Source organism: Novosphingobium rosa NBRC 15208 (assembly GCF_001598555.1).
GTDB classification, from domain to species: Bacteria; Pseudomonadota; Alphaproteobacteria; order Sphingomonadales; family Sphingomonadaceae; genus Novosphingobium; species Novosphingobium rosa.
In genome coordinates this window covers 56,067-112,936 of the sequence record NZ_BCZE01000021.1, presented here as the reverse complement: position 1 = coordinate 112,936, position 56,870 = coordinate 56,067, and the positions used below count along the sequence as shown (strand labels likewise).

49 protein-coding genes, 1 tRNA gene, 1 pseudogene and 1 riboswitch (1 of these 52 only partly in view) are annotated in these 56,870 nt (G+C 63.4%); of the genes and pseudogenes, 23 read left to right on the top strand and 28 right to left on the bottom strand.

The genetic code is table 11. The features are described from left to right. Positions 1–488: 488 nt before the first annotated feature. The 3 genes from SR3_RS08515 to SR3_RS08505 form a co-directional block, all read right to left on the bottom strand. Positions 489–1,298, bottom strand: coding sequence for an IS5 family transposase (locus SR3_RS08515; RefSeq protein WP_068083714.1), 810 nt, complete (start codon positions 1,296–1,298; stop codon positions 489–491). Positions 1,299–1,342: 44 nt separating this feature from the next. Continuing rightward, positions 1,343–4,267, bottom strand: a complete 2,925-nt coding sequence (locus SR3_RS08510) for a class I SAM-dependent DNA methyltransferase (RefSeq protein WP_068083711.1) — start codon at positions 4,265–4,267, stop codon at positions 1,343–1,345. Positions 4,268–5,032: 765 nt separating this feature from the next. Then, complete coding sequence (locus tag SR3_RS08505) at positions 5,033–5,569, bottom strand: hypothetical protein (protein ID WP_157098717.1); 537 nt, start codon at positions 5,567–5,569, stop codon at positions 5,033–5,035. Positions 5,570–5,782: 213 nt separating this feature from the next. On the opposite strand from SR3_RS08505, the gene SR3_RS08500 reads away from it, so the two are divergent. Beyond that, positions 5,783–6,655, top strand: coding sequence for a MipA/OmpV family protein (locus SR3_RS08500; RefSeq protein WP_068083706.1), 873 nt, complete (start codon positions 5,783–5,785; stop codon positions 6,653–6,655). 157 nt (positions 6,656–6,812) lie between these two features. Here SR3_RS08500 and SR3_RS08495 read toward each other — a convergent pair whose 3' ends face one another. From SR3_RS08495 to SR3_RS08480, 4 genes are all read right to left on the bottom strand, one after another. After that, positions 6,813–8,537, bottom strand: coding sequence for a pilus assembly protein TadG-related protein (locus SR3_RS08495; RefSeq protein ID WP_068083700.1), 1,725 nt, complete (start codon positions 8,535–8,537; stop codon positions 6,813–6,815). Between the two features lie 29 nt (positions 8,538–8,566). Further along, positions 8,567–9,148, bottom strand: a complete 582-nt coding sequence (locus SR3_RS08490; RefSeq protein WP_068083697.1) for a TadE/TadG family type IV pilus assembly protein — start codon at positions 9,146–9,148, stop codon at positions 8,567–8,569. After that, the gene (locus SR3_RS08485) at positions 9,142–9,933 is read right to left on the bottom strand and encodes a TadE/TadG family type IV pilus assembly protein (protein WP_157098716.1); all 792 of its coding nucleotides are present in this window, start codon (positions 9,931–9,933) and stop codon (positions 9,142–9,144) included. Before SR3_RS08485 ends, SR3_RS08490 begins: the two co-directional genes overlap by 7 nt. Before the next feature lie 141 nt (positions 9,934–10,074). Beyond that, a complete protein-coding gene (locus tag SR3_RS08480) occupies positions 10,075–11,097 on the bottom strand; it encodes a sodium:calcium antiporter (RefSeq protein ID WP_068083690.1) in 1,023 nt (340 codons plus the stop codon). A gap of 15 nt (positions 11,098–11,112) precedes the next feature. Beyond that, a riboswitch (yybP-ykoY riboswitch) is annotated at positions 11,113–11,281 on the bottom strand. 123 nt (positions 11,282–11,404) lie between these two features. Here SR3_RS08480 and SR3_RS08475 point away from each other — a divergent pair. Next, on the top strand, positions 11,405–13,093 hold the full coding sequence (locus SR3_RS08475) for a thiamine pyrophosphate-binding protein (protein WP_068083687.1): 1,689 nt from the start codon (positions 11,405–11,407) through the stop codon (positions 13,091–13,093). 4 nt (positions 13,094–13,097) lie between these two features. Here the strand turns inward: SR3_RS08475 and SR3_RS08470 are convergent, their stop codons facing one another. From SR3_RS08470 to SR3_RS08460, 3 genes are all read right to left on the bottom strand, one after another. Next, entirely contained in the window at positions 13,098–13,529 is a 432-nt protein-coding gene (locus SR3_RS08470; RefSeq protein WP_245653828.1) for a hypothetical protein, read from the bottom strand. A gap of 153 nt (positions 13,530–13,682) precedes the next feature. Continuing rightward, complete coding sequence (gene tldD / locus SR3_RS08465) at positions 13,683–15,110, bottom strand: metalloprotease TldD (RefSeq protein WP_068083684.1); 1,428 nt, start codon at positions 15,108–15,110, stop codon at positions 13,683–13,685. 61 nt (positions 15,111–15,171) lie between these two features. Continuing rightward, entirely contained in the window at positions 15,172–15,369 is a 198-nt protein-coding gene (locus SR3_RS08460) for a zinc-finger domain-containing protein (RefSeq protein WP_068083680.1), read from the bottom strand. Positions 15,370–15,609: 240 nt separating this feature from the next. Between SR3_RS08460 and SR3_RS08455 the strand changes: the two genes are divergently transcribed. Together SR3_RS08455 and SR3_RS08450 are read left to right on the top strand one after the other, a co-directional pair. Beyond that, a complete protein-coding gene (locus SR3_RS08455; protein ID WP_068083679.1) occupies positions 15,610–16,875 on the top strand; it encodes a glycosyltransferase in 1,266 nt (421 codons plus the stop codon). Positions 16,876–17,173: 298 nt separating this feature from the next. Further along, positions 17,174–18,118, top strand: a complete 945-nt coding sequence (locus tag SR3_RS08450; RefSeq protein WP_068083676.1) for an ABC transporter ATP-binding protein — start codon at positions 17,174–17,176, stop codon at positions 18,116–18,118. A gap of 120 nt (positions 18,119–18,238) precedes the next feature. Here the strand turns inward: SR3_RS08450 and SR3_RS31190 are convergent, their stop codons facing one another. Beyond that, a complete protein-coding gene (locus tag SR3_RS31190; RefSeq protein WP_157098715.1) occupies positions 18,239–18,412 on the bottom strand; it encodes a hypothetical protein in 174 nt (57 codons plus the stop codon). Between the two features lie 300 nt (positions 18,413–18,712). On the opposite strand from SR3_RS31190, the gene nadB reads away from it, so the two are divergent. Further along, positions 18,713–20,287: an L-aspartate oxidase gene (gene nadB / locus SR3_RS08445; protein ID WP_068083672.1), complete on the top strand. Its 1,575-nt coding sequence runs from the start codon at positions 18,713–18,715 to the stop codon at positions 20,285–20,287. Between the two features lie 253 nt (positions 20,288–20,540). On the opposite strand, the gene SR3_RS08440 is transcribed toward nadB, so the two are convergent. Continuing rightward, complete coding sequence (locus SR3_RS08440) at positions 20,541–20,774, bottom strand: GlsB/YeaQ/YmgE family stress response membrane protein (RefSeq protein WP_068083661.1); 234 nt, start codon at positions 20,772–20,774, stop codon at positions 20,541–20,543. A gap of 720 nt (positions 20,775–21,494) precedes the next feature. On the opposite strand from SR3_RS08440, the gene SR3_RS08435 reads away from it, so the two are divergent. The 3 genes from SR3_RS08435 (at position 21,495) to SR3_RS08425 (ending at position 24,912) form a co-directional block, all read left to right on the top strand. Next, the gene (locus SR3_RS08435) at positions 21,495–23,435 is read left to right on the top strand and encodes a ribonucleoside-diphosphate reductase subunit alpha (protein ID WP_407668156.1); all 1,941 of its coding nucleotides are present in this window, start codon (positions 21,495–21,497) and stop codon (positions 23,433–23,435) included. A gap of 168 nt (positions 23,436–23,603) precedes the next feature. Further along, complete coding sequence (locus SR3_RS08430) at positions 23,604–24,671, top strand: ribonucleotide-diphosphate reductase subunit beta (protein ID WP_068083659.1); 1,068 nt, start codon at positions 23,604–23,606, stop codon at positions 24,669–24,671. A gap of 165 nt (positions 24,672–24,836) precedes the next feature. Then, positions 24,837–24,912: transfer RNA gene (locus SR3_RS08425), tRNA-Thr, on the top strand. 160 nt (positions 24,913–25,072) lie between these two features. Here SR3_RS08425 and SR3_RS08420 read toward each other — a convergent pair. The 5 genes from SR3_RS08420 to SR3_RS08400 all read right to left on the bottom strand — a co-directional run bounded on the left by SR3_RS08420 (position 25,073) and on the right by SR3_RS08400 (position 31,825). Further along, on the bottom strand, positions 25,073–26,926 hold the full coding sequence (locus tag SR3_RS08420) for a TniQ family protein (protein WP_068083658.1): 1,854 nt from the start codon (positions 26,924–26,926) through the stop codon (positions 25,073–25,075). Then, positions 26,923–28,062 carry an ATP-binding protein gene (locus SR3_RS08415; protein WP_169805585.1) on the bottom strand — a complete coding sequence of 380 codons (1,140 nt, stop codon included), beginning with the start codon at positions 28,060–28,062 and terminating at the stop codon, positions 26,923–26,925. Before SR3_RS08415 ends, SR3_RS08420 begins: the two co-directional genes overlap by 4 nt. A gap of 78 nt (positions 28,063–28,140) precedes the next feature. Continuing rightward, the gene (locus SR3_RS08410) at positions 28,141–30,432 is read right to left on the bottom strand and encodes a hypothetical protein (protein ID WP_068083652.1); all 2,292 of its coding nucleotides are present in this window, start codon (positions 30,430–30,432) and stop codon (positions 28,141–28,143) included. 8 nt (positions 30,433–30,440) lie between these two features. Next, entirely contained in the window at positions 30,441–31,256 is an 816-nt protein-coding gene (locus SR3_RS08405) for a hypothetical protein (RefSeq protein ID WP_068083649.1), read from the bottom strand. Next, a complete protein-coding gene (locus SR3_RS08400; protein WP_068083647.1) occupies positions 31,253–31,825 on the bottom strand; it encodes a hypothetical protein in 573 nt (190 codons plus the stop codon). The genes SR3_RS08405 and SR3_RS08400 overlap by 4 nt, the downstream gene beginning before the upstream one ends. A gap of 478 nt (positions 31,826–32,303) precedes the next feature. Here SR3_RS08400 and SR3_RS08395 point away from each other — a divergent pair, with 478 nt between their 5' ends. Then, complete coding sequence (locus SR3_RS08395) at positions 32,304–33,473, top strand: hypothetical protein (protein ID WP_157098714.1); 1,170 nt, start codon at positions 32,304–32,306, stop codon at positions 33,471–33,473. On the opposite strand, the gene SR3_RS08390 is transcribed toward SR3_RS08395, so the two are convergent. After that, on the bottom strand, positions 33,451–34,404 hold the full coding sequence (locus tag SR3_RS08390; protein WP_068083643.1) for a hypothetical protein: 954 nt from the start codon (positions 34,402–34,404) through the stop codon (positions 33,451–33,453). The genes SR3_RS08395 and SR3_RS08390 overlap by 23 nt on opposite strands. A gap of 463 nt (positions 34,405–34,867) precedes the next feature. Between SR3_RS08390 and SR3_RS08385 the strand changes: the two genes are divergently transcribed. From SR3_RS08385 to arsH, 5 genes are read left to right on the top strand one after another with little or no spacing between them, the layout of a single operon-like run. Continuing rightward, positions 34,868–35,218, top strand: a complete 351-nt coding sequence (locus SR3_RS08385; protein WP_174549138.1) for an ArsR/SmtB family transcription factor — start codon at positions 34,868–34,870, stop codon at positions 35,216–35,218. 51 nt (positions 35,219–35,269) lie between these two features. Beyond that, positions 35,270–35,704, top strand: coding sequence for an arsenate reductase (glutaredoxin) (gene arsC, locus SR3_RS08380; protein ID WP_068083634.1), 435 nt, complete (start codon positions 35,270–35,272; stop codon positions 35,702–35,704). Next, a complete protein-coding gene (locus SR3_RS08375; protein ID WP_068083633.1) occupies positions 35,705–36,244 on the top strand; it encodes a GNAT family N-acetyltransferase in 540 nt (179 codons plus the stop codon). Next, complete coding sequence (locus SR3_RS08370) at positions 36,241–36,909, top strand: aquaporin (RefSeq protein WP_068083632.1); 669 nt, start codon at positions 36,241–36,243, stop codon at positions 36,907–36,909. The genes SR3_RS08375 and SR3_RS08370 overlap by 4 nt, the downstream gene beginning before the upstream one ends. After that, positions 36,906–37,622, top strand: a complete 717-nt coding sequence (arsH, locus tag SR3_RS08365) for an arsenical resistance protein ArsH (RefSeq protein WP_068083626.1) — start codon at positions 36,906–36,908, stop codon at positions 37,620–37,622. The genes SR3_RS08370 and arsH overlap by 4 nt, the downstream gene beginning before the upstream one ends. A 143-nt stretch (positions 37,623–37,765) precedes the next feature. On the opposite strand, the gene SR3_RS08360 is transcribed toward arsH, so the two are convergent. The 4 genes and pseudogenes from SR3_RS08360 to SR3_RS08345 all read right to left on the bottom strand — a co-directional run bounded on the left by SR3_RS08360 (position 37,766) and on the right by SR3_RS08345 (position 39,682). Next, positions 37,766–38,323 carry a TonB-dependent receptor gene (locus SR3_RS08360; RefSeq protein WP_068083624.1) on the bottom strand — a complete coding sequence of 186 codons (558 nt, stop codon included), beginning with the start codon at positions 38,321–38,323 and terminating at the stop codon, positions 37,766–37,768. Between the two features lie 28 nt (positions 38,324–38,351). Then, positions 38,352–38,693 (bottom strand): annotated as a pseudogene (locus SR3_RS08355) (chromate transporter); the annotation flags it as partial. 153 nt (positions 38,694–38,846) lie between these two features. Beyond that, a complete protein-coding gene (locus tag SR3_RS08350) occupies positions 38,847–39,245 on the bottom strand; it encodes a VOC family protein (protein ID WP_056422467.1) in 399 nt (132 codons plus the stop codon). A gap of 137 nt (positions 39,246–39,382) precedes the next feature. After that, positions 39,383–39,682: an ATP-binding protein gene (locus SR3_RS08345; RefSeq protein ID WP_407668155.1), complete on the bottom strand. Its 300-nt coding sequence runs from the start codon at positions 39,680–39,682 to the stop codon at positions 39,383–39,385. Between the two features lie 261 nt (positions 39,683–39,943). On the opposite strand from SR3_RS08345, the gene SR3_RS08340 reads away from it, so the two are divergent. Together SR3_RS08340 and SR3_RS08335 are read left to right on the top strand one after the other, a co-directional pair. Beyond that, positions 39,944–40,333: a response regulator gene (locus SR3_RS08340; protein ID WP_068083618.1), complete on the top strand. Its 390-nt coding sequence runs from the start codon at positions 39,944–39,946 to the stop codon at positions 40,331–40,333. Further along, positions 40,300–40,695: a DNA-binding transcriptional response regulator gene (locus tag SR3_RS08335; RefSeq protein ID WP_068083616.1), complete on the top strand. Its 396-nt coding sequence runs from the start codon at positions 40,300–40,302 to the stop codon at positions 40,693–40,695. Before SR3_RS08340 ends, SR3_RS08335 begins: the two co-directional genes overlap by 34 nt. Before the next feature lie 127 nt (positions 40,696–40,822). Here SR3_RS08335 and SR3_RS08330 read toward each other — a convergent pair whose 3' ends face one another. From SR3_RS08330 to SR3_RS08320, 3 genes are all read right to left on the bottom strand, one after another. Further along, complete coding sequence (locus tag SR3_RS08330; protein ID WP_068083615.1) at positions 40,823–41,953, bottom strand: sensor histidine kinase; 1,131 nt, start codon at positions 41,951–41,953, stop codon at positions 40,823–40,825. Between the two features lie 234 nt (positions 41,954–42,187). After that, positions 42,188–43,555, bottom strand: coding sequence for a sensor histidine kinase (locus SR3_RS08325; protein ID WP_068083613.1), 1,368 nt, complete (start codon positions 43,553–43,555; stop codon positions 42,188–42,190). Continuing rightward, entirely contained in the window at positions 43,552–44,208 is a 657-nt protein-coding gene (locus tag SR3_RS08320) for a response regulator transcription factor (protein WP_068083611.1), read from the bottom strand. The genes SR3_RS08325 and SR3_RS08320 overlap by 4 nt, the downstream gene beginning before the upstream one ends. Positions 44,209–44,292: 84 nt before the next feature. Here SR3_RS08320 and SR3_RS08315 point away from each other — a divergent pair, with 84 nt between their 5' ends. From SR3_RS08315 to SR3_RS08300, 4 genes are all read left to right on the top strand, one after another. After that, complete coding sequence (locus SR3_RS08315; RefSeq protein ID WP_068083607.1) at positions 44,293–45,456, top strand: efflux RND transporter periplasmic adaptor subunit; 1,164 nt, start codon at positions 44,293–44,295, stop codon at positions 45,454–45,456. Between the two features lie 4 nt (positions 45,457–45,460). After that, complete coding sequence (locus SR3_RS08310; protein WP_068083604.1) at positions 45,461–48,565, top strand: efflux RND transporter permease subunit; 3,105 nt, start codon at positions 45,461–45,463, stop codon at positions 48,563–48,565. Further along, positions 48,558–49,877 (top strand): TolC family protein, encoded by a 1,320-nt coding sequence (locus SR3_RS08305; RefSeq protein WP_068083603.1) that lies wholly within the window; start codon positions 48,558–48,560, stop codon positions 49,875–49,877. The genes SR3_RS08310 and SR3_RS08305 overlap by 8 nt, the downstream gene beginning before the upstream one ends. A gap of 186 nt (positions 49,878–50,063) precedes the next feature. Then, positions 50,064–50,342: a metal/formaldehyde-sensitive transcriptional repressor gene (locus SR3_RS08300; protein WP_068083602.1), complete on the top strand. Its 279-nt coding sequence runs from the start codon at positions 50,064–50,066 to the stop codon at positions 50,340–50,342. 21 nt (positions 50,343–50,363) lie between these two features. On the opposite strand, the gene SR3_RS08295 is transcribed toward SR3_RS08300, so the two are convergent. Both SR3_RS08295 and SR3_RS08290 read right to left on the bottom strand, forming a co-directional pair. Continuing rightward, complete coding sequence (locus tag SR3_RS08295; protein ID WP_245653827.1) at positions 50,364–51,959, bottom strand: amino acid ABC transporter ATP-binding/permease protein; 1,596 nt, start codon at positions 51,957–51,959, stop codon at positions 50,364–50,366. Positions 51,960–51,967: 8 nt separating this feature from the next. Next, positions 51,968–53,575: an ATP-binding cassette domain-containing protein gene (locus SR3_RS08290; protein WP_068083596.1), complete on the bottom strand. Its 1,608-nt coding sequence runs from the start codon at positions 53,573–53,575 to the stop codon at positions 51,968–51,970. A gap of 118 nt (positions 53,576–53,693) precedes the next feature. Here SR3_RS08290 and SR3_RS08285 point away from each other — a divergent pair, with 118 nt between their 5' ends. The 3 genes from SR3_RS08285 to cydX are packed head-to-tail and all read left to right on the top strand — an operon-like array spanning position 53,694 to position 56,544. Continuing rightward, positions 53,694–55,256 carry a cytochrome ubiquinol oxidase subunit I gene (locus SR3_RS08285; protein WP_068083593.1) on the top strand — a complete coding sequence of 521 codons (1,563 nt, stop codon included), beginning with the start codon at positions 53,694–53,696 and terminating at the stop codon, positions 55,254–55,256. Between the two features lie 13 nt (positions 55,257–55,269). After that, positions 55,270–56,418, top strand: a complete 1,149-nt coding sequence (cydB, locus tag SR3_RS08280) for a cytochrome d ubiquinol oxidase subunit II (protein WP_068083584.1) — start codon at positions 55,270–55,272, stop codon at positions 56,416–56,418. Positions 56,419–56,433: 15 nt separating this feature from the next. After that, positions 56,434–56,544, top strand: a complete 111-nt coding sequence (gene cydX, locus SR3_RS30490) for a cytochrome bd-I oxidase subunit CydX (protein ID WP_084455209.1) — start codon at positions 56,434–56,436, stop codon at positions 56,542–56,544. A gap of 142 nt (positions 56,545–56,686) precedes the next feature. Here the strand turns inward: cydX and SR3_RS08275 are convergent, their stop codons facing one another. After that, positions 56,687–56,870 carry the 3' portion of a carboxymuconolactone decarboxylase family protein gene (locus SR3_RS08275; protein WP_068083576.1) on the bottom strand. 164 nt of this gene lie beyond the right edge of the window, so 184 of the gene's 348 nt are visible here — the last part of the coding sequence; its start codon lies beyond the right edge, outside the window; it ends in the stop codon at positions 56,687–56,689.

The following is a 56,870-nucleotide window of genomic DNA, read 5'->3' as shown; positions in this document are numbered from 1 at the left end:
CGCCGCGTCTTCCGAAGGCGCCGGCTGCTGCTCTTAGTGGCCGCTTACCGCCCCGATTGGGTTGAAAGCCGCCTGCCTCTCCCGACCAACATACGTCATTCCAATGCCGTGCCGGGCATGTCGACTCACGCCGATACCCGCTATTTTACGTTCCATGCCGCTTCGATCGACGCGGCTAACAAAGCGGACCTCCAAGTCCTTCGATCGCCTCCTTAACAGGGCACCATCCATTCACTTCTCAAGAGAAGTGGTCCAGCAAACTCGTGCGATACGAACCTCCTCAAGCGTGAGCGCCCCGGCGGCGCACCTAACAAAACGCGAGACGAAGCTCGACAACAAGCGTGAGATTCAAGGGCGGGCATACAGTCAGCATAGATCATACCATAGTCCGGATCCGCCCCCACCCTTGATCAATTTAAGGACGCTCCCACTGCGCGATCCAAATTAACCTTCACCGGGGGCATAAGGTCATGAGGCCCTAGAGGCTGTTATGAACCCGCGATCAGTGCGACGGCCTGCTTTGACATGATGGTAGCGAAAGCAACGAGGTGGAGGCCGGCGAGGGTTTGGGCGTATCGCTCGTAATCTTTGACGAGCCTGCGGAAACGGGTGGCCCATGCAAAGGATCGCTCGACGACCCAGCGGCGAGGCAGCAGGACAAAGCCGCGCTTGGCCTCGGGCAGTTTGACGACCTTGAGTTCGATACCATGCCGGGCGGCGGCCTGCGCCGTGGTGGCTCCGGTGTAGCCCTGATCGACCCAGGCGATCTCGATGCTGTCCTGGGTGACGGCCTGGATTGTGCGGGCGAGCGCCTCGACCTCGCCGCGATCCTGCGCGCTGGCCGGGGTGACATGGAGCGCGAGCAAATGGCCCAGCGTATCGACCGCGATGTGCAGCTTGGAGCCTTTCTTGCGCTTGGCCCCGTCATAGCCGCCCCGCTCGCCGCTTTCGGGTGTCGAGCGTAGCGTGCGGCTGTCGATGATGGCCGCGCTCGGCTCTGGATTGCGTCCTGCGGCCAGACGCAGCACCATCCGCAGATCGTCGATCAGCGCCTCGAAGCATCCGGCGGCCAGCCAGCGCTGAGTTTGCTGGTAGACCGCCGGCCAGGGCGGCAGGTCATTGGGCATCCAGCGCCAGGGCGCGCCTGTTTTGACGATGTAGCGCAGGCCATTGAAAACCTCGCGCAGGCTGTGTTCGCGCTGGCCTGCATCTTCGGGCAACAGCGTCAGATACGGCGCCAGCAGCGACCATTCTTCATCACACACGTCTGACGGATAAGGCTTGCGGGGGAATTCCATCCAACCCTTTGAATCTATTCAGACGCCCAAGTCCATAACAGCCTCTAGTCATCCTCTTCATGCCCTTCATCACCGGGCGATGATTTGGGTCGCCAGCGCGCGACGCGGCGGTTTTGGCGAACCCCTTCATTCTGCAGAGGATCAACCAACCGCTGGTAAAGCATGAACAGATGCTCTACCCGCTCACGATCCGACCCGAAGGGCGCGCGGCGGTACAGCCGGTCAACAGCAGCATCAAGCTCTCGGTGTGCGCGACGCAACTCTACAGGCATTGTGTCGGGATCGTATAGGTCAGCTAGCGTGGACGTAACATTCTTCGGTAAAGCGCGAGCATCGAGAACTGCTTGCGCAAGCGCTACAATTTGGTCGCGTTGATTGGGTGAGATTTCAGGCCAAGGAAAGGTGTTGTAAACAAGTCCAGGAGAATACTGAAAATCGCTTTTCAGTCTCCCGCCGATATGACGCACCCATGACATGTGAATCCGGCTTGTTAGAACTGCAAAGTGCCATAATTTAGCACCTTCTACAACTAACAGTTTGTTACTCGGTATCGTTGGAGGTTCAATCCAGCCAATCGGAATATACTCACGCCGTTCTGAGCTGACTTCGGGGATCACAAGGAACGGTGCTTCGGGAATTACTGTGACGTGATAGCTGGTTGGATCATCGGCGAGTGATAATGCTAACGTGCCGCCACTCTCTTGCCGAAAACGTCTGACAGCTGCCGCCCGCCCACGCAAAGCAGGCGATTGACGAATGGCACTTGCGGACATCGCTTGAAGATGAAGTATCCACCTATCGGCGCCGTTGATAAACTCGTGACCACCAATGAATGGCCGCAGCGCTTGATCAGCCATAGGCTCTTCGGCAAGAAGCTCCGCGCGTTCTGCTGGGCCAAGGACGAGGTGACCGCCATCCACGGGTTTGGTGCCGACCCGCATTAGAGGCGCGCGACAAAGAGAAGTACGTTCCCTTCGAACAACCAGGTGTCGATCCGCTTCTTTCGCATCAAAGAGATAGGCAGTTAGGGATTGATGGAGCGTCTCGTGCGGCTCGCCTCTCCCGTCAACGTAGCTGAAAAGCCGCTTCTTGACCGGTTCATCGCCGCGCTGAGCCATGCCTACGATGACGCAATGTACGGCGGCCCGCCCAGGCCAGACAAACGTACGGTGGGCAAAAGAAATTTCCATCCCATTTTTGAACAAAATAGGCCAGAGCTGTGAAACTTGCTCACCCTGAGTAATTGAATTCGTCGAAACGAAGCCGATGCGAATGTGCGAAGCTGCGCGTTCAAGTCGGTGCGTAGTGCTCGTCCAAGTGGCGGAATTGTTGGTATACGTAGAAGATGGACCCGTTTGTACTAAATATCTGGTATCAGCGTACTGTGCTGCCTTAATGAACCATCCGGCAACGTAATCGACACGCTTTCCGGTCATACCGACCGATGCTAGCAAGCGGGAAAACTGTTGTTGTTGCACTTCTCCACGCATAACAAAACCGACAAACGGGGGATTGCCAAACACAAAGTGACACCGCTCTGCTGGCAGCACATCGTTCCAATCTAACTCTAGCGCATCAGCGTGACGGATGCTTGGCGCGGTCACGAGGGGGATACGAGCGTAATGCTGCCCAAAATCCTCCGCTAGCCGGGTGTTGGCGATGTGATCAGTCATCCATAGAGCCACCTGCGCGATCATCGCAGGGAATTCGTCTATCTCGATCCCAAAAAAGCGATCAACGTTGAGTTGGGAAAGCATGGCAACGTCGGTCACCAACTCCACTTTCCCATCAACCGTCAGCAACTCCTTTAACAACTCCCGCTCCAACTCACGAAGCTCGCGATAGGCGACGACTAGGAAGTTGCCCGCGCCGCAGGCCGGATCGAGGAATGTGAGAGCGCCTAGACGATCATGGAATGCTCGGAGAGCGCGTTCGCGACCAGACTTCAGTGTCTTTAGTCGTTCGAACTCGATGCGGAGGTCATCTAGAAATAGTGGTTCAATCACCTTCAGGATAGCTTGTTCGGGCGTGTAATGGGCGCCTTGCTTACGGCGTGTTACGCTGTCAATGACGCTCTCAAAAAGTGATCCGAAAATAGCCGGCGATACTTCGCCCCAATTAAACATGCTGGCATCCAGCAACATGCTGCGCATGACGTTGTCAAACGCAGGCATGTCGATGCGCTCACGAAATAGTTCACCGTTGATGTAGGGGAACTCGGCAAAGTCCGCGTCAAGGCTGTGCTGTCGCTTCTCTGGCGGCGTGTCGAGCACCTGAAACAGTAAGCCGAGCTTTGCTCCGAGGTCACGGCCGTCCGGGCTGGTCTGCCCTTCAAGCCAAGTGAGAAACATGTCTTTACGCTCAAAGATACCTGTGTCGTCGGCAAACAGTATAAATAGCAACCGTACCAGCAGCCGCTCAAGATTGTGCCCCGTATAACCATCAGCTGCCAGCGCATTATGGAGCCGGCCCATAAGTTCCGAGGCCTTGCGATTGACGGGCGATTGGTTGCGGAACAGGCGCGGTTGGACGCCAATAATGAAGCCGAACGCCTCTACATGGCGCTTCAGATCGGCAAGCGGGAACTGCCACTCGCGGCGCGTCTCCAAATCTACCAGTTCAAACCGCTGAAAGTCGCACACCATCACGAAACGCGGGCGCTGAACTTCCGGCAGCCAGTCATAGTAGTTCAATGCCTGAGACATTGCGCGCGTGAGGTTACGACCCACGCTTTTTTGCTCAACAATGAGCGTCCCGGGCCAAAATAAATCGATGAAGCCGCCGGTACGTACAGAATCAAGTGCCTTTATGCGCTGTTCGTAAACCGCCACCTGTTTACGAGGCACGCCAAAGATGGCGAAAAACTCGTCATAGAAGGTCTGCGTTTGCCCCTTCTCATAACCCTTTTCCTTCCAATCCTCGCTAAAGCGAGCAGCGTTGGCACGGATTTCAGCCCAACTCAGGCGCATAAGATCTGCTTGTTAATCATGGAGGATGTTTGGACTGCTGAACGTTCAAAAGCAAGGTAGCACGAGGAGGCAGCTAGGAGCCGCGCCGCCCAGCTTATAAATCTATTTTCGAGTCCGTTTTCACCAATGTACAGATGACAGGCAAGCGTCGCGAAGCAACCCGAAGGCGACGTTCCGGTCGGTCTCAAGCCCAAACAAAAGCGAGGTGGATTATGTGGCTCCGGGAATGGTCGGTTTCGGCGTAACTGGATGTTTCAGTGCGCAGCACTGACCGGCAGCAATGTCCCAGGTAGTGCCATTCTGTTTTTTACGAATTTCGGTGATCTAGGACAAGATTCGGAGATGCTTCTCGGAGGATTAAGCTGCAGATCTGCGGACTGACTTGCTATTTTGCGTTGGGTAGATGGCAGTCGTGTAAAGGTGGAGGTGAAAAGTGTTTCCCGGAAGCACGAATCACTTGGCGATGCCTGCAGCAGGTTATGAGCCTTTCTCGCATTTAATGGGACGTTGTGATGCTAAATGTGATCCCCTAAAATGCAATTCACATTGCAGTGTGAAAGCTTGGCGGTCCCGGCGGGGCCATAATTCTCGCCAAGTGGCGAAATAAATTATGTAAATCAGTATATTGCTTGAGTAATTCGAGCCCGTCATCGCCACCATGGCCGCGCTTATCGGCATCATCGCAACGGACGGCACGTTTCGCGGCCATTCCCCCAGCGGTTGCCTCGGCGCATAGCGGCGGATCGGCCGGAACCGGCGTTGCGCTCAGCTTTCGTGAAGATAGCGGTCCAGCGCCATGCCTTGCACCAGCGCGACAGGCTCCTGCCAGCCGCTTTGCAGGCTGACGGTGGTTTCGCCCAGCTTGCGGTTGGTGGCGGCGGTGAAGCTCACCTGCGCCGGGCCGCTGCTGCCGGACGGGGAGGCGGCATGGCCCGCGAGGCGATAGGCCAGCGTCGCCCGGCAGGAGAGGCGGCGATGCCCAGACCCTTGCGCCCGTCCCTGCGCCTGCCCCCGTTCCACCGAGGCCTCGATCAGCAGCAGCGGCTTGTTGCGCAGATCGTCCAGCTGCTCGAACAGGCTGGCCTGCCCATCCCGCCCTTGCCGCAACGCAAACCCGGGGGTGCGGCGCGCGTTGCTCAGGGCGCGGCCATAGATCTGGTCGAGCAGGGCGATCTTCACCTCGGGCGCGTCGCAGGAGGGGGGCGGCCCCTCAAGCGCGCCCAGCAGGCCCGATGCCCCGATGCTGGCGGGCAGCAGCACGGAGGACAGCAGCCCCAAACCACAGATCATCGCCACTTTCATGGGCCCCGACTCCTTCCTGCCAGTTGACGCCAAGGATAAGCCACAGGGGTCAAGCATCGCTTGCACCGCTCTCAGGGCTCATTCCCTAGGGAGCCGGTAACAAAGGCTGGCCTTGGGCAAGGGCGGGGGCAGGGCGGTCGCAGTTGGCGACCAAGCGGGCGCAACATCGCGCATCCTCGCGCATTTCAAGATGAAACCTGCGGGGGAGAACGCATGCGCCTAATCCATTGTTGCCTTTATGGTCTGGCCGGAACCTGTCTTGCTCTCACGCCCGTCGCGGCATGGGCGCAGAGCGACCCGGCCCCGGCGGCCCCCGCCCCTGAAAAGAATGTGCTGGAGGGCAATTATCTGACCGTTGGCGGCGGCGCGGTGATCGGCCCCAGCTATGAGGGTTCGGACGATTATGTGGTCTTCCCCATTCCCGCCATTCAGGGGAAGGTGGGCGGCGTGGCGATCAACCCGCGCTCGGGCGGTCTGGCGCTGGATTTCATTCCCGATCCCAAAGGGGCCAAGGTGGGCTTCATGCTGGGCCCGACCGCGACCTATTCGGCCAACCGCGACCGGCATATCGTCGACTCCGTGGTGCGCGCCGCCGGGCGGCTGGACGCGGACATTGCGGTGGGCGCCAGCACCGGGGTGACGCTCTACCGCGTGCTGGACGGCCATGACAGCCTGTCGGCGGCGGTGGATGTGAAATGGGATGTGCATGGGCCCCATGGCGGCATGCAGGTGTCGCCCTCGCTCAGCTATCTCACGCCGCTCAGCAAGGCGCTGGTGGTGGCTCTGGCGGTTTCGGCCAAGCATGTGAACGCCGATTACGCCGATTATTACTATTCGGTCTCGCCCACGCAGAGCCTCGACAGCGGGTTGCCGCTCTATCGCGCCAAGGGTGGCTGGGCCAGCGTGGGGGCGACGCTGGTGATGGGCTATTCGCTCTCGGGCGATCTGCGCAAGGGCGGGTTCTCGCTGGTGGGGATCGCGGGTTACACGCGGCTGCTGGGCGACGCGCGTGACAATCCCTATACGGCGATCCGCGGCTCGCCCACGCAATTGGTGGGCGGCGCGGGGATCGCCTTCACCTTCTGACCTAGAGCCGGTTTGGAACATGCGCGAAAGCGCATTTTCAGTGCGGTACCAGCCCTCTCTCCCGCCCGGCCACCCAACGGCAGTATTCTATGGGTGGGCGGGTGGGGGAGAGGGCTGGTGCCGTCAATCCGGCTTCGCCGGATTTCCAAACAGTCTCTTACTGCACCAGCCGCGCGGACTGCACCGCCATGGCGAACAGCGTGTTGAGCGCGGCGGAAATATCGCCGCCGGTGCTGACGGTCTGCATCAGATAGGTGCCGTCCGAGTTCTGGGTGGAGCAGGCCTGCAGCTGCTGCTGAATATAGGGAATGTTGTTGGCGGCGAAATTGTTGAAGCCGGTGTTGTTGGTGTAATTGACCGTTTCCTTGATGTATTGCGTGTAAAGGACAGCGATCTTCACCTTATACTTGGAATCCGTTTTGATCTTGGTGCATTGCGCAACATTGGCATCGGTGAACTGCTGATAGGGAGAGGTTTCATCCGCCGCGCCATCCGTGATGATGATCAACACATTCTGCGGGGATGCCTGGGTGCCCGTGCCGGCCGTGGCGGGGAACTTGGTCATCATGGTGTTGAGCATCGAGGTGAAGCTGGTGTAGGTGCCGCTTGCGGGCAGCAGCGGGACCAGTGACGAGGCGGTCGGGAAATTGGCGCCCAGTTGCAGCTTGGACACATCGGTCATCGTGCCGAAGGGATCGGTCGACAAAGCCCCCAGCGTGCCGCTGGCGTTGAAGGTGTAGAACTGCATCTTGTAGATGGGCGGCACATTGGCCTTGGCATATTGCTGTTCGATGGTGTTGGCATATTGGATCAGGTTCACGGCGGCATCGCGCTCGGCATCGGTGCGCAGCGTGATCGGCGCGGCGCCCGGATTGACGGAGGTGTAGTTCTGCGCCAGCCAGAATGTGTCCGGATAATTCACCGACAGATAGCTGGTGGTGCTGGAACCGGTCGGCGTGTATTTGATGTAGACCGGATTATCCGCCGGATTTCTGGCCTGATTCATGGTCTTGGTGTAGTTGCAATAGGTCGGGACGTTCGAGGCGCTCTTGCCGGTGCCGTTCACCAGAACGCCATTCGTTCCCACGCTGGCGTTGTTGCTGTCGGTCAGGACGCCGGCGCATGACAGGCGGTAGAAAGGCACCGTGCCGGAATTGCTCTGATTGTTGAGGTAGATGCTGTTCTGGCTGGCATCGAGCACGTAAACGCCCGCGTTCCATTCATGCATGTTGGTGGCGTGGCAGGCAAAGTCACAGCCATGGGAGCCGCCGCTGAAGTAATAGGGCTCGCCCGTCCACCAGGCGCCCGCCTTCAGATTGTCGATGCCGGTCTGGGTGGTGGGCAGCAGCATCGAGGGCGAATTGTCCATCGCGATGTAGAAATTCATGCTGGGCGGGGTGGAGGCGCTGGCCACCGCCGAACCGCCGATCGTCAGATTGGTCATCCTCAGAACGCCGCTGAACAGGTTGGCCGAGGTGGCGGTGTAGGTGAAGGTAGTCTTGCGCAAGGTGGCCAGACTGCCCCCGGCCTTGTCATTCACATCGGCATGGCGCGAGATCACGGTCAGCCCGGCCAACCCCTTGACCTGTTGGTCGAACATGGCTTCGGCGGCGGCGCTCACCTGCCCGTTCGTATTGTCGATGTTCAGCAGCGTGGGGTCCACCGTGGCCAGGGCGGCGGCGTCGGCGGCGGCGTCCAGCTTGGTCTGCAGCCTTTGCGCGCGGGCGTAATCGATGCCGAAGCCCACCGCCAGCAGCAGCAGCGGCAAGGCGGCCCCCATCATCAGCAGCACATTGCCGCGCCGGTCGGCGCGCAGGCGGCGCAGGAAGGCGACAAGGCGGTCGGGCCAGTGAGCGGGCAGGCGGGCAGGCAGGGAGGGCATCGGGGGGCTGTGCCTTTTTTCGGGAAACGTCAGTTGAGCCGGGGGCTCATGTAGATCTGGTCGGCCATGGTGGTGCCCAGACTGCGCATGTAGGTGATCACCGGCGTGTAGACGTAGCTGACCTGACCATAGAACAGATAGGCGCCGGAGGTGCCCGCCACGCCGGTGGCGCAGGCGTTGCTGGTGGTGGGCACCATGAAGGAACTGATAACCCCGGACGGCACGTCGACCACCGCTCCGGCCTTGAGCGAGGGGGTGACCGCGCTGCTGCCGGTTTGCGCCTGGCTCCACACCACATAGGCGTGAGAGGTGTCGCAGATGCGCAATTGCGCGATCTGGACAGTGGCCTTGGTGGTGTCGAAGGGGGTCATCACCAGCTGCGCGCTGCTCATATAGGTGGTGACGGTGCTGGTGTCGGGCGTGCTGGTGGGCGATATGCTGCGGCTGGCCAGATCGGTCAGCGCGCGGGTGGTGGCCGTCACCTTGCGGTGGCAGGAGATCATGTCGGACAGCACATAGCTGCTCACGAACAGCGTGATCAGCACGGGCAGCACGATGGCGAATTCCACCATGGCCACGCCGCTCTCATTGTGGAGCAGCCGCCTCAGCATGTCTTGGTCGCCCCCGTGCTGTCGACCGGGCACAGATACTGTTCGACGGTGAACGTGTAGGTCGCCAGAATCATGCGGTTGTTGCCATAGGACGGGTTGGTGAAATTGAGCCCCAGCGGCCCGGCCACCGTGGGCCAGAGATAGGCCAGCTGCATGATCACCAGCTTGCCCTGCGTGCTGCCGATGCCGGTGCCGTCATTGGTCTTGCCATCGCAGCTGATGGTGCCGTAACCGGCGCTGCTGCCGGTCAGCGTGCCGCTTTTCGAGTCGTAGGTTAAGGTGGGCGCGGTGATGGTGGGCGATGCGCAGCCGGTGGGCACCACCTGCACATTCACCGTCAGCCGGTCGCAGCTCAGGAAGGGCGGCAGCGATCCGGCATAGCTGACGGCGATGGGGTTGCCATTGGCGTCGGTGTCGGCGCTTTTGCCGGAAATGCCGTTGCAGACCGCGCTTTTGAAATCGCTGGCCTTGGTCAGGCCCGGGCTGGTCTGGCCCGAGACCGTCAGGCTCTGGATCGAGCCGGTCATCACCAGACGCGAGGCATTCTCCACCGCGCTTTCCAGCCCCTGCTGGGCCAGATAGATCAGTGCTATGTGGAGAATACCCAGCACCAGCGCAATAAAGGCTGGGGCGACAAGGGCGAATTCGATGGCCACGCCGCCCTCCTGCGCCTTGCGCAGTCGCGTCAGCCGCCGCCGCGCCCGCCGCGTGAATTTCGTTGCGAATTCAGGCAGGCGGGAGGCGATTCGCAGGCCGGGGTGGGGGGCAGGCCGGGGGAGCGTCATGCCTTCGAAATGGCCCGGCTTCTGCAAATATACGGTTAAGGCGGTGAAAGCTTTTCAAGATTTTTATAATCTTTTTATATTGGCCCTGCGCGGGCGAGAGCAGGCCTGCGTTCAGGTCCGCCCTCGCCGCCTGCTGCCCGCTCAGCCCGCCAGATGCAGCACGGCGATCACCAGCGCGAAGATCGGATAGAGCAGTCCCATGCCAGCCAGCAGCCAGCGGCTGATCGCCCCGCGCGCAAAGGCGATGGCCATGATCAGGATGGCGCTCATCGTGGCGGCGGCGGCCACCAGCAGGGGCGCGCTCAGGTGCCAGGGGGTGAAGAACAGGCCCAGCGCGGTGGGGATGGTGGCCTGAATCATCATCGCGCCGGAAATGTTGGCCAGCGCCAGACGGTACTTGCCCTGCCTCACCCAGATCACGGCATTCATCGTTTCGGGCAGTTCGGTGGCGATGGGGCTGAGCAGCAGCGCCAGCAATTGCGGGCGCAGGCCCAGCGCCGGGCCCAGATGCTCCAGCTGGGCCACGAACGTGCGCGAGGCGAAGAAGATCACCACCAGCGCGGCCAGAGTCTGGAACAGGGCCATGGCGGTGGCGGGTTCGGCGCTTTTGGGCTGGAACTTCAGCGGCTCCAGCTCTTCCTCTTCATCCTCGCTCTCGCCCGACATTTCCTGACGGACATAGAAGGCATAGGCGGCAAGGAACGCCAGACCCAGCCAGGGCTTCCACGCAAAGACCAGCACGCCCAGCAGGATCTTGGCGGCGAAGATCGCCATGAACCAGACCTGATCCTTGCTGAGGCGCCTGAACTCCTCGCGCACGGCGGCGGTGACGGGCAGATGCCGCCCGCACAGGATCAGCGAAAAGCCCACCGTGGCATAGGCAATGGTGGAGAGCGCCAAGGGGCCGCCCAACGCCGCGCCCACGCCCAGTTCCTTGGACGCTGCCCCCGCGCCAAAGGCCACGGCCACCAGCGTCACCACGCTTTCGGGCAGGGCGGTGCCGAAGGCTGCCAGAATGGTGCCGGTGGCCTTTTGCCCCACCGCCATCTTCTGGCCGACCCATTCCACGCCGTTCACGAAGAACTCGCAGGCCAGATAGATCACCACGGCTGATCCCAGCAGCAGGGCGATGTTCGGCCAGATGGCCAGTAAGGTCGCGGACATGGGTATAAAACTCCGGGGCCGGAAGACAGAACGCATGAATGCAGCCCATGCCCGGCCCGGACACGTGCTCATTCATGGTCTCGTCAAGCCGGTCAGGCCGTGCGCGCCATGGCTGAAAGCCAAGTGTGTTGACGCGAACCCCGCATGTCAGAAGCGCGGGCGACTACTCCCCAGGAAGCGGGGCGCATCTGCCTTGCGGCAGGTGGTTTGTCAAGCTTGCGGTAATCGGTTGACGCGGCGGCGCGATGCCGGTTCAAGCCGCTGTTCAACCGTAAGGGCAGAGGACGCAATGGTGAGGCAGACAGGCATGGCGGATGCGATCCTCGATGCGCTGGAGGCGCGCGGCGGGCGCTGCCTTGTCGGCATTCCCGATCCGGCCTTTCTGGCGCTGTTCCAGCGCGCGCAGCAGCGCGGTTTCACCCTGCTCTCGCCCCATCACGAGGCGGCGGGCGGCTTTATGGCCGAGGCGGCGGCGCGGCTCACCGGCGCGCCGGTGGCGGTAGCGCTGTCGCCCGGGCCGGGGGTGGCCAATGCGCTGCCCGCCATGGCCTGCGCTCTGGCGGAAAAAGCGCCGGTGCTGTTTCTGGGCGGCGCGCGCGGGGCCTTGCGCGAACCGCAGCTGCGCGGGCGTTTCCAATATGGCGACCAGATGGCGATGGTGGCCGGCGTGGTGAAGCATGCCGCGCGGATCGAAGACCCGAAGCACGCGATCCAGACCATCGCCGAGGCGCTGGATGCCGCGCTGAGCGGCACGCCCGGCCCGGCCTATCTCGATTGCGCCTTCCCCGCCATGCTGGGGCAGGCCGAAACCACCATCCTGCCGCTGCCCACCTCTGCCACGCCCGAACCGCAGACGCTGGCGCAGGCCGCTTTCCTGCTCGAACAGGCGAGGGCGCCCATGCTGCTGGTCGGCCATGGGCTGAGCACGGCGGCGCGCGCGGCGGCTGCCAGTTTTGCGCGGCGTCTGGGCTGTCCGGTTGTGTTGACGCCCGGCGCTTCGGCGCTGCCCGGGCTGGGGCCGCAGTGCTTTCCCTATGCCTTCTCCCCGGTGGCGGGAGAGGTTATCGCCCGGTCCGATCTGGTGCTGGCCGTGGGCACGGCGCTGGGCGAGACGGTGCATTTCGGTCGCCGTCGCCACTGGAAAGCCGGAGATGAGGCGCGCCGCTGGATCGCCATCACGGCGGATCGGGAAGCCCCGGAGGCCAACCGCCCCATCGATCTCACTCTGACCGGCGAGGCTGAACTGACGCTTCGTTTGCTGGAGCAGCAGCTTCCCAAGCTGAATACGAGGGTCGACCTGCCCGGCTGGCAACAGGCCGAGGCCGCGCGCGTGGTGGCATGGGATGACGCCGCGCAAGCCCACCCCGCCGCGCCCATCCACCCCGCAAGGCTGGTCAGCGAGGCCATGGAGGCTCTGCCGCGCGACGCGCTGCTGGTGCGCGACGGCGGGGCAGGGGTGCTGTTCCAGCTTTCGCGCGGCGGCACGCATGAGGGCGGCGTGCTGTGGAGCCGCGCCTTTGCTCATCTGGGCACGGGCCTGCCCTATGCCATCGGCGCTCTGGCGGCGGAAAGGGCGATGGGGATGGCCCCGCGCCCGGCGTGGTTGCTCACCGGCGATTCCGCGCTGCTGTTTCATGGCGCCGAGTTGGAAACAGCGGTGCGGCTGGGGTTGAAGATCGTCTGCGTGGTGGCTGCCGATCATCAATGGGGGCTGGAAGCGGCGGCCTATCGTCAGCAGTCGGGAGAGGACGCTCCGCGCCCCGGCGCGCTATGGAGCAAGGCCACGCGTTTCGACCGGATCGCCCGGGGTTTCGGCGCGGAGGGTATCCATGTGGAGGATGCCGCAGATCTCCCCGCCGCCTTTGCCGCAGCGCAAGCGGCGCAAGGCCCGGTGGTGATTCATGTGGCGGTCGATGCGCAGGCCAATGGCCGCGATCTGCCCGGCTGGGGCGAACTGGCCAGCTGGTATTCCGACGGGATGGCTCCCGCGCGCTGACCGGTCAGCCGTGCTTCGCCGCCTTGTCCTTGGGCGGCATGCGATAAGGCACGAAATCGTTCAGCCCCACCGTGCCGCGCCAGAAACCGCCGCTGCGGTCATGCAGCTGCACCATGTCGAGGCGGCACAGCTGGCTGCCCCAGGTCTTGGTGACCAGGATCGAATCATCGTCCAGCTGCTCGGGCCATTGCGGACGGTTGACGTAATAGACGCCCGCGCCCGCCGAATAGACGATGGCCGTCTTGTCGATGATGGTGGTGTTGGTGGCGTCCATCAGATTGATGCAGCTGACAGGCTTGCCGGGCACGCGATTGCCCAGCAGCTTGGTGAGCTGCTGTTCGCCGGTCAGCTCCTCACGGGCCGAAACCGGCTGGGCCAGCAGCAAGGCGCCTGCCGAGCAGGCCATCAGCGCACGGGCGAAAGTGGAGCGGTTCATCGGGTATGACCTTTCAAAACGGCGGGGGGAAACCGCAGGAAGGCCGGGGCGGATCGCCGTCTCGGTCGTGTTTCTTTTCCGCCTTTACGCTTACACCGTCAATGCTGAATGAGGGCTGAAAAGGCGCGGATTTACGGGCTTCCTTCTGCCGCCTTAAGCGGTGCCACCCACCGTCAGCGCCTCGACCAGCACGGTGGGCTGGCCCACGCCCGCCGCCACGGACTGGCCGCCCTTGCCGCACAGGCCCACGCCCTCGTCCAGCTCCATATCGGTGCCCAGACCCAGCACGCGGGTCAGCACCGAGGGGCCGTCGCCGATCAGCGTGGCGCCCTTGATCGGCGCGCCCAGCTTGCCGTTCTCGACGCGATAGGCCTCGGTGCAGGAGAAGACGAATTTGCCGCTGGTGATGTCCACCTGGCCGCCGCCGAAACTCTTGGCGAAGATGCCGTTCTTCACGCGGCTCAGCAGCTCCGCCGGATCATCATTCCCCGCGCGCATATAGGTGTTGGTCATGCGCGGCATGGGGGCATGGGCGAAGCTTTCGCGGCGGCCATTGCCGGTGGGCGCCATGCCCATCAGCCGGGCGCTCAGGCGGTCATGGATATAGCCCTTGAGGATGCCGTCCTCGATCAGCACATTTTCCTGAGTCGGCGTGCCCTCGTCGTCGATCGAGAGCGAGCCGCGCCGGGCATGGAGCGAGCCATCGTCCACCACGGTGACGCCGGGCGCGGCCACCCGCTCGCCGATGCGGCCCGAGAAGGCGCTGGTGCCCTTGCGGTTGAAATCGCCCTCCAGTCCGTGGCCCACGGCCTCATGCAGCAGGATGCCGGGCCAGCCGGGGGCCAGCAGCACGGGGAATTCGCCCGCCGGGGCGGCAACGGCCTCCAGATTGACCAGCGCCTGACGCAGCGCGTCGTCGATGCCGCGATTCCACACGGCGGGGTCGAAAAGGTCGTCGTAGAGATAGCGACCGCCCATGCCGAAGCTGCCGCTCTCGCGCCGCCCGTTCTGTTCGGCGACGATGGAGATGTTCAGGCGCACCAGCGGGCGGATGTCGGTGATCGGCTCGGCGTCGGGGCGGACGATTTCCACCACGCTCCAGCTGCCGGTGATATGCGCTGTCACCTGCACCACGCGCGGGTCGCGGGCGCGGGCGGCGGCATCGATGGCCTCGAGCAGCGCCACCTTGCGGGCGAAGTCGATCCCGTCGAGCGGCGAGGCATCGGTGTAGAGATGGCGGTTGGTGCGCAGCGGAGGCGCGGCCAGCGGGCCCCTGGCCGGATCGAGCAGGCTCAGCGTTTCCCCGGCGCGGGCAATGGCGGCGGCGGAGATTTCGTTGGCATGAGCAAAGCCGGTCATCTCGCCCGAAACGCCGCGCAGGCCGAAGCCCGCATTGCGGCTGTAATCGGCGGTCTTCAGCCGTCCGTCGTCGAAGGTGAAGCTTTCGGAGGCGACGAATTGCAGGAACAACTCGCCATCGTCGCAGGCGCTCAGCGTCTGACGGGCCAGTTGGCGCGCCTCATCGGGGGACAGCTGGCCGGAACGGTAGAGGAGCGAGCGAGGATCGGCGGAAGAGGTCATCACGCCGATATAGGCTTGGCAGGCCTGCCGCGCCAGTGGGCAGGCCTGTGGTATCGGTGGATCAGTGAGCGCTTTCGGCGAGAACGAAGCGCTTGTCGCAATAGGGGCATTCGACGAAGCCCTTCTCGTCGATCTCCAGATAGACCTTGGGGTGGCCCAGCGCGGACGGCGTGTAGCCCCCGGTGGTGCGGATGGCGGTCGCCCCGTCGCAGCTGACGCGGTGGGAGTGAGTGGTGACGGTTTCGGGCTGCGTGCTCATGGCCCATGCCGATAGCAGCAGGCGCGGGCCATTTCCACCGTCATTTGGTCGTAAAAAGCAGGAGCGCCACCACCCGCATAATCCGCCCGCCTGACACAATTCTGCCGAACTGCCTCACCTGCGCGGCCCCGCCCCCTTTCAATCCGTTAAGGTTCACGCTCCGTTAAGCTGGCGGCCTGTCTGTAGCGCCCGGGGTAGGGGGACATGATGTTGTAATGATTGCCCGCTGCAAGGGATCCCATGTCCGTTTCTCAAAAGTCGCTGCTGATCTGTGATCTCACCCAAAGCTATGCCGCCACGGGCGGCGGCGGGGTCGGCACCTATATGCGCGAAAAGCAGCGCCACATCCTCGAGCGCACCAACCACCGCCTGCTGCAGATCGTGCCGGGCGAGGTGGATCGCGTGGTGGAAAAAGGCCGCCACATCTGGGTCGAGATTGGCGCCAAACAGGTGCGCGGCAGCCCCAATTACCGCTTCATCATGCGCACCGGCGCCGTGCGCGAGGTGCTGGAGCATTACCGCCCCGATGTGATCGAATCGCTTTGCCCCTGGGTGCTGCCCTGGACGGCGATCCATTACGCCCGCGCTCACCCCGAAACCGCGCTGGTGGCCGGCTATCACACCGATTTTCCCAATGTGCATGTCCACCGAGTCGCCTCCCAGATGTTCGGGGCGAAGCTGGGGCAGGCGCTCAAGCAGGTCAGCGTGGTCTATGCCAATGTCACCTACCGCCTGTTCGACCGGCTCTATGCGCTGAACGAGCCGGTGAAGGCGCAGCTGGGCGCATGGGGCATCCATCACGTGAATGTGCTGTCGCTGGGCGTGGACACGCAGCGCTTCGATCCCGCGCGCCGCGATCCCTCCCTGCGCGCCGCGTTGGGGCTGGGCGCGCCGCATTTCCCCGACCATGGCCCGTTGCTCGCCTATGCCGGGCGCATCGACAATGAAAAGCGCGCCGACCGCCTGATCGAGATGTTCCGCCAGCTGCCCCCCGAGATGGGCGCCGCCATGGTGATGTTCGGCGACGGCAAGCTGCGCGACAGGCTGATCCGCGAGACGCAGGGCCTGCCCATCGCGCTGCCCGGCTTCGTGGATGACCGCGATACGCTGGCGCGCGGCCTCGCCTCCGCCGACATCTATGTTTCGGCCATGGCGGACGAGACCTTCGGCATTTCCGTGATCGAGGCGCAGGCCAGCGGCCTGCCGGTGGTGGGCGTGTCTTCGGGGGCCATGCCGGCGCGTGTGCCCGCCGGGCTCGGCCTGCTGGCCCCGGTGGACGATATGGCCGCCATGGCCCGCCATGTGCAGACCGTCTGGGAGCGGGGTGCTCCCGCTATGGGCGCGGCGGCGCGCGAGCATGTCGCCAGCCGTTTCAGCTGGGAGCGGACGTTCAACCAGCTGATCGGAGATGTGTATCCGGCAGCTCTGGCGCGGGCCGAGCGTCGGGTGGGCGCGCGGCGTGGCCGGCTGGCGCCTGCTCCGGCTTTTGCGCGGGTTATGGGGTAAAAAGAAAGGAAGATGCGAGGGGGGTACCCCCTCGCGCTCCCATAACGTCTCCCGGCGATAGGGTGGTGGCGCCGACATGGTGCGCCTTGGCTCTCCACCTGCGTGAGGCAAAGCGCCGCAGGCAGTGGATGCCTGATAGGCTGTGCCATCCTTTTCATGCCTGCGGCGCGGCAATCTGGGCGCAAGGCCGAATCCGAGGCGCAACGTGGACATTAAAGGGAGCGCGAGGGTTATGACCCTCGCATTTCTCCCTTCAAACCTTCTTCCCCTTCCCAGCCACCCGCCCTAAAGAGCGCCCATGACCAACGCCCCCGCCATCGCCATCCGTGATCTCGTCAAGCGCTATGCTCCGGCTGGAGGCGGCGAGGGCAAGCTGGCTTTGAAGGGCGTCAGCTTCGATGTGCCTCAGGGGCAGATCTTCGGGCTGCTGGGGCCCAATGGCGCGGGCAAGTCCACGCTGATCAACACGCTGGCCGGGCTGGTGATGAAGACCAGCGGCACCGTCAACATCTGGGGTTTCGATATCGACGAGCAGCGCCGCAATGCCAGCCGCGCGATCGGCATCGTCCCTCAGGAAATCGTGTTCGACCCCTTCTTCACCCCGCGTGAGGTGCTGGAGAATCAGGCCGGTCTCTATGGCATCCCCAATGGCGACCGGATCAGCGATGCTCTGCTGGAGGCCGTGCATCTGGCCGACAAGGCCCATGCCTACGCGCGCACGCTGTCGGGCGGCATGAAGCGCCGCCTGCTGGTGGCCAAGGCGATGGTCCATACGCCCCCGGTGCTCGTGCTGGACGAGCCCACGGCGGGCGTGGACGTGGAGCTGCGCCGCCAGCTGTGGGAGCTGGTCAAGCAGCTCAACGACGAGGGCGTGACGGTGGTGCTGACCACCCACTATCTGGAAGAGGCCGAGGCGCTGTGCGACCGCATCGCCATCATCAACCATGGCGAGCTGATCACCAACAAACCCACGCGCGAGCTGGTCGATATGGCGCGCGAGAAGGTGGTGGTGGTGACGGTGGACCGCGATCTGGGGCCTGCAGGTCTGGCGGCCTCCGATGCGCGGGTCACGAAAAGCGCCGTGGTGGGCGAGCGGATGATCGAGATCACCTATGACAAGGACCGCACCAATGCCGGTGAGGTGCTGGCGCTGGTGCAGGGCCAGGGGCTGGGCATTGTCGATGTCTCGACCCGCGAGGCCGATCTGGAAGACGTCTTCGTCAGCCTGACCAGCAACATCTGATCTTTGGCCGGGGCCGCCTTTAGAGCATCGTGCGAAAAAGTGGGAACCGGTTTTCGCGAAAACGATGCAACAACAAAAACCTAGAGCGGGGTGCGTAACCCCGAAATCACGCATCCTGCTCTAGCGGGTGGCCAGCGGCTGGTCCCCGCCTTCGATTTTCTGCCAGCCGGTCTTGTGCTTGCGGATGGGGCTTTTGCAGAAGCGGCAGTCGCTTACGAAATGCGCGCCGTCCCATTTCATATGGCTGCGCCGGGGCATGTGACGACCGAAAAAGCAAAACAGGTTGAGGGCCATTGGCTTCACTCCACATAGGCAACACCGGTCCATGATCCACTTGATGGGCCATGACCGGCGGCCCGTTCGGGTAGTTTCCCGTAACTTAACGCCTCCTGATCTGCTGCGGAAGATGGCATATAAAAAATAAATAAAAACTGGCGGTTTGCCGCGAGTTTTGCTCCGCTTATCGCAAGCGGGCCGGCGGGCCGACAGGGCCGGAGTGGGCTGTAAGACGTTGAACGGGATTGATGCGGGGCGTCATTGGCGGCATGGCACCCTTCGCAAACGTGAGGCGCAAGCGTCAGGGAGAGGCAGGCAATGATGGCCGATGTGATCGTGGTGGGCTCCGGAGCAGCCGGTTTGACGGCGGCGCTGGCGCTGGCGCAGCGGCTGAAAGTGCTGGTGCTGGCCAAGGGCTCGCTGACCGGCGGGTCCACCGCCTGGGCGCAGGGCGGGATCGCCGCCGTGCTGGATTCCGGCGACACCTTCGAGAACCATATCAGCGACACGATGGTGGCGGGCGCCGGGCTCAACCGGCAGGAAACGGTGGAGTTCGTGATCGAGCGCGCGCCCCATGCCATCGACCGCCTGATCGAGCTGGGCGTGCCGTTCAACATGGAGGACGACCACCTCCATCTGACGCGCGAGGGCGGCCATTCGCACCGTCGCATCGTGCATGTGGATGACGCGACGGGCTGGGCGGTGCAGTCGGCGCTGCTGAAAGCCGCGCAGGACCATCCCAACATCACCCTGCTGCCGGGGCGCAGCTGCATCGACCTCATCACCGGGCGGCATGAGATGCGCTATTCGGGCTCGGGCCGGGTGTGGGGCGTCTATGCGCTGGATGAGGCGACCGGCCATGTGGAAACGCACACCGCCCGCGCCACCATTCTGGCGACCGGCGGGGCGGGGCGTGTCTATCAATACTCCACCGCGCCGCGCGGGGCGACGGGGGACGGCATCGCCATGGCCTGGCGCGCGGGGGCGCGCGTCGGCAATATGGAGATGATGCAGTTCCACCCCACCTGCCTCTACAACCTTGAGATCAAGAACTTCCTCATCACCGAGGCGGTGCGCGGCGAGGGCGGGCGGCTGATCAACCCGCGCACCGGCAAGCGCTTCATGCCCGATTATGATGAAAGGCTGGAACTGGCTCCGCGCGATATCGTCGCCCGCGCCATCGATGCCGAGATCAAGCGCGATGGTCTGGATTACGTCCACCTCGACATCAGCCATATGCCCGAGGACTTCGTCCGCCACCATTTCCCCAACATCCACGAAAAGCTGCTGGGGCTGGGCATCGATATGACGAAGGAGCCGATCCCGGTCGTGCCCGCGCAGCACTACACCTGCGGCGGGATCATGATCGATCTGGATGGCCGCACCGATCTGCCGGGACTGTACGCCGCAGGCGAATGCACCGAGAGCGGGTTGCATGGGGCGAACCGTCTTGCCTCGAACTCGCTGCTGGAATGCTTCGTGTTTGGCGAGGCTGCCGCCGCCGATATCCTCGATCACTGGGATGCCTTCGACGTGCCCCCTCCGGTGCGGGCATGGGACGAGAGCCGCGTGTCCGATTCCGACGAGGAGGTCATCATCAAGCAGAACTGGACCGAGATCCGGCGCTTTATGTGGAACTATGTCGGCATCCAGCGCAGCACCAAGCGGCTGGAACGCGCCGCGCACCGCATCAAGATGCTCTTCGATGAGGTGGAGGACTATTACGGCCACTTCCGCGTCAGCACCGACCTGATCGAACTGCGCAACCTGCTGCAGAGCGCCGATCTGATCGTGCGGTCTGCCCTGAAGCGGCATGAGAGCCGGGGGCTGCATTGCACCCGCGATTACCCCCAGACGCTGGATGAGGCGGTGGATACGGTGCTGGTGCCTTAAGAAGGAAGGGAAGATGCGAGGGCCATCGCCCTCGCGCTCCCTTTAATGTCTTCGTTGCGCCCTGACTAAGCGGCAGTGCGCCTGCTCATAGCGCCGCAGGCAATCATCATGGTTTGCGCAAGGCTGGCGATGTGGTGCCACATATCCTTTCTGCCTGCGGCGCTATCAATGCGTGCGGAACCGATCGGTTGTGCGCAATGTCGACAAGGAAAGGGAGCGCGAGGGCGATGGCCCTCGCATCTTCCCTTCCTTCTTACCCCAACAACCGGCCCAACAAAATCAACGCCATCGCCCCCAACACCGAGGCGAGACAGCCCACCGGTTGGCTCGACCCTTGCCGACGCGCCACCAACTCGGCGAGCAGTGAACCACCGATGCCCAGCAGGATCGTGGCGATCAGGCCCAGATGCACCGCGCCGGGATAGAGCCAGCGCGCAAGGAGGCCGATAAAAAATCCCGAAAACAGGGCGCCGATGATGCGGAGCATGGTTGTGGTGTCCTTATGGGGTCAGATGCTTGATTCCATGGGGGATGATTCTAGGGGCAAGATCGGGATGACACCAGAGCTTGTGGTGGCGTGAACCAGCAGCCACCAAACCTGCCCAGCTGAGTCGCGCAAAGCAGGCCGATGGGGTTCGTATCGACTCGATCATCGCTGTGGAGAGAAAAATTTTTAGTACGTAATTTTGACTCTTGCGCGACAGCGCGGTGGCAGATTTCCGGCGCGTCGCGGCACTGCAAAAAGCTGTGCGGAAAGCGAGCGAAGCGCTTGGTATGGTTTTGCCCTCTTGCGCCCTGAATTGGACCGCGCCACAAGCTCTAGTGTCTGAATGTGCTTCGGCGCCTCAACACCTAGTATTCGACCGTAAGGCGCCGATGCCTCGATTCTGGCTGCATTCCACCCGGTTCTCCGGGTTTTGCGGTTGTCTTGAGGTGCGCATGGCAGGCGAATGGGGTGAAGGCGGGGGCTTTCAGTCATAGCCCGGCTCATGGAGGAGCCGGTCAGAGTTTTTTCAGGCGGGACACCGCCGGCTGCGTGGATTCGAAGGGGCGATTGCAAGTGACGTTCGGCGCACAGGATCAAGAGGCGGCTGCGGCTGCCGACGAACGGCTGGCCGACGCGCCTGCCCCCACCGGCACCAAGGCCGGCAACAAAAAAAAGGAGGCGGGCGCACGCCCGGCACTGCCCATGAACGATAAGGTTGATATGGCTACGGCTGAGCTGATCGACAACTCGCTGGATTCCACCTTGCTGGCGGGCATGCTGGCCGGTGCGGCAACCGCCGCTGCCGCCGCCCCGAAAGCGGCTCCGGCGTTCGACAAGAACGATTCCAAGATGGTGCATCCGCGCCGCTTCACGATCCGCACCGATGTCCAGCGCGACGCGCTGCTGACCGACTTCGGCAAGGAAACGCTGGACGACCGCTATCTGCTGCCCGGCGAGTCCTATCAGGATCTCTTCGCCCGCGTCGCCGATGCCTATGCCGACGATCAGGATCACGCCCAGCGTCTGTATGATTACATCAGCCGCCTGTGGTTCATGCCCGCCACGCCCGTTCTGTCGAACGGCGGCACCGGGCGCGGCCTGCCGATCAGCTGCTACCTCAACACGGTTGAGGACAGCCTGGAAGGCATCGTCAACACCTGGAACGAGAACGTCTGGCTCGCCTCGCGCGGCGGCGGTATCGGCACCTATTGGGGCAAGGTGCGCGGCATTGGCGAAACCGTGGGCCTGAACGGCAAGACCAGCGGCATCATCCCCTTCGTGCGCGTGATGGATTCGCTGACCCTGGCGATTTCGCAGGGTTCGCTGCGTCGCGGTTCGGCGGCCTGCTATCTCGATGTCTCGCACCCGGAGATCGAGGAGTTCCTCGAAATCCGCAAGACGAGCGGCGATTTCAACCGCAAGGCGCTCAACCTGCACCATGGCGTGCTGCTGACCGACGACTTCATGCGCGCCGTGCGCGATGGCGCCGATTTCGACCTGAAATCGCCCAAGGATGGCAGCGTGCGCGGCAAGGTCAACGCCCGCTCGCTCTTCCAGAAGCTGGTCGAGGTGCGTCTGGCCACCGGCGAGCCCTATCTGGTCTTCTCGGACACGGTGAACCGCATGATGCCCAAGCATCACCGCGATCTGGGCCTGAAGGTCTACACCTCCAACCTGTGCAGCGAGATCACCCTGCCCACCGGCAAGGACCATCTGGGCAATGACCGCACCGCCGTGTGCTGCCTCTCCTCGCTGAACCTGGAAACCTGGGACGAGTGGAACGGCGACAAGGTCTTCATCGAGGACGTGATGCGTTTCCTCGACAACGTCCTGCAGGACTATATCGACCGCGCGCCCGACGAGATGGCCCGCGCGAAGTATTCCGCCGCGCGTGAGCGTTCGGTCGGCATGGGCGTGATGGGTTATCACTCTTTCCTGCAGAAGAAGGGCATCGCTTTCGAGAGCGCCATGGCCAAGGCCTGGAACCTCAAGATGTTCAAGCATGTCTCGGCCAAGGCGGACGAGGCGAGCATTCTGCTGGCGCAAGAACGCGGGGCCTGCCCCGATGCCGCCGATATGGGCGTGATGCAGCGCTTCAGCTGCAAGATGGCCATCGCCCCCACCGCCTCGATCAGCATCATCTGCGGCGGCACCAGCGCCTGCATCGAGCCGATCCCGGCCAACATCTACACCCACAAGACGCTCTCGGGCAGCTTTGTGGTGAAGAACCCCTATCTGCAGAAGCTGCTGGCCGAAAAGTCCAAGGATTCCACCAATGTGTGGAACTCGATCCTGGAGCATGGCGGCTCGATCCAGCATCTGGACTTCCTGAGCGCCGACGAAAAGGCTGTCTACAAGACCAGCTTCGAGATCGATCAGCGCTGGCTGCTGGAATTCGCCGCGGACCGCACGCCCTATATCGATCAGGCCCAGTCGCTGAACCTCTACATCCCCTCGGATGTCGACAAGTGGGACCTGATGATGCTGCATTATCAGGCGTGGGAAAAGGGCATCAAGTCGCTCTATTACCTGCGTTCCAAGTCGATCCAGCGCGCCGGTTTCGCGGGCGGTGTGGAGGCGGACAACACCTCCGCCGCGCCGCGCATCGAGCTGCAGGCGGCCGAAGAGACGGATTACGAGGAATGCCTCGCCTGCCAGTAAGCAAGTAAGGTGCGAGGGGATTATCCCCTCGCGCTCCCATAACGTCTCCCGACGCTGAAGGCGGGCATGAGATAGAACTCAGCGCCAACGTCCCGTCGGAAGACAATATGGGGTGCAGGGGGGTAACCCCCCTGCGATTATCCTTCTAATTCTTAGGACTAGAAACCCATGTCCCTTCTCGAAGCCCGCAAGACCTACAAGCCCTTCGAATATCCCTGGGCCTTCGATATGTGGAAGCGCCAGCAGCAGGTCCACTGGCTGCCCGAAGAGGTGCCGCTGGGCGAGGACTGCCGCGACTGGGCGCAGAAGATCTCCGAGCATGAGCGCAATCTGCTGACGCAGATCTTCCGCTTCTTCACCCAGGCGGATGTGGAAGTGCAGGACTGCTATCACGAGAAGTATGCCCGCGTTTTCAAGCCCACCGAGATCAAGATGATGCTGACCTCGTTCAGCAACATGGAAACGATCCACATCGCGGCCTATTCGCATCTGCTCGACACGATCGGCATGCCTGAATCCGAATATGGCGCCTTCCTCGAATATGCCGAGCTGAAGGACAAGCATGATTACATGCACAGCTTCGGCGTCGACAGCGACGAAGATATCGCCCGCACGCTGGCGATGTTCGGCGGCTTCACCGAGGGCGTGCAGCTGTTCGCCAGCTTCGCCATGCTGATGAACTTCCCGCGCTTCAACAAGATGAAGGGCATGGGGCAGATCGTCAGCTGGTCGGTGCGCGATGAATCGCTGCACTGCGAGGGCATCATCAAGCTGTTCCACACCTTCGTGAAAGAGCGCGGCTGCCTGACCAAGGCGGTGAAGGAAGACATCATCGACTGCTGCCAGAAGACGGTGCGTCTGGAGGACAACTTCATCGATCTGGCCTTCGAGCTGGGCCCCGTGCCCGGCATGACCGCCAAGGACATCAAGCGCTACATCCGCTTTATCGCCGACTGGCGCCTCTCGCAGCTGGGCCTGCCCGCGATCTACATGATCGAGGACCACCCGCTGCCCTGGCTGCAGCCGCTGCTCAACGGCGTGGAGCATGCCAACTTCTTCGAGCAGCGCGCGACGGAATACTCCAAGGGCGCCACCAAGGGCGACTGGAACACGGTCTGGAGCAGCTTCGACGCCCGCCGCAAGGCGCGCGGCAGCGAGAATGCCGCCAATGCCGAGGAGTTCCTTGAGGACACCACCGAGGACATGTTCGCCAAGGCGGGCATTGCGGCGGAATAAGGCTGCCTTTGCAGATGAGGGAAGGGGGCCGGGCCGAGAGGCTGCCGCCCCCTTTTCTATGGGCAGGCTGATCTGCAGGGGGCGGTGGAAAGATCAGGAAAAAATCCTTGGCTTTCCTCTTGCGCTTGAGGGAAGCGCCGGTTAAAGGCGCCTTCCAGCCAGAGTGCCGCTTTAGCTCAGTTGGTAGAGCACATCATTCGTAATGATGGGGCCAGGTGTTCGAGTCACCTAAGCGGCACCACCTTCCCTAACGTTGTCACTTAAGACCCTCTCAAATGCTACTTAACAGAGCTTTGAGAGGTGATTGGGTCGATAACACGGAAACGCCCGGTACGGAATCCCCGCCCGGGCGTTTATTTGTCCTAAATTGAATCGACTTTGATTTCGTTGACCCATGCTGGTCACGGGGCGGAAGGCATGACCTTCGCGAGCGCCTTCAAAGCTGAATGCCTCCACCAGCCCAGTCGGTCCGTTCGGGGACAACCTTCGTCCTCCAACCACTTTTCCAAACGAACCGGGTTGATGCCGGATCGGCAGGTCAGCTCAGCCAACGTGATTCGGGTTTGGGCGAGGTCGAGGACGATATTCCAGTCCACCTCCCAGCTATCGTCTGCGTCGGCGAATTCCTTGAGCAGAGCGGCGTGCTTGCCAGGGAGGTTCAGGATCTCCAGCGCATCCCTCTGTGAACAGTGGGAGGGGAGGGACGACGGCAGGGTTGTCAGGGGAGCGATGGCGCGCATGGCGTCGGCGTCTTCTTGCCGGAGCTTGATCCGGCTGATGGATTTTCCCGCCAGCGTGAACGGGACGGGATTATCTTTTCGCAGCAGTCGGTCGAAGATCACACCCCATGGCTTGAAGCCTCCGCCTATCGCGCGGGCGACGCGGTGCAAGGGTACGATGAATGCATCCTCGCAGGCAGTTTCGCCATCCGGGGCGGGGGGCACAGAAGCGGAACGCAGGGCGTCGAGGAAGCGCTTGGCCTCGCGCCCGTCCATCTGTTGCGCATCGAAGAGGGAACGAAGGAAGGGGTGCGCCTGCGTCTCGATATGGCCCTTGTCTGCGATGAGCTGAATCGCATACCGGGGGAGTTCGAGGGAGTGGGAGACCGCCTCTGCGCTGCGACGGTTGTCGCGCTGATCACGCAAGGCTTCGACCTCGGCGCGATCGAGGGTTGGGAACAGGCGATTGGCGCGGAAGCTGATGTGCGACTGGAGGTGGCCGTCCCTGCGCCCTTTGGCAAGCATGCCGAGCGGCATCAGCACGTGATCAACGGCATCCATCATCGCTATCTGGTCGGACGGCGTCTCACCGGCCGGTGACGAGATGGGGGCAAGCTGTTCGTGAATGGCCTCGCTCACGATCGCGGGCAGGATGTCGCTTTCCAAGGCCGGGATGTAATCTGCGATGCCGGTGTAGCGAACGTTCCGCCTGGACCGAGACCTGTTATCGACGGCCCTATGCAGTGCGGGCACGAAAGAGCCGGGCCAGCCTTGGATGAGATCGGCAGTCTGGGCAAGCGCGCGGGCATAGCGGCGCAGCTGATCCGGCGGGGGCGACTGGGTGCGTTTCAGCCTATACGGGTCTTCGACAAGCGGCATGAGGGCGATGGCGAGCTCGAACACCATGCCGCCATCCCAGTCGGAGAGGCTGGCGGGCAGGAGCAGCCGGGCGTCTGCCCGGCGCTGGACATCGGGATCGAGCAGACCGACGAGGGCAGCCAAGCCGGCACGCTCGTCTTCGGGAACGAGGTCGGCGTCCAGACGGTCGAGCCGTCGGTTGCAGCTGTGGCAGCGGTCGAAGGCGTCGGCGTGCTGCCAGCGCTGCCGTGCGCCGCAACTGCAGTCTGACGTGAGATACTGCCAGGTCTCGGTGCAGCATGGAACGGTTTTCAGCGACCACAGGGCGCGGTTGTGAGGACTGGCGGCGAGGGCGGCGGGAGCGAAGCGCACTGTTCGCACGATGATCTCGTCGGCGCGCACGGCGGTGCCAAAGAAGTCGACGTATCCCGCCTCCGGTCGTGCGAGATGGCGGCGCCGGGCGATCTCCTCGACGGGCACGCGGAGGATTTCGGCGAGGCGCCGCTCATCGAGATCGGGAATGAAGGCGGCGTTGGGGTTGTTGGCGTGGTTGACGCCGACCTGGCGCAGCAGGGTGAAGGAGGAGGGAAGGAAGTTCCTGGTCCTCGTGCGGGCGACGAAGGCCATCAGGCCTTCGGTCGCGATCGGCGGAACGCCCCACAGCACCGGGCCGGTCATTCGCCGTCCTCGTCGTTCAGGCCTTCACCGCCGGACGTATCATCCTCAGCCGTCCCGTTGTCGGAGCCGTTTTCGGCGAGGGGGTTGCTGTCGATGGTGCCGTCGCTGATGGCCCATTCGTCGATGGCGTTGGAGAGGCAATCGTAGCTCACATGGTCGTAGCCGGCGGAGAGGGCGGCTTCGAGCGCGGCGAGCATGATGCCGTGGAATTCACCAATGAGGCCGTTGCTGGCCTTGCACAGCTTGTAGGCGAGGCTCTGGAGGCCGGTGGGGATCTGCACGATCTCGTGAGCAACCATCATGTCGTCGATGTGGCCGAGGAGCTTGCTCCAATGCTTGAGATCGAGAGGGTCTTCCGGTTCGTAGGGGCGCAGGAACACCTGCGGCTGGCACCGCATCTTGAGTTCGCGATTGCTCTTCACGACGTTTTCGGCGGCGGAGGTGCCCATGAGGACGATGGGTACAAGGCCTTCGGTGAGGAGGTTCTTGAGCGTGTTGGCGGCGTCGGTGGCGAGGCTCTTGCCCTTGATGTGGTTGAGCTCGTCGATGATGAGCAGTTCCACCTTGAATTCACGGATCGCCTCGCGGACCCGATCGAGAAGCATGTCTGCCTCCCCGGCCCTGCTGTAGCCGCATCCGACGGCCTTGAGGATCGAGGATGCGAGGCTTTTGGGGGTCCCCGTGGTGGAAAGGGTGACGTGCAGGACAGGCTTGCGCTCGGGATCGCGGCCATAGAGCTTGATCAGATGCTGGGTGATGATCTTGGCGCAGGTGCTCTTCCCGGCCCCTGAAGGATGCAGGTAGCGAACGCCGCGCCGGGTCTCGCCGGCGGCCTGGTTGAGGCTCATCATCCGAATGGTGTTCATCTGGGCGACGGCTTGCATCTGGTGCGGCGTGGGGACGATGATGCTTTCGAAGGCGGCCATCTTCTCGGCGACCTTTTCAGTATTGCCGAATTCCTCCGTGCTGAGGAAGTCGAAGTTGGCGAGGGGCAGATCGCCATCGCTGACGGGGCCCGGTTCGCCGGGCAGCGGCGGCCGGGTCCCTGCCGGGTCGTGCGGCGGCAGGCGGAAGACGTTGGGGGCGTCGTCGGGCGTGGGTGCGGCTTTGCCGTTTGTGGGCTTGTATTTCGACATGAACATACTCCTTCTTGTGGTGACTGGGTTGGGCGGTGGCGTGCTGGAGAGTGGGCTTGTGTTTTTGGAAGGGCGGGCTCAGCTGTCCCAGCCAGCGCTGAATCCGGTGCGGCGTGTCTGGAACTCGGCGACCGCCGTGCGGTCCTCTTGGGCGGCATCGGGGGCGTTGCCCTTGCCCTGACCCTGTCGGCCGGTTTGGCTGGTGTCGTCGCGGCGGTTGGAGCTGCGCGGAGCGATGCGGGTCGGGTCGCCGCGCGAGGACACGCGATCGTCGTGCGGCACCTGGGTCTCGGTGCCGGTGACAGACGATTTGATCTTGAGCATCTGAACGGCGTCGCCGAGGAAGCGACGACCCTCTGACGAGTCGATCAGGCGCGCGGTGGCGTGGCGGTCTGCGGCGGTGGCCTTTGGCAGGAGGCGTGCGAACCACTTGGTGTATTCCGTGCGCACGGCCGCCATGTCATGGTCGGTGTCGAATTTCTTCTTCTTGTCCTTGGCCCACTGCTTGATGCGCAGGTGCAGCCAGTGCGGGAGGCCGGTGGCGTAGCGGCGGCGCGTGCAGGGGATCTTGACATATTCCCTGTTGAGCTCGTCGAAGAGCCAGGCGTGTCCGAGGTCGCGCGGATCCCACTTGATCTTGACGTTGGGGAAGGTCCGCTTCTTGGTGTCTGAGGCGACGCCGCGGGCCATGCCGAGATTGAAGAGGATGTCCTCGTTGGAGAGGGGGAACTCGTCGTCGGTGCCGTCGGTGCCGTACATGAGGCCGCCGATCTCCGCACCCTGGCCGCGGAAGCTCGGCCAGTCGACGTTGCAGATGGCGCGTTCGAAGACGTCGATGTCGCCGACGGTGTCGAGACCGTGGATTCCCTTCTGCTCCAGCCAGACGTCCAATGGCGCGCGGTCGTCGAGCTCGGTGTGGCCAGTGGTGTGGTAATCGGCGACGACTGCGGCGAAGGCCTGGCGGAACTCCTCGATCGTCACGGCGGCGTGCTTGGCCGGGTCGTAGTCGAACTCCCGCATGAGGGGGATGTCCCAGGTGCCGCCCTTCAGCTCGGCGCGAATCATGTCCTGCAGCGTCTTCAGGCAGCGCTCGACGCAACCCTTGTGGGTGGGCTGCTTGCTGCCGGCCCAGCGCACGGCCGTTCCGATCTCGCCGCCGGCGTCCTGTGCGGCGCGGGCAGACAAGTGCTTGGCGTGATCGACCAGCAGCACGCCGACCACCTTGCCGTGGAGGTCACCGAGTTCGGTGATTTTCGCGAACGGTTCGGGCACGATCTTGGGCACGGCGGTGTGCAGGAGCGTGCGCATGAAGGTGACGTGGCTGGGCGGATCGTAGCTGATGTCCCAGCCGACTATCACGCGGGTGAAGATGCACAGTGCGATGGTGACGGTCGGCACGCCGCAGGGGACGCCTCGGACGGGGTCGACCGCGAAGACCGGGAAAGGCGTGTCGTCGAGTTGGACGATCTCGAGAAAGCGCGTGGGCTCCTGCGACCAGCCGCCGCCCCTGTAGCGCTGGCGCACCGCCGCTAGGCCCCATGCCTCCTTGAAGGCCTGAGAGCCCTTGGCCCGTTCAACCTCCATGTCGAAGATGCGGCGCGAGCACATCTTGATGACGCCCTTCGGAGCATCGAGTTCGACATCCTGGAAGTCGTGGAGTTCGAGCGCCTCGCCCTTCGCATAGCGTTCGACATCGTCCTTGGCCTTGCGGAAGTAGGCGTTTTTGAACTGCTTCGGCTTGGTGTGGTACTTGAGCGCCCAGAACTTGATGATTGCGAGCACCATCGAGTTGATTTTGCGTGCGCGGGGCACCTGTCCGGTGGATGATGCGAAGTCGTCAGGACGACGGTCGCTCGGAACTCCGCGGGCGCGCACCCAGCGACGGAAGGTGAAGGCGCTGGGAAGGCGACCGAACCGCGCTTCCAGGTCGGCGACGTCGAAATGGTCTTCATAGAACCGGCGGACGCCTTTGACGCTGAGCGAGGGGGTGCCCACCTCGTCGGTCATGTGAAGCGTCTCTTCGCGCAGGGTGTACCAGGGATCGCGGCGCTTCGGCTTTTCGTCGTCGGACTGCTGTTTGGTCTTGGCGTTGACGAGGTCGTCGCGCGACAGCTCCTCCTTGCGGGCGAGCGCGCGCGTGTTGTCGACCAGGGGATTGGAGCGCAGGATCAGCTTGCGCTCGGCCATTAGGTCGCGGGCCTGCGCCTCGGTCGGCCAGACCGGCATGCCGGTGTCGGGATCCGCCACCTCCAGCATGGCACCCGCACCATCGGTGAACATGGCACGCCCATTGGGCGAAATGCCCATGAACGTGTAGGTCACGCCGTGATGGGTGAAGTGCCGATGCTTCAGGCGGCTGAACGATCCCATGCCGCGCCTCAGAACCAGATCTTCGGGGTGAAGCTGATGACCGGAAGCAGTCGCACGGGTGATCCATCGAAAAGGAGGCGGTCGAGATCGACAGACACCCGCCCCTGGCAGATGAGTGCCTGCGCCATCGCCTCGCCGGTGACGCGTTCGGGCGAAAGGGCCTCGCGCAGGGTCTTGAAGGTGGTCACCGGCGACTTGCTGAGCAGACGCTCGAAGGCGGTCATCGCCTCCGGGGTGACATGGGCCGTTTCACGGGCGTAGATGCGGCCGAAGTTGAGCTGGCGCTCCGAGCCGCCGCGCACGTCCTTCTCGCAGATGAGGCGGAACTTCCAGCCCATGCCTTCGATGACGCGTTTCACAGCGAGCATCCGCTGGCGTTCTGCGGGCTGGCCGATGTATGAAAGGTCGGGCTTGCACTCGATCGCCTCGATCAAATAGCCGCCCGGTATTCGGATCTGGCGAAGATGGTCGCAAATCCACTGCTGCACTGTCGTTCCGACCATCAGCTGAAGGCGAAAGGCCTGGGTCCGATAGGTCAGGACGTCGGCGCGCAGCTCGCTCTCGACGATGAGGGCGTGCTCGGTCGCCCCGTCATAGGGGTTGGACAGGCCTGTCTTGGTGGAATGCTCCTCGCCGGTCCAATGGCTGGGGGCGTTGCCGACGATGGTGCGCAGCGGCCCGCCATCCTCCGCGACGAACATGCGCGCGGCGGGGCGGGTGCCCACCGCGTCGTCCGACCCGACATGGACGAGGCGCAGGGGCCTGTCCACGTCGATGAGCGACGGCGCGGCGTGCAAACCGATCTCGGCGGGCGCGCGTCTCAAACCTTGTCCGCCTTGAGGACGGCAGCGTTGTGGCGGCGGCGGGAGGCGACGGCGAAATGTTCGGCGCGAGCGTACCGCAGGTGCCGGCAGAAGGTCGTATAGCTTGGCGGTTTCAACTGAATTGCGCCCGCTGCGCTACTGTTCCTGTTATGGTGGTCGAGTTCGACACACATCGCCATGTAGCGGCTGATGGCCGTCTGCGACCGATCACACAGGCAGCGGTGGATCTGAGCGATCATGATGGCGCGCACGCAGGGGTGCCATTGTGCCAGCTTGGCCGACCTCCGTGACGCGGGGTTGGAACACTTGTTTGGCGGCGTGCCCAGGTGGTTTCCGGTCTGGCTTCTAGAACGCTCGCGCTGCGCACGCCGCTCGAGGCCGGCGATTTCCACACGCTCGTGGGGCACGCTTTCGCGCATGGCGGCGCCTTCGCGCTTCCTGGCGATCTCGTCGAGCACGAGCTCCAACCTGTGCGTGTCGATCCTTTCGCCGCCGTAGGTGTGGATCGGCGATGAACGCCAGGTGTCTCCCGTCTCCCCGGAGTTCGAGTTGCAACAGGCCTGAGTCATATCTAATTCTCCATAAAGATGACAGCAAACATCCGTAGGTGCGTCTCATATAGCTCACTTTGTGATTCGTTCAAGGTGGAATTATGTATGTTTGGAGTTAAAAATATGGAGAATGCATCAAGCGGGGCCATTCCAGGCTAGCCGCCCCCCATCCAGACCGTACAAAATATAATCTAACCATCTGATATAAAATTTATTTTATGCAAGGTCGCTGATGAGGGGGCGCGTGAATGCTGTCCAAACGTGCCAGTCGGTCAGCAAGGCGCCCCCGACGGCCTGCCCGCTCCCGTTCCGAATGGCCCCGAGGTCGGGCGTGGCCTGTTGGATAGGGGGAGGACTCGCCACGGGCTTTCAAAGTGGCAGGATTTTTCTATCAATCATCCATAATTTTGATTCGAAGGCGGTTTTGAGGATGAGTTGCAACTGGAGTCCACGGCTAATTCTTGTTAAGGTTATGTGTAGTTGATATGAGGATGGCATGAGCGTTGATGACGAGGTTGGGCGCGGAGAAAGGAGCCGCGAGCCCCGAACGGATCTGTTCGGGGATGGAGCCAGTCTGGATCCGAATGGTGACCTCACCAGCGCGCTTGGCAGGAAGCCGCATGACCAGGAGCTGAGAGTGTGGGCGACCATGCCCTTGGACCGGCGTCAAAAGGCGCTTCCCCGCATCGCCACCCTGCGTCGCTGGACCGAGGCGCCTGGTGAAATGACCGCCGCCGAGGCAGCGCAGGAGGCGGGGGTTGCGGTCAGCCGCTTCTATGAGCTCGCTGCCGCGTGGAAGGCCTCGCCCGGGCTGGATTCCGTCGGCGCCCTTGCCAAGCGCCCTGGTAGGAAGGGGACGAAGCTGGAGGCGGATGTGCACAGTCTGCTTCAGAAGATCCTGCCCGGTGTGGTCGAAGCTCAGCGCGATGAGAAGAAGGTCTCGGTCGTCGTCACCGCGCTGATGGCGCATGAGGCGCTGCAAGGCGTCAAGCTGCCGCACGTGAACACGCTGCGCGCGATGGTCCAGCGCGAGCGCCGGCGCCGCAAGGGGGAGGAGCAGGTGGGGACGCGCCCCGCTTTCGACGCCGTCGCGTGTGATCATCTCAAGGATGATGGCACGCCGCATCTGATCTTCGCGGTGGTCGACCGCACATCGAGACTCGTGCTGGGGTACAGCCTTGGCGATCTTGCGGACAGCCGTGCCGCGTACGCCCGTGCCGCCAGGGATGCGCTCGAGCGGATTCAACGGGCGGATGGCTCGCTTCCCTGGTCTGACCTCACCGAACGTGTCGATGTCATCGTCGGAGAGGATGGCGCCAGTTGGCGACGGATGCAGGCCGAGTACCAGGCGGCGCCGATCGGCCCGCTTTTCGGGCTGGTGGAGACCGATGGACGATATGGCCGCTATTTCAGACTTGTCGCGGGGAAGGCCCTGGGCAACATGAGGATCTGGCCGTCGCGCACCGGCACGGGCTTCGCGGTCGAGGGCGGGAACCGATTGTCCGACGCGGAGGCAATGGCGGCGATCGAGATCGAGATCGCCAGGCACAACGAGCATGTGATGGCGCAGAGCACGGCGGATGGCGCGGCGCGCCCCGCGCCCCAGACCGTGCGAATGCTCGACTTCATTGCCGCCCGCGAAGCTAGGCCCAGTCAGACGCGGTGACGCCGATGGAAAAGCCGGATTCGGGCAGCTCGGGCATCCGGCGGTTGTGGCGGTCGACTGCTCCGGTGATCGCGGTCAACGCGTCTTCGATGTCGATGGGTGAGCTGTGGCGGGTGGCAAGCAGCGTCTCGACCGTGGCGGACCTCGGCACACGGTAGCCGATCGACAGGTTGTCCAGGCGCGGGCCGAGCACCTTCGCGAGATACGGCCTGCCGGATGCCTGTTCTGGCGTGAGGGCCCCGATCATCTCACGTTCGAGCAGTGTGCAGTGGGGCGCGCGCAAAGGCAGTTCCGCAGCACCGGACGTGGACGCGATTTCGACAAGCTCCATCACCTTGCTGAGCGAAGGGACCCGGCCGGCGCCGAAGACGACGTCGGTTGCGATGATGCGGCGTTCCGGCAGAACGACCGCCATCAGCATGCGTGGCATCACGAGACGGCCCCTGTGCTGGACGGCAAGCTTGACAGTGCATTCGTCGATCAGGATCTCCGGCTCGATCTGCAGATCGCTGACACCCCCGCGTGCATCCGTCAGCATCGATTTGACCGTTGAATCAGAAGGCGCCTTGATGCCTTCGTCGCTGCAGCGACGCTTGACCTCCTCCGTGAGCTGCTTGTGGCGCAGGACGGTGCCGAGGTCGGCAATGGCCTCGCGCACCACTTGCAGCGACCGCATTGGCAGGCGTGGCGCCCTTGACACCTTTTTCTGCACCCTAGCGCCGGGAAGCTTCGCAGCCGAGCGGTCGTGGCGCCAGATGCTGGCGAGGGCGTAGAGGTGCGATGGCGCGATGTCCAGGCGTCGCGCGTAGTCCTCGCGCAGTTCGGCGCTGGGCCGCCGGATCGCGACGAATTCGTCGAGGACTTCCACGCGCCGGCGGATTTCAGGCCAGCGGCAGGGGTCGACTCCGCTGAGGTCAATGTCTTTTTCCATTTACATGCTCCTTCGATTGGAGGTCGTCAAAAACAGAGGGGGATTTGCGCGACGGGCTAGGCGTTTGCCGCATGCGGAATAGGCGCCCCCGACCGGGGGCGCCGGAATGACGCTTGAGATGGTTAAATTGCCTCAGTCGCGCTCCAGAAGCGGACAGCGGATGTGTCGAGACATGACAGGGAGCGCAGAGCGACAAATTTCTGTCGTAATATTTCAACGATAATTTAATGACGTAGCTTTGTGTCTGCATGGATCAGACGCAAGCACGGGCTGGTCGCACAAAAGAGAATTCGGTCGGTCTTTGGCCGCTCCCGTCTGCGTGTCGCGAGGCGACGCTCATGAGGGCTTGAGCCCTCCACAACGGGGTGGTCCATCATTTCCAATCAGCCATGCGCACATGAACCGATTTGACGGACTTCTCCTTCTTCGATATTTCGATCTTTATCGAATCATGGAGATTGTGATGAACGCTTCTGCTGTGATCAAAGCCCTCGGCGCGCTCGCGCAGGAACATCGCCTGGCGGCCTTCCGCCTGCTGGTCCAGGCGGGCGAGGAAGGCATGCCTGCAGGCGCCATTGGCGAGAAGCTGGGCGTGGTATCCTCCTCAATGAGCTTCCATCTGGCCGCGCTCGCCAATGCCGGGCTAGTCGCCCAGCGCCGTCAGAGCCGCCTGATCATCTACACCGCCAACTATCCGGCCATGAACGCCCTGATGGGCTACCTCACCGAAAATTGCTGCGGCGGCGTTCCCTGCACCGACGAGGTTCGGTGCTGCTCGGCACCATCATCGATTACGGAAGAGAGTGCCGCGTAACCTCAATTTGCCTTTTATCCCAGCACGGGCACGTGCCTGATGGAGCAACCGATGCAGACTGACATCATCATCTATCATAACCCCGAATGCGGCACCTCGCGCAATGCGCTGGCCATGATCCGCAACGCCGGGATTGAGCCGCATGTGGTGGAATATCTCAAGACGCCGCCCTCGCGGCCGCTGCTCGAAAGCCTGATCGAACGCGCCGGGCTCACCCCGCGCGCCCTGCTGCGCGAGAAGGGCACGCCCTTTGCCGAGCTTGGCCTGGGCAACCCCGGCCTTACCGACGAGCAGCTTGTCGATGCCATGATGGAGCATCCCATCCTCATCAACCGCCCGCTGGTCGTTTCGCCGCTGGGCGTCACGCTGTGCCGCCCCTCCGAAGAGGTGCTGGATCTGATCCCCGCCGAGCAGCGCGGTGCCTTCGCCAAGGAAGACGGCGAGCCGGTCATCGATGGCGAGGGCAAGCGGGTCACGGCGGGCTGAATGGCCCCGGCGATCACCATCAGGCAGGCCAGGGTGGAGGATGGCGGCGCGATGGCCGCCATCTATGCCCACCACGTCCTGCATGGCACCGCGACCTTCGACACGGTGCCGCGAACGGCGGCGGACACGGTCGCCAAGGTCGAAGAATGCATGACACGGGGCTGGCCGTTCCTGGTGGCCGAGCGTGACGGGGCCTTGGTCGGTTATGCCTATGCCACGCAGTTCCGGGACCGTCCCGCCTATGCGGCGGCCTGCGAGGATTCGATCTATCTGCATCCCGACCACCTTGGACAGGGCATCGGCAAGGCCTTGCTGACGGCCCTGCTGGTCGCGGCCGAGCAGGCCGGCTTTCGCCAGATGATTGCCGTGGCGGGGGGAGGCGAACCGGCCTCGGTCGCCCTGCATGCCAGCCTTGGCTTCCGCGATGCTGGGCGCATGCATGCCGTGGGGCGCAAGTTCGGCCGCTGGCTCGACACGGTCTATATGCAGATCGCGCTTGGCGCTGGCGACAGCCTGCCGCCCGAGCGGGAGCCGCAATGAGCTCTTTGCCAAGATCCCTGTGGGCAGAAGCCCTGGGCAGTTTCCTGCTGTTCGCCACCGTCATCGGCTCGGGCATCATGGCGCAGCGGCTGTCGGGCGGGAATGTCGCGGTTGCCTTGCTGGGCAACACGCTGGCGACCGGGGCGATGCTTTTTGTGCTGATCACTATGCTGGGCCCGGTTTCGGGCGCGCATTTCAATCCCGTCGTAACGCTGGTCATGCGCCTGCGTTGCGGGATCGGCACGCAAGCAGCGCTGGCCTATGGGGCGGCCCAGCTCGCTGGCGGCGTGCTGGGGGTGTGGAGCGCCCACGCCATGTTCGACCTCCCGGTCTGGCAGGTGTCGCACCATATACGCACCGGCCCCGGCCAATGGCTTGGCGAAGGCATCGCGACCTTTGGGCTGGTGCTGACCATTTTGGGCACGGTGCAGGCGCGCCCCGCATGGGTTCCAGCCAGTGTCGCGCTTTACATCACCGCGGCCTATTGGTTCACCTCCTCCACCAGCTTTGCCAACCCCGCCATCACCGTGGCGCGCTCCCTGAGCGACACATTCGCGGGCATCGCGCCCGCCAGTGTGGCTGGCTTTATCGCGGCCCAAATTCTCGGCGCGCTGGCGGCCCATTATGCCGCCAAGCCGCTGTTTGCCGTCAAGGAAACCCCATGAACCGCTTGCGCGCCCTGTCTGATCCCGACCACCTGCCGGCGCTGAAGCCGCAGTTCGCTCATCGGCGTCCCGCCCTTGGCCTTGGGCCGATGGACCCGCCGCCGCGCATCCTGCTGCTCTACGGCTCACTGCGGGAGCGGTCCTATTCCCGTCTGGTGGTCGAGGAATCTGCCCGTCTGCTGCGCCACTTCGGCTGCGAGACGCGGATCTTCGATCCCTCCGACCTGCCGCTGCCCGATCAGGTGACAGGCGACGATCACCCGGCGGTGGCCGAGCTGCGTGAACTCTCGCTCTGGTCAGAGGGGCAGGTCTGGTGCAGCCCGGAGCGGCACGGCCAGATCACCGGCATCATGAAGACGCAGATCGACCACCTGCCTCTCGCCATGAAAGGCTTGCGCCCGACGCAGGGGCGCACGCTGGCGGTGATGCAGGTCAGCGCCGGATCGCAGTCCTTCAATTCGGTCAACACGCTACGGGTGCTGGGGCGCTGGATGCGGATGTTCACCATCCCCAACCAGTCGTCGGTGGCGAAGGCCTATGAGGAGTTCGACGAGGCTGGCCGCATGAAGCCCTCGGCCTATTACGACCGCATCGTCGATGTGATCGAGGAACTGGTGCGCTTCACGGTGCTGCTGCGCCCGCATGCCGAACAGCTCGTGGATCGCTATTCGGAGCGGGTCGAGAAGGATTGCCCGGTCGACACGGATGTTTAGCGGGCGGGCCTCAGCTGAAACGCACAGGCCCCGGGGGGGGGCGGCTAAGTGACGTGGGTGGCGTGCGCCATTCCCGTTTTGCCACCCGCGCCCGCGAGCGCACCGACGCCCGCACGCACGACGACGCCCACATCCGTACTTCACTAAAAGGACTGTTCCAGACCGAAGTAGATGCCGCGCCTGCCTGACCACTGCGCCATGCCTCCGCTGAGACCCGAACCGTCCTGCACCCGGCGCGGGGTGTCGAGCGCGTTGGTCACGTCGACCCTGAGGTCCAGAGGGTGGTGCCGCAAGCCCTTCACCCGGTAGACGGCTGCCAGGTTGAGCTGCACCCACGCGGGCATCCGCGCGTCATCGAGCACGCCGAAGGATGAGCTGCGCGGCAGGCCGCTGCCATAGGTCGCATCGGCTGACAGCCGCAGCGGCCCTCCGTGCCAGGTCAGCCCAGCCGATCCATTCAACCGCTGGTCGCTGGCGGCGGCGACATCTTGGGATGCGACCCAGGCGAGCTGCGAGGGCGTGAACGGGGATTGCCCGCTGACGATGCCTTGCCCGGTGAGCCAGCTCACCGTGAGGTTGCCCCAGGCCGAGACCGGCCCTTCGCTCCATGTGGCGCTGAACTCGACGCCCCGCCCATGTCCGCGCCAGTAGTTGTAGGAGCGCGCGAGCAGCCCGTCGGTGGTCCAGATCTCATCGAGCATGTTCGTGGCCCGGCGCCAATAGGCGTCCAAACCATGCGCTCAGATTGGCGATGACGCCGACGATGGCCGAGGTGACCAGCGCCAGCGCGCCCTTGAGCATTTGCGCGCGTTCGAGCCGCTCGATCCATGGAGCCAGCGCAAACACCCAGAGAAAGCAGGGTGCGAAGGTCACCCATGTTGTCAGCAGCGCGCCGAGGATCCCTGCCGTCAGCGGCGTGAAGGGGGCCGACGCCCGAAAGGCGGCGAGATAGCCCACGAATTGCGTGACCATGATGAGCGGACCCGGCGTGGTCTCGGCCAGACCCAGCCCATCGGCCATCTCACTGGCGCTGAGCCAATGCTGCGTGCTGACGGACTGCTGGGCCATATAGACCTCTAGCATCCTATAGCGCGATATGGCTTCCGGGGCTGCGAAAGACTCCGGCGCTAAGGCATTGTGGCCAGTGTGTCGTGGTTATCGGACGTTCGCGGGATCGCATGATCGAGGTCCGCTAGGGTCAGAAGCGGACTAGTGCCGGACGGATCAGGCAGGAAAATGAATTCCGCACAGTTTGTTACCGTCGGGGTCACGAAAATAGGCCAGTTCGATGGTACCCATGGAGGCAGTTTCGCGCGGTCCGGGCGGAGCTTCGATCGAGGTTCCGCCAGCGGCAACGGCGGTATCGTGAAGCTGCTTCACCTGCTCGGGCGAGTCGCAGGAAAAGGCGACGGTGCTGCCGTTGGCGACGCTTGCCGGTTCGTCGTTGATCGGCTGGCTGACGATAAAGTTGGTGCCGTTGCCGTTATTGTAGATCAGACGTGTATGGCCGCTGTCGGCGATGTTCCTCGTCCCTTCCCCTGCACCCAAGGTGCCGAGCACCGTGTCGTAGAAGCGCTTGGACCGTTCAATGTCGTTCGATCCGACCATGGTGTGAAAAAGCACGCATTCTCTCCTGAAGGCTGATCGACTGTTGAGGTGCACCGAGAACTGACCCGGGATTTTCATTGAGAATTGACCCGGGTGGGTGTGGGTTATGTGCAGCCCAAGTAGGGCGTGGTCAAGGTCTGGGTTTATTCCTTTCAGGATTTTGGTGCAGCGGTGCTGGCCCTGAAGCGGCAGCTGTCATTGCCTGTTTCCAGTATGTGGCAATGATGGGTGAGGCGATCCAACAGGGCGGTGGTCATTTTGGGATCACCGAAGATTTTGGCCCATTCGCTGAAACTCAGGTTGGTGGTGATAACGACGCTGGTGCGTTCGTACAATTTGCTGAGCAGATGGAACAACAGGGCTCCGCCTGACGAGTTGAACTGCAAATATCCCAGCTCATCGAGAATGATGAGGTCAAGTTTGAGCAAGCTTCGTGTCCTGGAGCTGAAGATGGCCGATCATTGCCTGAATGCGGCGCCCCTGAAGCAGCGCATGAGGGTGCTCCGACATAAAACGGCATGGGCGGGATAGCGGTACTGATGGGCTTCATGGAATCATAGACAGGCGAAATGGAACCATTGGGAATTGGAAAGGACCATCGCCGCTAGGCCGGAAACATACTGACGCTTGGCGCGTTCTTGGAGTATCCCTGCGGTCGTTTTGGACGATGCATACCGTTAGCTGCCGTGGCTCGGGGACAGAAAGATTACGAAATGTGCTTGCTAGCCATACTTGTCGTTGAAGATGAAGTGATGATCCGGATGCTGGTGGCGGATACGTTGAGGGATGAAGGCTACGAAGTCGTCGAGGCGGCGAATGGCGATGAGGCGACCGCAGTTCTGCTGTCAGGTCATCAAATCGATCTCGTTTTGACCGATGTCCGCATGCCCGGACAAGTGGATGGTATCCAACTCGCCATGCATGCCAAGGAGCTCGATCCAAGCCGTCCTGTGATCGTGACCTCGGGTCATCTCCCGCCCGAAGCTGCCCGGCGAATGGACGATTTTCTCAGAAAGCCATTTTCACTGTCGACTATGCTGGGCATGGTCACCAAACTGATCGGGCCCTCATGTCAGACGAAAACACAGCAACGCACTGCCTGATCGTCGCCGATGGCGAAGTTCTAGTCCGTAATGTCCTTGCCGCCTATCTTCGCGAGTGTGGTTACAAGGTGATTGATGCCGCGAACACCGACGAGGTGGTCACGATCCTGCAGGAAGGCGCGGATGTCGTGCAAGCCGTTCTGGCCGATGCGGGGCTGGACGGCAGCAGGAACATATTCGATCTGCGGCTATGGTTGCGGGAACATTATCCTGAGGTCGAGGTAGTTTTGGTAGGCAATGTCCAGGCCGCGGCGAAGGCCGCTGGCCATCTGTGTGACGAAGGGCCTCATCTAAAGCGACCCTACGATCCGCAAGCCGTGCTTGAGCACATCAAACGGCTGCTGGCCAAGGCGCGCAAATAATCCTTGCGAGAGCTAGTGGTACGAGCGCAACGGATGAGTCCTCCCGATTGGGGCTCAAAGGCGCAGATTTCAGCCATTCTTTGCGGAACCATCCGACTGAATCCAACCACTAGACTGCGGCGCACGATCAAGTCCAAGCGCCGCTCTGCCCGCGTGCCAGGGTGATCGTCACGCGACTCCCTTCACCCGGGGCAGATGCGATTGTTAGTCGGCCACCGGCCTCTTGAACGAAGCCATAGACCTGGCTCAGGCCCAATCCGCTTCCTCGCCCGACGGGCTTGGTGGTGAAGAATGGTTCCGTCGCCCGCTCCAGCGTTCGGGAATCCATGCCCGTGCCGCTGTCTGAAACCATGATCAGAACCTCACCCTGGTCGACCTCATCGGTGGTGATTGTAAGGGTTCCGCCGTCAGGCATCGCATCGCGCGCATTGACTGCCAGGTTTATCAATGCCGCTTCAAGCTGCTGACGATCGATGTCGACGGGCAAGGGGGCCTTGGAAAGCTGGGTGACTAGAACGATGTGCTCGCCCAAAGTCAGCGCGATCAGCCTGACCAACTCTTCCGCGATGTGGCTGAGATCGTGCCTTTGGACCTGCAAAGGCTGCTTGCGGGCGAAGGCCAGCAATTGCTCTGTCAGACCCGCGGCGCGCTGGCTGGCCTCCATGGCGTTGGCAAGGGCGCCCAGAGCGCGGTCGGGTTTGTCGATCCCGAGCGTGGCACGTTCGATGTTTCCCATGACGATGGCCAAGATGTTGTTGAAGTCATGTGCAATGCCGCCGGTGAGCTGCCCGATCGCCTCCAGCTTCTGCGCCTGACGCAGTTGCTCCTCCATGCGGGCGCGCTCAGCAGCCTCCCTGTGCAGGTCATGGTTGATCTGCTGTAACAGTCGTGGCGAGGGGAGTGCGATGAGCTTGGGCAGCAGAGGCCACATCGCCAGGGCGGTCAGTACCGATGCCACTGCCGTGATAGCCTTGATCAGGCCCTCCGCCCCGTAGGCCGGCACCCACAGGACGAGGATCGACATGACGTGGGTCGCGCCGCAAGCCGTGATGAAGATGGCGAAGAGGCTCACCAGCCATCCGAACTCCACATCCCGACGACGTTTGAGAAACACCGCCAGCACGACTGGTATTGAGAAGTACGACAGGGCGATTATGGCATCTGAGATCACATGAAGCCAGATGAGCAGGGGGTCCCACAACAGGCAATAGCCGTGTGGCGCAAGGCCCCGCATGGTGAGAATCTGGTACAGTCGCATGGGCCTACTCCGCCGATTCCCAAGGTGAGCTGTTTAGCGCCAAACGGCGGATGTCGGCCAGCCTCCCACAGGGGCGCCTTGCCAGAAATCCTCATTTGTGGGCCTTTATGTGTTGGCGACAGGCATCTGGATCAAAGGTCGTAGGGACCCGAGATAGCTGTAGAGCGTGAAGCTCATGCCGGCAGGGGATGGTTTCCAGCAGAGGCTGCCAAAGAAGCCGGTATGTCTCGCCTGTTACGCCAAGGGTAGCTTCACCATGGCCTTCAATCCATTCCCCGGGGAGCACGTCAGATCAAGTTCAATGCTGTAGGCATCGGCAATATCGCGGGCAATTGCGAGCCCGAGCCCAGTGCCTGGCGATGACGGGTCATGGCGTACGCCGATACCATAGGCGTCCTCAATTTGTTTGAGTGACATGCCCGGCCCGTCGTCGAGGATTGCAACTGTGCAGACCCCAGCCACTGGAGAGATTGAAATCGTGACGCTTGAGCGCGCCCATTTCCCGGCATTGTCGAGCAGGATCGAGAGCAGTTCGGAAAGGTCGACCGGGTCAATCGCCACACCTGGCACGATCTTGCCGTTCGTGTCGACATCAAAGGTCTTTCCAGGGTGAAGCTTGCGCATGGCATTGAGGACAGGCCCGAGAATCTCGGGGATGACGCTGGCCTTGATGGAGCTTCTGGCCGTCGCCGCCGATCTGGCACGCGCCAGGTGATATTCTATCTGCTGGATCATCACCTCGCTTTGGCTCAGCAGGGTTCGTCCCGGTGCGCGCGTTGCGGGGTTCGCCGACAACCGTTCTGCCTCATCGATGATGACAGCCAGCGGTGTGCGCAGACTGTGTGCGAGATTGCCCGCTTGAACCCGGCTGCGCTCGATCATCGCCTGATTGTCGGCTGCATAGGCGTTGAGGTCGCTGACAAGTGGCATGATCTCTGAGGGGAACGGCCCCTCAAGAGGTTCGCGTGCGCCGGTGCGAAGCGCCGCGACCGAGGCGCCCAGCCTGTCGAGCGGGCGTAGCACCAAAACGATTGCCAGCAAGCCAGTCCCTACAAGCATCGCTGCCAGGGCGAGCAGCCAGAGCGTCAACTCCTTGGTGAAGCCAGCGATGGCCTCGTCCAGATACCGTTTATCCGTTGCGATCAGATAGTGAATGACCCGCCCGTCGGGTGTGAGCCCGGTCAGGCCATAGACGATGGCCGGGCCGGAAGGCCCATTCTCTACGACGTGGCGGACTTCCGGCGTGTGGGCAATGTCCTCGTCCAGTTTGCCGTGCAGCATCGAGTCGGAGTGAATTCGATCGCCGTGATAGACGCTGACCTGCCAGTAGAAGCCGGACATGGGTTCGAGATAGCGCGGATCTGAAAGCCGTCTGGATAGGTGAAGATGCCCATCCGGCGTCACCTGCACCAGCCCCGTCAGTTCGCGCACATGGCCATAGAGCTCGTCATGATATTGCAGTTCGATATGCTTGGTGAACACCCGCGAGGCCGAGACCCAGATCCCCGCGATGCCGATCGCCACCCACAGCAGGATCGCCAGCAGGAAGCGCAACCTGAGGCTGCCGCCGCGCCACAGAGACAGATCGACCAGCCGCTTCATGCGACGAAGCGGTAGCCGAGGCCGCGCACCGTCTCGATGCGCTTGAGCCCGATCTTGCGGCGCAGGCGGCTGATCAACACTTCGACGGCATTGGATTGGCGTTCGCTGTCCAGATCATAGATGTGTTCCATGATGGTGTTCTGATCCAGGACCTGGCCTGGGTGACGCATGAAGATATGCAACAGCCTGAACTCCATGCGTGAAAGCGTGAGGGGGGCACCACCGTTCTCGACTTTGCGAGCCACAGGATCGAGACGCAACCCGTCCCTGTCGATCCAGTTTTCGCCGGTGCCGGCCTGCCGTCGCAGGACCGCATGCAGCCGTGCTTGCAATTCCTCGAAGCGGACCGGCTTTACGACGAAATCGTCAGCTCCAGCGTTCAAGCCCTCCACCTTTTCCTGCCAACTGCCGCGCGCCGTCAGGATCACGACCGGCAACCTGTAGCCTTGCCTTCGCCAAAGCCGCAGCAGATCCATGCCCGTGCCATCGGGCAAATTGAGATCGAGCACGACAGCCGCGATTTTGTCGAGATCGGGCCAATCTTCGCCCTGCTCATAGCAGTTTGCCACATCCACGGCGAAGCCCGCCTCGCGCAGTCGCCCGCTCAGCCTCGTTGCCAGTTGTATGTCGTCTTCTACGAGAAGCAGACGCAAGCCTTGTCCTCCAATCCTCACTCCGTATGCCCTGCGACCCCAAGCTGACAAGTTGCTGTCAGCTTGGGGTCGCATGAATCTGGCATGAAAAAAGCTCATCTGCTCTCTTCGCGCGCCGCGACCATTGCGCTGGTATCCTGCATGCTTGTGGGTGCTCTGGCCGCCTGCCACAAGGCGCCGGCCGCACCTGAAGTGGCCTCGTCAGACGCGGCTCGGTCCGGGCCTGCTACGGATGGCCTGATCGCCATGGACGCTGACCAGATCGCGCGGCTGGGCATCGTCCTGGCGCCGGTCGTGGCGAGCAGCGCCATGCCCGTGGGGACTGTCCCCGGGGTGGTGTCCTTGCCGCCGGACGCGCGGGTTGCGGTCACCACGCCCTTTGCCGGCACGGTCGTCAAGGTGATGGTGATCCAGGGGCAGGCGGTGACGCGTGGACAGGCTCTGGCCGTGGTGCGCGCTGCGGAAGCCGTGCAGTTCGGCGCGGCGCTGGCGCGTTCAAACGCCGCGCTGCCTGTGGCGGCGGCGCAGGCGGCGCGCATGGAGCAACTGGCGCGCGAAGGCATTATCGCCCCCGCCCGTGCAGAAGAGGCCCGGGCGAATCTCAGCGCCGCGCAGGCGACCATGAATGAAAACCGTCGCCTTCTGGCGCTGGGGGCCGCATCGGCTGATGGCACGATCACCCTGCGCGCTCCCATCGCAGGTCGTGTCACCACCGTGGGCATCGACGCGGGCAGCCCGGTGGGCAGCGGTCCTGCACCATTTCTCATCGAGAACAATGAGCAGTTGAGGCTGGATCTGCAGATCCCTGAAAGGCTTGCTTCGCATGTGCGCCCGGGCATGGCGGTGCATGTCGAACAGGACGGGCGCAGCGCGATAGGACGGCTCCTCTCCCTGGCCTCGACGATTGACCCGGCCACCCGCGCTCTGGCCGCCAAGGCCAGCCTGCCGACCGATACCGGTCTTATCCCTGGCAAAAGCGTGATGGTGACTCTCGCCGTAACCGATCTGGCCGCCGAGGATATCGCTGCGAGGAAGGGGAGCAGTGTCAGCGTGCCGAGTGAGGCCGTGACGCATATTGGCGATCATGATGTCGTCTTCCGCCGCGAGCTGCACGGTTTCCGGGCGGTGACGGTGACGGTGGCTGGCCAGATCGGCAACAGCACGGTTCTGTCAGGCGGGCTTGAATCCGGCCAAAGGGTTGCCGTCAGCAGCATCGCCGAACTTAAATCGCTGAGCCAGGGGGGCTGAGCCGATGCTGCGCAAGCTGATCGAGGCCGCGCTGGCATGGCGCATGGCGGTGCTGGGGCTGGCGGTGCTGTTGGGCATCGGCGGGGCCTGGTCTTTCGTCAATCTGCCCATCGATGCCTTCCCTGACATTTCCTCGACCCAGGTCAAGGTGATCCTGAAGGCTCCGGGCATGACGCCAGAGGAGGTGGAAAGCCGCGTGATCGCCCCCATCGAGCAGGAGATGCTGGGCATTCCGCATCAGACGATCCTGCGCTCGGTCGCCAAATATGCGATTGCCGATGTCACCATCAATTTCGACGACAGCACCGATGTCTATTGGGCGCGCAATCAGGTGGGAGAGCGTCTATCGGGTGTCATGGGCAATCTGCCGTCCACGGTGACGGGAGGCATGGCGCCCATCTCGACGCCGCTGTCGGACATGTACATGTTCACGCTGGAAGGTCCGCAGAGCCTTGCCGAGAAGCGCCGAGTGCTCGACTGGGTGGTGCGCCCGGCCTTGCGGACCGTGCCGGGGGTGGCCGATGTCAACGCGCTGGGCGGTATGGTCGAAACCTACGAGGTGGCGCCCGACATGCAGGCTCTGGCAGCTGCGGGCCTGAGCGTGGCCGATCTGGCCAGCGCCATAAACGCTGGGAACCGCAATGATGGCGCCGGCCGCATGCCCACGGGTGAGGAAGCGCTGATCGTGCGCTCCACAGGCGCCATCCGCACGCTCGATGATCTCTCCGCACTGGTGTTGCGCAGCGGCCCGAGCGGTGTTCTTCGCGTGGGCGATGTCGCAAAAGTACGCATCGGCGCGCTGACCCGCTATGGCGCTGTGACCCACAACGGCAGGGGCGAGGCTGTCGAAGGGCTGGTGATGGCCCTGCGTGGCGCGGATGCGGCCAAGGTGGTTGAAGGGGTCAAGTCCCGGCTCACGGAGATCGCTCCGACCCTACCCAAGGGGATGACCGTCGCGCCATTTTACGACCGGTCGGACCTGATCGAGCGGGCGGTGGGCACGGTGGAGGAAGCGCTGCTGGAGGCGACCTTGCTGGTGGTTGTGTTGCTGCTGGTGTTTCTGGGCGATGTGCGCGCCTCGGTGATCGTGGCGCTGGCCTTGCCGATGGCCGCCTTGCTCACCTTCATCTTCATGCGCGCCACTGGCCTTACCGCCAATCTCATGAGCCTTGGCGGGCTGGCGATCGCCGTGGGCATGTTGGTCGACGGCGCGGTGGTGGTGGTGGAAAATGTGGTCGAGCGCCTGTCCGACCCGCGCCACGCCGGGGCGGGCAAGCTCCACAATGTCTTCATCGCCGCTGCCGAAGTGGCCAAGCCCGTCACGAGCGGCATGGCGATCATCGCGCTTGTCTTCCTGCCGCTGCTGACTTTGCAGGGCCTGGAGGGCAAGTTGTTCGCCCCCGTGGCCCTGACCATCGTACTTGCGCTGCTCTGCGCACTTGTGCTGGCGCTGACGCTTGTTCCGGTGCTCGCCTATCATGGCTTGAAGGTCCGGGTCGATGCCGGTGGGCATCATCATGAGCCATGGCTGATGCGGCAGCTGGGGCCGCGTTATACGGCGCTGCTCTCGGGAGCCTTCGCGCACAAGCGGCTGGTCTTCGGCCTGGCGGGCTGCGCGCTCGTGCTGGCGGGGGTGGCCTATTCGGTGACGGGCAAGACCTTCCTTCCCACCATGGATGAGGGCAGCCTCATCGTGCAGTTGACCAAGGCGCCGTCGATCTCGCTGACGCACAGTCTGGAGGATGACCTCAAGGTCCAGAAGGCTCTGCTGGCCAAGGTGCCCGAGGTGACCGAGGTGATCGCGCGCACGGGCTCTGACGAATTGGGCCTCGACCCGATGGGCCTTGGCGAGACGGACAGTTTCGTGCGCCTCAAACCGCGCAGCGAATGGCGCAAGGGCGACAAGGTGTGGCTGATCGACCAGATCCGTCAGGCACTTGCCGGGTTGCCGGGCATCCAGACCAGCTACACGCAGCCCATTGAAATGCGGGTTTCCGAAATGCTCACCGGCGCCCGAGGCGATCTGGTCGTCAAGGTTTTCGGCCCGGACAACGCCACGCTGGCGCGCATCGCGGCGCAGATTCAGGTGAGGCTGAAGAGGCTTCCGGGCACCAGCGAGGCCATGACGATGGCCAATGACCGGGTGGATTATCTCCAGCTGGACATTGACCGGCTGGCCGCTGGCCGTGTGGGCATGCCCATCGACCAGCTGCAGGACGCCATGCGTGCGCAGGTGGAGGGGATGCGCGCGGGCGTAGTAGCCGACGGCCTGCGCCGCGTGCCGATCCTGATTCGCGCCGCGCCGGAAGGGCAGACGCCCCAGACCTTCGCCGACCAGACCTATCGTTCACCCACGGGGCAATTGGTGCGGGCAAGCGACGTGGCGCGGGTCGAGCGGATCGAGGGGCCGGTCAAGCTGGAGCATGAGAATGGCTCGCGTTATGCCATGGTGCAGGCCTTCGTGTCGGGGCGGGATCTGGTCGGCTATGTTGCCGATGCCAAGGCCGACATCGCCGCGCATGTCACCCTGCCGCAGGGCTACCGCGTGGAATGGGGCGGCCAGTTTGAAAACCAGCAGCGGGCCTCGGCGCGGCTGATGGTAGTCCTGCCCATCTCGCTGGCGATGATTTTCGTGGTGCTGTACGCTACGCTTGCCAGCGCCCGCGCTTCCCTGCTCATTCTGGTGAACATCCCTTTCGCGCTGGTGGGGGGCATGGTGTCGCTGGCGGTGTCGGGGGCCTATCTCTCTGTGCCAGCCTCCGTGGGCTTCATCGCGCTGCTGGGCATCGCCGTGTTGAACGGATTGGTGATGGTGAGCTACATCCGCCAGCTGCGTGATGGGGGCGTGCCACTGGCCCAGGCGGTGCGCGAGGGGGCTCAGCGTCGCCTCCGACCGGTGTTGATGACGGCGACGATTGCAGCTTTCGGACTGGTGCCGCTGCTCTTCGCAACGGGGCCCGGCTCGGAAATCCAGAAGCCGCTGGCCATCGTGGTCATTGGCGGGCTGGTCAGCTCGACCCTGCTCACGCTGATCCTCTTGCCCATCCTTTATGAGAGATTCGGCGAGAACCGTAAGGAAGCCGCCGCGATGGAGATGGGCGATGCGTAAGCTTTCCTTTAATCTGGCCATGGCGTTATCTCTCATGCACGCGGGGCTGGCCCATGCCCAGTCTGGCGAGGGGGAGGCGGGGTTGCCAACCAAAGCGGACGTTACCGCTGCCCTCGATGCATCCCCCGGCGTGCGAGCCGCTTTGGCGCGGGCGAATGCGGCACGCTCCGAGGCCCAGGTGCTTTCGCGGGGACCTCATGAGTTCACCCTCACCACCACATATGCCAGCCGAACCGTTAATGACGGCACGGGCGTCGCCAATGGCCGCTTCAACGAATTCTCCGCCGAGGTCTCGCGTCCCATCCGCCTGCCAGGCAAGGCTGCGCTTGATCGTGAGATCGGCCAGCAAGGCGTGACCTATGCCAGCAACATGGCCGAGGACGCGCGCCATCAGGCCGCCTTGCTGCTGGCGCAGGACTGGTGGGACTGGATGGGCGCCGCGCAGGAGGCGAAAGTCGATGCCCAGGCGGTGAAGAATGCCCAGGAGCTGCTGGCCAGCGTCAGGCGTCGAGTCGCCCTGCGCGATGCCTCCCGGCTTGAGGAGGATCAGGCTGCTGCGGCCGTGGGCGCCGCCGCAGCCCAGGCCAGCCGGAGCGCCGGCCGGGTCGTGGTGTCCCGGGCGCGGCTGACGGCCCAGTTCCCCGCTCTGCCCATGCCGGTGGCAGCGCCTGATGCCCCGGTGCCTTCGTTGCCGCCAGGGGGCCTTGCGATGCTGCACGATCACATTCTTGGGGAAAGTCACGAGTTGGCCGCAGCACAGGCCTTTGCCCGTCAGGCAGAGGCGCAGGCGGACCGTGCCCGCAAGGAGCGAAGGGGGGACCCCACCTTTGGCCTGAGGGTTTTCTCAGAAAAGGGAGGCATGGAAAAGGGAGGCGGCCTCGTCTTCTCGATGCCGTTCGGCGGCGGCTACCGCTCCGCCCAGGCGGACAGGGCCAGTGCCCAGGCCAGCGCGGCACAGGCGGACCTGCAGGCTGTGCGGCTCAACATTGATGAAACGGCAGACACCGACCTTGCCGGAGCCCAGGCCGCGCTGGCGACTTGGGATGACGCACGCGCAGCGCTTGATGCTCAGATGGCGGCCCTGCTCAAAACAAGGCGGGGGCAGCAGATGGGCGAACTCGGGCTGGCCGAGGTGCTGCTTGCCGAGCGCATGATGCATGATGCCTTTCGCGCAGAGGCGATCGCAAGGATCGACGCTCTTCGCGCCATCACCAAGATCCGGATCGACAGTCATCAACTATGGATCGGCGATGATGATGGTGGCGGGGCACCGCCAGCAGATCCGGCAGTGGGTTCATCGGCCCGCAACTGATCGCTTCCAAGGGGGGGAGATCCTTCGGAAGCTGTCCGCGCGGGCGGCTTGGTCAGCCATAGGTCTTGCAATCATAGGCTGGCGGCCAGCCGCACACCGAGCGTGATCTTCGCATTCACCGTCGATGGATGCTTGATCCTAGCTCTCCATTTCTAGGGGAGCTCATTCTGTTATGAAGGGGAGGGCATGGCCGAAGTTAACCTGGAGAAGCAAAAGCTCCTCAACCGTCTTATGCGGCTTAGGGGACAGATAGATGGACTGAGAAAGGCTGTCGATGGTGATGTCAAATGTGCGAAAATTATCCAGCAAGCCACTGCTTGTCGTGGAGCTTTAGATGGTTTTATCGCTGAATTGATCGAGGTTCATATACGGGAGCATATGATCGATCCCGATATTTCATTGAGCGACCCTAAAATCCGAGCAGCGGAGGATCTGGTGTCTATCATCAAGTCCTACCTGCTTTGAGGCGGCTGGCTATCCAGCTAATTATGTATGTGAAATATCTGGAAGAGATGTCGGTTCGCCGGTGGGTATTTCGAAGATTTTGCTGGCTAGCCGCCACATGGCTGGCCGATGGCTGATCAGCAGAAGCCCTGCCCCTGTGCGATCGAGCCACTCAGCCAAGCTCTCACCCAAAAGTGCTTCTGCTTTCGTGTCGAGCCCCTCGGTCGGTTCATCCAACAAAAGCCAAGGGCGTCCGGCGAGCAGCGCCCGGGCCAGAACGATCCGTCGCCTCTGCCCGCCCGACAGCCGGGCGCCATCACCGCCCAGCCATTGATGCAGTCCATCAGGGAGCGCGCGCACCACATCATCGACGCAGGCCACGCGCAAGGCGTCCCACAAAGCCTTTTCATCCAGCCCCGGACGGGCGAGTAGCAGGTTGTCGGCGATGCTCCCCGCAATCATGGGTGCATCCTGTCCCGCGAGGGCGAAGATGGGGCGCAGCGCTGCCAGCCCCAGTTCACGCGGCTCGATCCCCGCAACGGCCAGATCCTGAGGGGCATCCTGGCGTAGTCCGACCAGTGTTTCGAGCAGTCGCGTTTTTCCCGCACCCGAGGCGCCGCACACCAGCACCCTGCTGCCTGCTGGGAAACTTTGGCCGCACAGCGTCAGGGCGGGAGCGGGGGAGAGACAGGGAAGGGGAGCAATGCCGATATCTTCGTCGAGTTTGGCCAGATGGTGTTGCGCGCGGGCCAGATCATGTCCTCGCATGTCATTCATCACCAGCGCCCCCCACGCTTCGAGCGCGGCCATGGCTCCGAGCATGCCCAAGGCGAACGGGGCGGGCGTGGTCTGGGCGGATACTGCGATGAGGGCCACGGTGGCAGCCGCGATCATCGTCTGGACAGCGGAGATCATGCCCTCCGCCCGTGTCTCATCCATGCGGGCATCGTCATAGGCAAGGGCAGATGGTTCGAGCGCTGCTGCCATTGCAGGCGCCAGGCCGTAGATCGCAACATCGGCGGCAGGGCCGGCCATGTCGGCATAGTCCGCCTGAAGCGCAGCATGGGCGGCTGCTGTTCGGCGTTGCGGTTCCGGCAGCAGCCGTGCGGCCATGCCGCGCCCGGCCAGACGCATGACGATCAGCGCGGTCAGCAGGATGGCACCGCAGCGCCATCCTAGGATAAGCGCCGCTATCAACCCGGCCAGTGCTCCTGCCCAAGCGCCTGGGCGCGAAACCTGCCGGATGACCGCTTCTTCCAGCGCGTCTACCTCTTTGCCCAAGCGATTCGCTAGTGTGCCGCTGCGTCCGGCGTCATGTCCGGTCAACGCCCTAGCGGCCACGGCGGCGAAGAGTTCCGCGCGCACCTTGGCCAGCGCATAGAGCGCAGCGCGATGGCCCAGCATCCTTTCGCCGTAGCGCGATGTCGTCCGCATGATGGCGGCGGCGCGGATGCCCGCGCTGGGCAACAGATAGTTGAACCCCGCGACCGCCACCGGCCCGGCAAGGCCGGCCAGCGCGGCGCCCACCAGGAACCAGCCCGAGAGGGCCAGCAGCCCCACCGCCGACAGGCTGGCCACCATGGCGCAGGCCATGCCGAGCCGGATGGTCTGGCGCTGGCCCATCATGGCCTGACGCAAGGGGGCAATCATGGCGCCACCGCGCAGACGGAGGCCGCCATGGCGATCAGCGCGGCATCATGCGTGGCGACAACGACTAGCCTGTCCCTTGCCAGTTCGCCAAGCAAGGCGCGCACCGCCGCCGCCGTTCCGGCATCCAGATCGGCGGTCGGCTCGTCGAGAAGCAGGATGGGCCTTTGCGAGAGGATGGCACGGGCAAGCCCTATCCGTCGTCGTTCTCCGCCTGACAGGCTCGATCCGCGATGATCCACTGCCAGGTCGAGTCCGCCGCGGCGTGCCAGCATGGGGCCAAGGCCAAGGCGGTTCAGGCAAGCGAGCAGCTCGGCATCATCGGGCATGGTCTGGTCGGGTGTGGGTATGAGATTGGCGCGCAGGCTGCCGGGCAAGAGGGCGACTTGCTGGCCCGCCCAGCCGATGTGGGCATTGAGCGAGCCGGGCAGGAAGGCGCCGTCATCCGCCTGAAGCATGCCGCCGCAGGCAGGGCCCTGCCCAATGAGCGCGAGCAGAAGCGAGCTCTTTCCCGCGCCCGTGGGGCCGGTCACCGCATGGAGCCCAAGGGAAGTCCAGGCCCAGTTCAAAGGGCCAATGCTTGCGCCATCGGCATGGGTGAGCATGACATCACGCCCCTGCCACAGGCGGGGCGGTGCGAAGGGGGCAGGCTGCGGTGAGATGGCGTCCAGCTGGTCCCTCATGGCGGCAAGGGCGGCCTCGCCTTGCTGCTTGTCGTGATAGGCGGCGGCCAGACGGCGCATCGCCAGATAGAATTCGGGCGCCAGCGCCAGCGCATAGAAGGCGCGGGGCAGGGTCAGGGCCTCGGGTGCGGGGAAAGGCAGCAGGTGCAAAAGGGAAAAGCCGCAATAGACCGCGACGAGCGCCACGCTGAGCGCGGCGAAGAAGTCGAGGATCGCGCTGGAGGCAAAGGCGATGCCCAGCACGCCCATGGTGCGCCTCGCGGCGTCCTGCGCGGCGCTGCCCAGATGGCGGGTGATACGTTCCTCGGCCCCATAGGTGAGGATCATGGGCAGGGAACGCAGGCGATCGACGAACAGGCCCGAAAGGCGCGTCAGGGCCCGATGCTGTGCCTGGGCCTTGCGGGCCGCCGCGCCTCCGGCCAGCGCCATGGCGAGAATGAACGGAACCAGCGTGACCAGCATGATGAGTGCCGCAACCCAGCTTGCAGGAGCGACGGCCGCCGCGATCAGGAGGGGGGAAAGACCACTGGCCATGCGCAGGGGCAGGAAGCGGGCGATGAGGCCGCCGGTTTCAGCGATCGAATCGACCGCGAGATGCATGTCCTCACCGATCAGACGTCCCCGTCTCAGGCGACTGCGCAGCAAGGGAGCATGCAGAGCCTCACGCAGCCTCGCGCGCATCGCCGCCGCCGCCGCCTGTCCGGCGATGCCAGCGCGCCAGATGGCCAGCGCACGGACACATCCCCCTGCCACAAGCAGTCCTGCGGCCAAAGGCCAGACCTGCCTTGCAACAGTGCTTGCCGTCACCGCCAGGGCGATGCCGCCGGCCACGGGAATCGCGCCGATACTGTCGGTTAGCCACCACAGGGCGGCGCGTCGGTCGACCTTGGTCGGGGGCAGTAGGATGGTGGATGGCTTGACCATATTCGCAAATGCTCATATTGGCAAATCCGTGATTGGCAAGCGAGTCCTGCTCGCGCACCCCCGTTGCTCGTCGCATCTTCGGCGCCTTGGGGCGCCTGCCATCAAGGGATCCTGTCCGATGGATATGGCGGTCATCGAACTTTCTCGCCTGCAGTTTGCGCTGACGGCGATGTATCATTTTCTCTTCGTCCCTCTGACGCTGGGCCTCTCCTTCATGCTGGTCATCATGGAGAGCATCTATGTCATCACCAAGCGGCCCATCTGGCGTGTCATCACGCGCTTCTGGGGCAAGCTATTCGGCATCAATTTCGTGCTGGGCGTGGCAACGGGCCTCACCATGGAATTCGAGTTCGGCACCAACTGGGCCTATTACGCGCATTATGTGGGCGACATCTTCGGCGCTCCGCTGGCGATCGAGGGGCTGATGGCCTTCTTCCTCGAAGCCACGATGGTGGGCGTGATGTTCTTCGGCTGGGATCGGCTCAGCCGCCGTCAGCATCTGCTGGTCACCTTGCTGGTGGCGCTGGGCACCAATCTTTCGGCCCTGTGGATACTGATCGCCAATGGCTGGATGCAGAACCCCACCGGCGCGAGCTTCAACCCGGCCACGATGCGCATGGAGGTGACGGACTTTTCCGCCGTTTTGTTCAATCCGGTGGCGCAGGCCAAATTCGTCCATACCGTCAGTGCGGGCTATGTCTGTGCGGCGACCTTCGTGATGGGGGTTTCGGCCTATTATCTCCTGCGTGGCAAATGGACCAATGTGGCGCGCCGCTCGATGATGGTGGCCTCGGCCTTCGGGCTGGCCTCAGCCCTCTCGGTCGTGGTGCTCGGTGACGAGAGCGGCTACACGCTGACCGACAACCAAAAGATGAAGCTGGCGGCCATCGAGGCCATGTGGGAGACTGAGCCCGCGCCCGCCTCGATCACGCTGGTGGGCCTGCCTGACGTGGCCGCGCGCACCACCCACTTCGCGATCAAGCTGCCTTATGTCATGGGGTTGATCGGCACGCGCAGCCTGACCGGGCAGATCGACGGCATCGAGGAACTGGTGCTGAAGGCTGACGAGCGCATTCACAGCGGCGTCATCGCCTATGATGCCGTCGAGCGTCTGAAGATCAACCGCGCCGACACCGCCGCCATGGCCGCCTTTGAAACGCACAAGCGCGACATCGGCTTTGCCCTGCTCCTGAAGCGCTACGTGGCCGACCCACGCAAGGCTGATGAAGCCACGATCACCAAGGCGGCCTGGGACACGGTGCCCAACGTGCCGGTGATGTTCTTTCTGTTCCGCTTCATGGCGGGGCTCGGTTTCGGCTTCATCGCCTTTTTCGGCATGGCTTTCTATTGTGCCTCGGCCTGTCAGTTCAGGAAGCGGTGGTTCCTCAAGCTGGCGATCTTCATGATCCCGCTGCCCTGGGTGGCCATCGAATTCGGCTGGGTTCTGGCCGAGATCGGGCGCCAGCCATGGGCTGTCGACGGCGTGCTGCCCACCTTCCTAGGGGCTTCCTCGCTGACAGTGCCGCAGATCTGGACGACGATCTTCGGCTTCACCGCGCTTTATGGAACGCTGGCGGTGATCGAGGTGCGGTTGATGATCGCCTCCATTCGCAAGGGCCCCGTCGAACACCACGATGAAACTGCCAGCGAAGCGGGCTTTGCCCCGCTGCCTGCCGAATAAGGGAGCAGAGGCGATGCATATTCCTCTCGACTATGAAACGCTGCGCCTGATCTGGTGGGTGCTGCTCGGCGTGCTGCTGATCGGCTTCGCCCTCACCGACGGTTATGATCTGGGCGTGGCCAGCCTGCTGCCTTTCGTGGCGCGCCGTGACGAGGAGCGCCGTCAGGTCATCAACGCCATCGCGCCGCATTGGGAAGGCCATCAGGTGTGGCTGATCCTGGGTGGCGGGGCGATCTTTGCCGCCTGGCCCTTTGTCTATGCGGTCAGCTTCTCAGGCTTTTATCTGGCCATGTTCCTGGTGCTGGCATCGCTGATCCTGCGCCCGGTTTCATTCAAGTACCGATCCAAGCACGCCGACCCCGCGTGGCGTTCGCGCTGGGATATGGCGCTGTTCGTTGGCGGCTTTGTGCCGGCGCTGGTGTTCGGCGTGGCGGTGGGCAATGTGCTGACAGGCGCCCCCTTCCGTTTCGACAGCGACCTGCGCATGACCTATGAGGGCAGCCTGCTGGGTCTCTTCACGCCCTTCACACTGCTGGCTGGTCTGCTCTCAGTAGCGATGCTGATGATGCATGGCGCGGCTTGGCTGGCGGTGAAGATCGAGGACGGTCCCGTGCTGGAGCGCGCACGTCGCTTCGGGCGCGGGGCGGCGATGGCCACCATCGTGCTTTTCGCGTTGGGCGGTGTGATGATCGCCAAGGGCGCGATGGGCATGCGGCTGGATGGTGTGGTTGATGCCGCTGGTCCGTCCAATCCGTTGATGTCGGCCAGTGTCGGCGCGCCGGGCGGCTGGCTGGCCAATTACGGCGCGCATCCCTGGATGCTGATTGCGCCCATCGCCGGGCTGGTCGGGCCGCTGGTGGCCATGGCGGGCATTGGCATGCGGCGGGGCTGGCTCAACCTGGCTGGCAGCGCGGCGGCCATCAAGGGCATCATCGCCACCGTCGGCCTCTCGATGTTCCCGTTCATCCTGCCCAGCTCGATCGACCCGCGTTCCAGCCTGACGGTCTGGAATGCCTCCTCCAGCCATCTCACGCTGTTCATCATGCTGATCGTGACCTGCGTGTTCCTGCCGGTGGTGCTGGCCTACACGGCCTGGGTGATGAAGATGCTCGCGGGCCGCATCACGCTCGGCGAAGTTCGCTCCAACCCCGACTTCTATTGATCAGGGAGACAGCCCATGTGGTATTTTTCGTGGATTTTGGGTCTGGGGCTGGCGGTGGGCTTCGGCATCATCAACGGCCTGTGGCACGAGTTCAATTCGCCCATCGACGACGATCCGGCGATCTGATCCGACCATGTGGCCGGTGAGGGGGCGAGGCGGATCAGACCTTCCCGAATGATGGCCCCGCCTCCCATGGCTTCATCGCAAAACCCCCACAGATCCATGAGCGGAGCTGTGGGGGTTTTGTTGCAGGACGGATAAGGCGCGTTCAGCCCTGCGCGGCGAACTGGTCATAGGCCTCAACCGCCTGGGCCGCATACATCAGGCTCGGCCCCGCGCCCATGTAGAGCGCCATGCCCATGGTCTCCATGACCTCCTGCCGACTGGCCCCCTGCTCAACCGCCGCCTTGGCGTGAAAGGCGACACAGCCATCGCATCGGATCGCCACGGCA

Coding starts and splice junctions, on each gene's coding strand:
- SR3_RS08370 (WP_068083632.1), top strand. CDS start 36,241: ATGAGCTCTTTGCCAAGATCCCTGTGGGCAGAAGCCCTGGGCAGTTTC.
- SR3_RS08285 (WP_068083593.1), top strand. CDS start 53,694: ATGGATATGGCGGTCATCGAACTTTCTCGCCTGCAGTTTGCGCTGACG.
- cydX (WP_084455209.1), top strand. CDS start 56,434: ATGTGGTATTTTTCGTGGATTTTGGGTCTGGGGCTGGCGGTGGGCTTC.
- SR3_RS08435 (WP_407668156.1), top strand. CDS start 21,495: ATGGCTACGGCTGAGCTGATCGACAACTCGCTGGATTCCACCTTGCTG.
- arsH (WP_068083626.1), top strand. CDS start 36,906: ATGAACCGCTTGCGCGCCCTGTCTGATCCCGACCACCTGCCGGCGCTG.
- SR3_RS31190 (WP_157098715.1), bottom strand. CDS start 18,412: ATGGCCCTCAACCTGTTTTGCTTTTTCGGTCGTCACATGCCCCGGCGC.
- SR3_RS08430 (WP_068083659.1), top strand. CDS start 23,604: ATGTCCCTTCTCGAAGCCCGCAAGACCTACAAGCCCTTCGAATATCCC.
- tldD (WP_068083684.1), bottom strand. CDS start 15,110: ATGACCTCTTCCGCCGATCCTCGCTCGCTCCTCTACCGTTCCGGCCAG.
- SR3_RS08450 (WP_068083676.1), top strand. CDS start 17,174: ATGACCAACGCCCCCGCCATCGCCATCCGTGATCTCGTCAAGCGCTAT.
- SR3_RS08510 (WP_068083711.1), bottom strand. CDS start 4,267: ATGCGCCTGAGTTGGGCTGAAATCCGTGCCAACGCTGCTCGCTTTAGC.
- SR3_RS08310 (WP_068083604.1), top strand. CDS start 45,461: ATGCTGCGCAAGCTGATCGAGGCCGCGCTGGCATGGCGCATGGCGGTG.
- SR3_RS08420 (WP_068083658.1), bottom strand. CDS start 26,926: ATGACCGGCCCGGTGCTGTGGGGCGTTCCGCCGATCGCGACCGAAGGC.
- SR3_RS08440 (WP_068083661.1), bottom strand. CDS start 20,774: ATGCTCCGCATCATCGGCGCCCTGTTTTCGGGATTTTTTATCGGCCTC.
- SR3_RS08460 (WP_068083680.1), bottom strand. CDS start 15,369: ATGAGCACGCAGCCCGAAACCGTCACCACTCACTCCCACCGCGTCAGC.
- SR3_RS08410 (WP_068083652.1), bottom strand. CDS start 30,432: ATGGGATCGTTCAGCCGCCTGAAGCATCGGCACTTCACCCATCACGGC.
- SR3_RS08325 (WP_068083613.1), bottom strand. CDS start 43,555: ATGAAGCGGCTGGTCGATCTGTCTCTGTGGCGCGGCGGCAGCCTCAGG.
- cydB (WP_068083584.1), top strand. CDS start 55,270: ATGCATATTCCTCTCGACTATGAAACGCTGCGCCTGATCTGGTGGGTG.
- SR3_RS08495 (WP_068083700.1), bottom strand. CDS start 8,537: ATGCCCTCCCTGCCTGCCCGCCTGCCCGCTCACTGGCCCGACCGCCTT.
- SR3_RS08470 (WP_245653828.1), bottom strand. CDS start 13,529: ATGAACCGCTCCACTTTCGCCCGTGCGCTGATGGCCTGCTCGGCAGGC.
- SR3_RS08315 (WP_068083607.1), top strand. CDS start 44,293: ATGAAAAAAGCTCATCTGCTCTCTTCGCGCGCCGCGACCATTGCGCTG.
- SR3_RS08330 (WP_068083615.1), bottom strand. CDS start 41,953: ATGCGACTGTACCAGATTCTCACCATGCGGGGCCTTGCGCCACACGGC.
- SR3_RS08290 (WP_068083596.1), bottom strand. CDS start 53,575: ATGGTCAAGCCATCCACCATCCTACTGCCCCCGACCAAGGTCGACCGA.
- SR3_RS08505 (WP_157098717.1), bottom strand. CDS start 5,569: ATGAAAGTGGCGATGATCTGTGGTTTGGGGCTGCTGTCCTCCGTGCTG.
- nadB (WP_068083672.1), top strand. CDS start 18,713: ATGATGGCCGATGTGATCGTGGTGGGCTCCGGAGCAGCCGGTTTGACG.
- arsC (WP_068083634.1), top strand. CDS start 35,270: ATGCAGACTGACATCATCATCTATCATAACCCCGAATGCGGCACCTCG.
- SR3_RS08395 (WP_157098714.1), top strand. CDS start 32,304: ATGAGCGTTGATGACGAGGTTGGGCGCGGAGAAAGGAGCCGCGAGCCC.
- SR3_RS08490 (WP_068083697.1), bottom strand. CDS start 9,148: ATGCTGAGGCGGCTGCTCCACAATGAGAGCGGCGTGGCCATGGTGGAA.
- SR3_RS08305 (WP_068083603.1), top strand. CDS start 48,558: ATGCGTAAGCTTTCCTTTAATCTGGCCATGGCGTTATCTCTCATGCAC.
- SR3_RS08390 (WP_068083643.1), bottom strand. CDS start 34,404: ATGGAAAAAGACATTGACCTCAGCGGAGTCGACCCCTGCCGCTGGCCT.
- SR3_RS08385 (WP_174549138.1), top strand. CDS start 34,868: ATGAACGCTTCTGCTGTGATCAAAGCCCTCGGCGCGCTCGCGCAGGAA.
- SR3_RS08360 (WP_068083624.1), bottom strand. CDS start 38,323: ATGCTCGATGAGATCTGGACCACCGACGGGCTGCTCGCGCGCTCCTAC.
- SR3_RS08300 (WP_068083602.1), top strand. CDS start 50,064: ATGGCCGAAGTTAACCTGGAGAAGCAAAAGCTCCTCAACCGTCTTATG.
- SR3_RS08455 (WP_068083679.1), top strand. CDS start 15,610: ATGTCCGTTTCTCAAAAGTCGCTGCTGATCTGTGATCTCACCCAAAGC.
- SR3_RS08340 (WP_068083618.1), top strand. CDS start 39,944: ATGTGCTTGCTAGCCATACTTGTCGTTGAAGATGAAGTGATGATCCGG.
- SR3_RS08475 (WP_068083687.1), top strand. CDS start 11,405: ATGGCGGATGCGATCCTCGATGCGCTGGAGGCGCGCGGCGGGCGCTGC.
- SR3_RS08515 (WP_068083714.1), bottom strand. CDS start 1,298: ATGGAATTCCCCCGCAAGCCTTATCCGTCAGACGTGTGTGATGAAGAA.
- SR3_RS08375 (WP_068083633.1), top strand. CDS start 35,705: ATGGCCCCGGCGATCACCATCAGGCAGGCCAGGGTGGAGGATGGCGGC.
- SR3_RS08415 (WP_169805585.1), bottom strand. CDS start 28,062: ATGTCGAAATACAAGCCCACAAACGGCAAAGCCGCACCCACGCCCGAC.
- SR3_RS08480 (WP_068083690.1), bottom strand. CDS start 11,097: ATGTCCGCGACCTTACTGGCCATCTGGCCGAACATCGCCCTGCTGCTG.
- SR3_RS08335 (WP_068083616.1), top strand. CDS start 40,300: ATGTCAGACGAAAACACAGCAACGCACTGCCTGATCGTCGCCGATGGC.
- SR3_RS08485 (WP_157098716.1), bottom strand. CDS start 9,933: ATGACGCTCCCCCGGCCTGCCCCCCACCCCGGCCTGCGAATCGCCTCC.
- SR3_RS08500 (WP_068083706.1), top strand. CDS start 5,783: ATGCGCCTAATCCATTGTTGCCTTTATGGTCTGGCCGGAACCTGTCTT.
- SR3_RS08400 (WP_068083647.1), bottom strand. CDS start 31,825: ATGACTCAGGCCTGTTGCAACTCGAACTCCGGGGAGACGGGAGACACC.